At 69.1% G+C, this 56,162-nt stretch carries 53 protein-coding genes and 1 pseudogene (2 of these 54 only partly in view); 25 read left to right on the top strand and 29 right to left on the bottom strand.

All coding sequences use genetic code 11. The annotated features are described in order from the left end of the window. From A3M1_RS0101510 to A3M1_RS25610, 3 genes are all read left to right on the top strand, one after another. Positions 1-328, top strand: partial view of an alpha-D-ribose 1-methylphosphonate 5-triphosphate diphosphatase gene (locus A3M1_RS0101510; RefSeq protein ID WP_018387181.1) — the 3' portion only. 812 nt of this gene lie to the left of the window's left edge; the window shows 328 of its 1,140 coding nt (coding positions 813-1,140); its start codon lies beyond the left edge, outside the window; it ends in the stop codon at positions 326-328. Continuing rightward, entirely contained in the window at positions 325-921 is a 597-nt protein-coding gene (gene phnN, locus A3M1_RS0101505; protein WP_018387180.1) for a phosphonate metabolism protein/1,5-bisphosphokinase (PRPP-forming) PhnN, read from the top strand. Before A3M1_RS0101510 ends, phnN begins: the two co-directional genes overlap by 4 nt. A gap of 175 nt (positions 922-1,096) precedes the next feature. Then, positions 1,097-2,188, top strand: a complete 1,092-nt coding sequence (locus A3M1_RS25610; protein ID WP_081620312.1) for an acyltransferase — start codon at positions 1,097-1,099, stop codon at positions 2,186-2,188. Positions 2,189-2,288: 100 nt separating this feature from the next. Here the strand turns inward: A3M1_RS25610 and A3M1_RS0101495 are convergent, their stop codons facing one another. Next, positions 2,289-2,564, bottom strand: a complete 276-nt coding sequence (locus tag A3M1_RS0101495; RefSeq protein ID WP_018963919.1) for a DUF1153 domain-containing protein — start codon at positions 2,562-2,564, stop codon at positions 2,289-2,291. A gap of 313 nt (positions 2,565-2,877) precedes the next feature. Between A3M1_RS0101495 and mnmA the strand changes: the two genes are divergently transcribed. From mnmA to A3M1_RS0101480, 3 genes are all read left to right on the top strand, one after another. Further along, on the top strand, positions 2,878-4,065 hold the full coding sequence (gene mnmA / locus A3M1_RS0101490) for a tRNA 2-thiouridine(34) synthase MnmA (protein WP_018387177.1): 1,188 nt from the start codon (positions 2,878-2,880) through the stop codon (positions 4,063-4,065). A 55-nt stretch (positions 4,066-4,120) separates the two neighbouring features. Beyond that, positions 4,121-4,804 carry a class I SAM-dependent methyltransferase gene (locus tag A3M1_RS0101485; RefSeq protein WP_018387176.1) on the top strand — a complete coding sequence of 228 codons (684 nt, stop codon included), beginning with the start codon at positions 4,121-4,123 and terminating at the stop codon, positions 4,802-4,804. Between the two features lie 71 nt (positions 4,805-4,875). Further along, positions 4,876-6,093 carry a S9 family peptidase gene (locus A3M1_RS0101480; protein ID WP_018387175.1) on the top strand — a complete coding sequence of 406 codons (1,218 nt, stop codon included), beginning with the start codon at positions 4,876-4,878 and terminating at the stop codon, positions 6,091-6,093. A gap of 10 nt (positions 6,094-6,103) precedes the next feature. Here the strand turns inward: A3M1_RS0101480 and A3M1_RS0101475 are convergent, their stop codons facing one another. Together A3M1_RS0101475 and A3M1_RS0101470 are read right to left on the bottom strand one after the other, a co-directional pair. Continuing rightward, positions 6,104-7,072: a glutathione S-transferase family protein gene (locus tag A3M1_RS0101475; RefSeq protein ID WP_018387174.1), complete on the bottom strand. Its 969-nt coding sequence runs from the start codon at positions 7,070-7,072 to the stop codon at positions 6,104-6,106. Between the two features lie 105 nt (positions 7,073-7,177). After that, complete coding sequence (locus A3M1_RS0101470; protein WP_018387173.1) at positions 7,178-7,696, bottom strand: GNAT family N-acetyltransferase; 519 nt, start codon at positions 7,694-7,696, stop codon at positions 7,178-7,180. A gap of 244 nt (positions 7,697-7,940) precedes the next feature. Between A3M1_RS0101470 and A3M1_RS0101465 the strand changes: the two genes are divergently transcribed. Then, on the top strand, positions 7,941-8,483 hold the full coding sequence (locus A3M1_RS0101465; protein ID WP_018387172.1) for a GNAT family N-acetyltransferase: 543 nt from the start codon (positions 7,941-7,943) through the stop codon (positions 8,481-8,483). 25 nt (positions 8,484-8,508) lie between these two features. On the opposite strand, the gene A3M1_RS0101460 is transcribed toward A3M1_RS0101465, so the two are convergent. The 5 genes and pseudogenes from A3M1_RS0101460 to A3M1_RS0101440 form a co-directional block, all read right to left on the bottom strand. Then, positions 8,509-9,507: an alpha/beta fold hydrolase gene (locus tag A3M1_RS0101460; RefSeq protein ID WP_018387171.1), complete on the bottom strand. Its 999-nt coding sequence runs from the start codon at positions 9,505-9,507 to the stop codon at positions 8,509-8,511. Positions 9,508-9,776: 269 nt separating this feature from the next. Beyond that, complete coding sequence (locus A3M1_RS0101455; protein WP_018387170.1) at positions 9,777-11,849, bottom strand: membrane protein; 2,073 nt, start codon at positions 11,847-11,849, stop codon at positions 9,777-9,779. Positions 11,850-12,015: 166 nt separating this feature from the next. Continuing rightward, positions 12,016-14,936, bottom strand: a pseudogene (locus tag A3M1_RS24855) (DUF4159 domain-containing protein). Then, the gene (locus A3M1_RS0101445) at positions 14,933-15,880 is read right to left on the bottom strand and encodes a DUF58 domain-containing protein (RefSeq protein ID WP_018387169.1); all 948 of its coding nucleotides are present in this window, start codon (positions 15,878-15,880) and stop codon (positions 14,933-14,935) included. The pseudogene A3M1_RS24855 and the gene A3M1_RS0101445 overlap by 4 nt, the downstream one beginning before the upstream one ends. A 78-nt stretch (positions 15,881-15,958) precedes the next feature. Continuing rightward, positions 15,959-16,969 carry a MoxR family ATPase gene (locus tag A3M1_RS0101440; protein WP_018387168.1) on the bottom strand — a complete coding sequence of 337 codons (1,011 nt, stop codon included), beginning with the start codon at positions 16,967-16,969 and terminating at the stop codon, positions 15,959-15,961. 259 nt (positions 16,970-17,228) lie between these two features. Here A3M1_RS0101440 and A3M1_RS0101435 point away from each other — a divergent pair, with 259 nt between their 5' ends. The 5 genes from A3M1_RS0101435 to A3M1_RS0101415 all read left to right on the top strand — a co-directional run bounded on the left by A3M1_RS0101435 (position 17,229) and on the right by A3M1_RS0101415 (position 20,460). Further along, positions 17,229-17,816 (top strand): DUF1285 domain-containing protein, encoded by a 588-nt coding sequence (locus A3M1_RS0101435; protein ID WP_018387167.1) that lies wholly within the window; start codon positions 17,229-17,231, stop codon positions 17,814-17,816. Further along, positions 17,813-18,487 carry a CoA pyrophosphatase gene (locus A3M1_RS0101430; RefSeq protein WP_018387166.1) on the top strand — a complete coding sequence of 225 codons (675 nt, stop codon included), beginning with the start codon at positions 17,813-17,815 and terminating at the stop codon, positions 18,485-18,487. Before A3M1_RS0101435 ends, A3M1_RS0101430 begins: the two co-directional genes overlap by 4 nt. Beyond that, positions 18,487-18,747: a DUF6111 family protein gene (locus A3M1_RS0101425; RefSeq protein ID WP_018387165.1), complete on the top strand. Its 261-nt coding sequence runs from the start codon at positions 18,487-18,489 to the stop codon at positions 18,745-18,747. The genes A3M1_RS0101430 and A3M1_RS0101425 overlap by 1 nt, the downstream gene beginning before the upstream one ends. Further along, on the top strand, positions 18,744-19,955 hold the full coding sequence (locus tag A3M1_RS0101420) for a CCA tRNA nucleotidyltransferase (protein WP_018387164.1): 1,212 nt from the start codon (positions 18,744-18,746) through the stop codon (positions 19,953-19,955). Before A3M1_RS0101425 ends, A3M1_RS0101420 begins: the two co-directional genes overlap by 4 nt. Before the next feature lie 217 nt (positions 19,956-20,172). Next, entirely contained in the window at positions 20,173-20,460 is a 288-nt protein-coding gene (locus tag A3M1_RS0101415) for a GIY-YIG nuclease family protein (RefSeq protein WP_018387163.1), read from the top strand. Positions 20,461-20,654: 194 nt separating this feature from the next. On the opposite strand, the gene A3M1_RS0101410 is transcribed toward A3M1_RS0101415, so the two are convergent. After that, complete coding sequence (locus A3M1_RS0101410; protein WP_018387162.1) at positions 20,655-21,377, bottom strand: LytTR family DNA-binding domain-containing protein; 723 nt, start codon at positions 21,375-21,377, stop codon at positions 20,655-20,657. After that, positions 21,362-22,468 (bottom strand): sensor histidine kinase, encoded by a 1,107-nt coding sequence (locus A3M1_RS0101405; RefSeq protein WP_018387161.1) that lies wholly within the window; start codon positions 22,466-22,468, stop codon positions 21,362-21,364. The genes A3M1_RS0101410 and A3M1_RS0101405 overlap by 16 nt, the downstream gene beginning before the upstream one ends. A gap of 254 nt (positions 22,469-22,722) precedes the next feature. Here A3M1_RS0101405 and A3M1_RS0101400 point away from each other — a divergent pair, with 254 nt between their 5' ends. From A3M1_RS0101400 to A3M1_RS24850, 3 genes are all read left to right on the top strand, one after another. Next, complete coding sequence (locus A3M1_RS0101400; protein ID WP_018387160.1) at positions 22,723-24,444, top strand: type I secretion system permease/ATPase; 1,722 nt, start codon at positions 22,723-22,725, stop codon at positions 24,442-24,444. Beyond that, positions 24,441-25,751, top strand: a complete 1,311-nt coding sequence (locus A3M1_RS0101395; protein WP_018387159.1) for an HlyD family type I secretion periplasmic adaptor subunit — start codon at positions 24,441-24,443, stop codon at positions 25,749-25,751. The genes A3M1_RS0101400 and A3M1_RS0101395 overlap by 4 nt, the downstream gene beginning before the upstream one ends. A 155-nt stretch (positions 25,752-25,906) precedes the next feature. Then, positions 25,907-31,024, top strand: coding sequence for a Calx-beta domain-containing protein (locus A3M1_RS24850; RefSeq protein WP_018387158.1), 5,118 nt, complete (start codon positions 25,907-25,909; stop codon positions 31,022-31,024). A 113-nt stretch (positions 31,025-31,137) separates the two neighbouring features. Here A3M1_RS24850 and hemF read toward each other — a convergent pair whose 3' ends face one another. Both hemF and A3M1_RS0101370 read right to left on the bottom strand, forming a co-directional pair. Continuing rightward, positions 31,138-32,031: an oxygen-dependent coproporphyrinogen oxidase gene (gene hemF / locus A3M1_RS0101375; protein ID WP_018387157.1), complete on the bottom strand. Its 894-nt coding sequence runs from the start codon at positions 32,029-32,031 to the stop codon at positions 31,138-31,140. A 67-nt stretch (positions 32,032-32,098) separates the two neighbouring features. After that, the gene (locus A3M1_RS0101370) at positions 32,099-32,794 is read right to left on the bottom strand and encodes a VIT family protein (RefSeq protein WP_018387156.1); all 696 of its coding nucleotides are present in this window, start codon (positions 32,792-32,794) and stop codon (positions 32,099-32,101) included. Between the two features lie 143 nt (positions 32,795-32,937). Here A3M1_RS0101370 and A3M1_RS0101365 point away from each other — a divergent pair, with 143 nt between their 5' ends. Then, the gene (locus A3M1_RS0101365; protein WP_018387155.1) at positions 32,938-34,800 is read left to right on the top strand and encodes an ABC transporter ATP-binding protein; all 1,863 of its coding nucleotides are present in this window, start codon (positions 32,938-32,940) and stop codon (positions 34,798-34,800) included. 171 nt (positions 34,801-34,971) lie between these two features. Here the strand turns inward: A3M1_RS0101365 and greA are convergent, their stop codons facing one another. Both greA and A3M1_RS0101355 read right to left on the bottom strand, forming a co-directional pair. Then, positions 34,972-35,484, bottom strand: coding sequence for a transcription elongation factor GreA (greA, locus tag A3M1_RS0101360; protein WP_018963922.1), 513 nt, complete (start codon positions 35,482-35,484; stop codon positions 34,972-34,974). A gap of 128 nt (positions 35,485-35,612) precedes the next feature. After that, complete coding sequence (locus A3M1_RS0101355; RefSeq protein ID WP_018387153.1) at positions 35,613-36,113, bottom strand: tRNA (cytidine(34)-2'-O)-methyltransferase; 501 nt, start codon at positions 36,111-36,113, stop codon at positions 35,613-35,615. 266 nt (positions 36,114-36,379) lie between these two features. Here A3M1_RS0101355 and petA point away from each other — a divergent pair, with 266 nt between their 5' ends. Genes petA through A3M1_RS0101340 form a run of 3 tightly spaced genes read left to right on the top strand, consistent with a single transcriptional unit; the run spans position 36,380 to position 39,107 of the window. Continuing rightward, positions 36,380-36,940: a ubiquinol-cytochrome c reductase iron-sulfur subunit gene (petA, locus tag A3M1_RS0101350; protein WP_018387152.1), complete on the top strand. Its 561-nt coding sequence runs from the start codon at positions 36,380-36,382 to the stop codon at positions 36,938-36,940. A gap of 24 nt (positions 36,941-36,964) precedes the next feature. Beyond that, positions 36,965-38,239 carry a cytochrome b/b6 gene (locus tag A3M1_RS0101345; protein WP_018387151.1) on the top strand — a complete coding sequence of 425 codons (1,275 nt, stop codon included), beginning with the start codon at positions 36,965-36,967 and terminating at the stop codon, positions 38,237-38,239. 10 nt (positions 38,240-38,249) lie between these two features. Next, positions 38,250-39,107, top strand: coding sequence for a cytochrome c1 (locus tag A3M1_RS0101340; RefSeq protein ID WP_018387150.1), 858 nt, complete (start codon positions 38,250-38,252; stop codon positions 39,105-39,107). A 285-nt stretch (positions 39,108-39,392) separates the two neighbouring features. Here A3M1_RS0101340 and A3M1_RS0101335 read toward each other — a convergent pair whose 3' ends face one another. The 13 genes from A3M1_RS0101335 to lgt all read right to left on the bottom strand — a co-directional run bounded on the left by A3M1_RS0101335 (position 39,393) and on the right by lgt (position 50,489). Beyond that, positions 39,393-39,869, bottom strand: coding sequence for a MaoC family dehydratase (locus A3M1_RS0101335; RefSeq protein ID WP_018387149.1), 477 nt, complete (start codon positions 39,867-39,869; stop codon positions 39,393-39,395). Positions 39,870-39,877: 8 nt separating this feature from the next. Continuing rightward, complete coding sequence (locus tag A3M1_RS0101330; protein ID WP_018387148.1) at positions 39,878-40,336, bottom strand: MaoC family dehydratase; 459 nt, start codon at positions 40,334-40,336, stop codon at positions 39,878-39,880. A gap of 142 nt (positions 40,337-40,478) precedes the next feature. Further along, positions 40,479-40,952 carry a GNAT family N-acetyltransferase gene (locus tag A3M1_RS0101325; RefSeq protein ID WP_018387147.1) on the bottom strand — a complete coding sequence of 158 codons (474 nt, stop codon included), beginning with the start codon at positions 40,950-40,952 and terminating at the stop codon, positions 40,479-40,481. 23 nt (positions 40,953-40,975) lie between these two features. After that, positions 40,976-42,073, bottom strand: coding sequence for a redox-regulated ATPase YchF (gene ychF / locus A3M1_RS0101320; RefSeq protein ID WP_018387146.1), 1,098 nt, complete (start codon positions 42,071-42,073; stop codon positions 40,976-40,978). 87 nt (positions 42,074-42,160) lie between these two features. Then, positions 42,161-42,772, bottom strand: a complete 612-nt coding sequence (pth, locus tag A3M1_RS0101315; protein WP_018387145.1) for an aminoacyl-tRNA hydrolase — start codon at positions 42,770-42,772, stop codon at positions 42,161-42,163. Positions 42,773-42,905: 133 nt separating this feature from the next. After that, positions 42,906-43,529 carry a 50S ribosomal protein L25/general stress protein Ctc gene (locus tag A3M1_RS0101310; protein WP_018387144.1) on the bottom strand — a complete coding sequence of 208 codons (624 nt, stop codon included), beginning with the start codon at positions 43,527-43,529 and terminating at the stop codon, positions 42,906-42,908. 168 nt (positions 43,530-43,697) lie between these two features. Then, positions 43,698-44,618, bottom strand: a complete 921-nt coding sequence (locus tag A3M1_RS0101305; protein ID WP_038196734.1) for a hypothetical protein — start codon at positions 44,616-44,618, stop codon at positions 43,698-43,700. A 134-nt stretch (positions 44,619-44,752) separates the two neighbouring features. Beyond that, positions 44,753-45,706 carry a ribose-phosphate pyrophosphokinase gene (locus tag A3M1_RS0101300; protein WP_018387143.1) on the bottom strand — a complete coding sequence of 318 codons (954 nt, stop codon included), beginning with the start codon at positions 45,704-45,706 and terminating at the stop codon, positions 44,753-44,755. 148 nt (positions 45,707-45,854) lie between these two features. Then, positions 45,855-46,529 (bottom strand): hypothetical protein, encoded by a 675-nt coding sequence (locus tag A3M1_RS0101295; protein WP_018387142.1) that lies wholly within the window; start codon positions 46,527-46,529, stop codon positions 45,855-45,857. An 86-nt stretch (positions 46,530-46,615) separates the two neighbouring features. After that, positions 46,616-47,767, bottom strand: coding sequence for a Xaa-Pro peptidase family protein (locus A3M1_RS0101290; RefSeq protein WP_018387141.1), 1,152 nt, complete (start codon positions 47,765-47,767; stop codon positions 46,616-46,618). Between the two features lie 9 nt (positions 47,768-47,776). After that, positions 47,777-48,538 carry a peptidoglycan editing factor PgeF gene (gene pgeF / locus A3M1_RS0101285; RefSeq protein ID WP_018387140.1) on the bottom strand — a complete coding sequence of 254 codons (762 nt, stop codon included), beginning with the start codon at positions 48,536-48,538 and terminating at the stop codon, positions 47,777-47,779. Beyond that, the gene (locus tag A3M1_RS0101280; RefSeq protein WP_018387139.1) at positions 48,535-49,644 is read right to left on the bottom strand and encodes a class I SAM-dependent methyltransferase; all 1,110 of its coding nucleotides are present in this window, start codon (positions 49,642-49,644) and stop codon (positions 48,535-48,537) included. Before A3M1_RS0101280 ends, pgeF begins: the two co-directional genes overlap by 4 nt. Beyond that, complete coding sequence (lgt, locus tag A3M1_RS0101275; protein WP_018387138.1) at positions 49,641-50,489, bottom strand: prolipoprotein diacylglyceryl transferase; 849 nt, start codon at positions 50,487-50,489, stop codon at positions 49,641-49,643. Before lgt ends, A3M1_RS0101280 begins: the two co-directional genes overlap by 4 nt. 220 nt (positions 50,490-50,709) lie before the next feature. On the opposite strand from lgt, the gene A3M1_RS0101270 reads away from it, so the two are divergent. The 6 genes from A3M1_RS0101270 (at position 50,710) to A3M1_RS0101245 (ending at position 54,628) form a co-directional block, all read left to right on the top strand. Further along, on the top strand, positions 50,710-50,997 hold the full coding sequence (locus A3M1_RS0101270) for an accessory factor UbiK family protein (protein ID WP_018387137.1): 288 nt from the start codon (positions 50,710-50,712) through the stop codon (positions 50,995-50,997). Between the two features lie 272 nt (positions 50,998-51,269). Beyond that, positions 51,270-51,770, top strand: coding sequence for a YbjN domain-containing protein (locus A3M1_RS0101265; RefSeq protein ID WP_018387136.1), 501 nt, complete (start codon positions 51,270-51,272; stop codon positions 51,768-51,770). Between the two features lie 102 nt (positions 51,771-51,872). Further along, entirely contained in the window at positions 51,873-52,697 is an 825-nt protein-coding gene (gene proC / locus A3M1_RS0101260; protein ID WP_018387135.1) for a pyrroline-5-carboxylate reductase, read from the top strand. A gap of 145 nt (positions 52,698-52,842) precedes the next feature. After that, positions 52,843-53,544: a hypothetical protein gene (locus A3M1_RS0101255; protein WP_018387134.1), complete on the top strand. Its 702-nt coding sequence runs from the start codon at positions 52,843-52,845 to the stop codon at positions 53,542-53,544. 90 nt (positions 53,545-53,634) lie between these two features. Continuing rightward, the gene (locus tag A3M1_RS0101250; RefSeq protein ID WP_018387133.1) at positions 53,635-53,988 is read left to right on the top strand and encodes a tRNA-binding protein; all 354 of its coding nucleotides are present in this window, start codon (positions 53,635-53,637) and stop codon (positions 53,986-53,988) included. Positions 53,989-53,998: 10 nt separating this feature from the next. Further along, positions 53,999-54,628, top strand: a complete 630-nt coding sequence (locus tag A3M1_RS0101245; protein WP_026221079.1) for a LysE family translocator — start codon at positions 53,999-54,001, stop codon at positions 54,626-54,628. 110 nt (positions 54,629-54,738) lie between these two features. On the opposite strand, the gene A3M1_RS0101240 is transcribed toward A3M1_RS0101245, so the two are convergent. Both A3M1_RS0101240 and A3M1_RS0101235 read right to left on the bottom strand, forming a co-directional pair. Further along, the gene (locus tag A3M1_RS0101240; protein ID WP_245261845.1) at positions 54,739-56,076 is read right to left on the bottom strand and encodes an ATP-binding protein; all 1,338 of its coding nucleotides are present in this window, start codon (positions 56,074-56,076) and stop codon (positions 54,739-54,741) included. Between the two features lie 62 nt (positions 56,077-56,138). Continuing rightward, positions 56,139-56,162, bottom strand: the final stretch of a protein-coding gene (locus A3M1_RS0101235; protein ID WP_018387130.1) for a response regulator. The gene runs 717 nt beyond the window's last position; only the last 24 of its 741 coding nucleotides appear in the window; the start codon falls outside the window, past its right edge; its stop codon occupies positions 56,139-56,141.

Below are 56,162 nucleotides of genomic sequence, written 5' to 3'. Positions count from 1 at the left end.
GGGCGCGCCCAATGTCGTGCGCGGCGGCTCGCACACCGGCAATGTCGCCGCCGAGAGCCTGGCGCGGCGCGGTGTGCTCGACATCCTCTCCTCCGACTATGTGCCGGGCAGCCTGATGCTCGCCGCCTTCGACCTGCCGCAGCGTGTGCCGGCCATCAGCCTGCCGCAGGCGGTGGCGATGGTGAGCGCCAACCCGGCGGCGGCGGCCGGGCTCAGCGATCGCGGCCGGCTGGCGCCGGGGCTGCGGGCCGATTTCATCCGGGTGTCGGTGGCCGGCGCCGGCCCGGTGGCGCGGGCGGTGTGGCGGCAGGGGGAGCGGATTTCGTGAGCGAGGATGTGAGGGAGGCGCCGGGCGTGGACGAGAAGCGCGGCGGGGAGACGTTCGGCCCCGGCCTGCTGGTGCTGGTGGTCGGCCCCTCCGGCGCCGGCAAGGACACGCTGCTCGCCTATGCCCGCGACAAGCTGGCGGGGCGCGCGGATATAAGCTTCGCCCGCCGCCGCATCACCCGCCCCACCGACGCCACCGAGGACCATGTGAGCCTTGACGCCGCCGCCTTTGCCGAGGGGCTGGCGCAGGGCCGCTTTCCGCTGCACTGGCAGGCCAATGGGCTGAGCTACGCGCTGGGCGAGGAAGTGGCGGAAGACATTTCAGCCGGGCGCACCGTCGTCGCCAATGGTTCGCGCGCGGCAGTGTCCGAGGCGCGGGCGCGCTTCGCCCGGGTGAAGCTGGTGCATGTCACCGCCCCGACCGAAATGCTGGCCGCCCGCATCGCCGCCCGTGGTCGCGAGAGCGCCGATGATGTGCTGGCGCGGCTGAAGCGCGAGCCGCCGCTCGACGCCCCGCCTGATCTCACCGTGCTCAATGTCGGCGCGGTGGAGACCGCCGGCGAGACGCTGGCGGAGTTTTTGCGCGGGCTGTGAAACGGGGCACCCGGCGCCTTCGCGGGGGCAAGCGATAGCCGTCCGTCCGTGTACCGGCCTCGGTTGGAACAGAACTTGCCGGTTCGGCGCCGCATTCGGCACCGGCTCTGCCCGTTGACAGAACGACGATGTCCACTCAACCTCACGTTCGGCGGATGCAACCCCAGGGAGTGCCATGGCCGATAACGTCTTTTTCAATATTCAGATATTGCGAGCCATAGCCGCAGGATTGGTAGCCTATTATCATCTTCAGCCAATGCTTGCCGTCATACATGACATTACTGATGTACGATTTCTGGCGTTTGGGGTCGATATTTTCTTTGTGATATCTGGGTTTGTCATGTTCATCTCGAATGATAAGATGAACAAGGGTGCCCTACTGTTTATGGTATTACGACTTTTGCGAATAGTTCCTCTTTACTGGATAGCGACGCTTACCGTTGTTGCGTTCTATGTGATTGGATTTCAGCCAAACGGTTTGATGTCGCTAAATTCTGACGTATTGGTTAAGTCTCTATTTTTTATACAGTCTGAGTTTGAAGATGGTCGATACGATTTGGTTCTTTCTCTTGGGTGGACGCTGATTTACGAGCTTTTCTTCTATTTTGTCTTCTCCCTTACGTTTTTCCTTCGATCTGCGCGAAAATCATTTGTCGCTGTGGCCCTGATTTTTGCCGCCTGCCTGTTGGTGGGGTATCTCGTTCCAGACCTTCCACGGGGCGTGGCCTATTTCACCAAGCCGATCATCGTCGAGTTCCTGTTCGGCGCCGCGCTGGCGCTTGTCGTGATGGCGTTGCGGGACCGGGGGGTGGTGCTGGGAAACGGCGCGGCCCGTGCGTCGGCCGGCGCGATCATACTCGCGCTCGGCCTGGCCCTGATGATCGAGATCGTGTCGCCCACGGTGCCCGGCATCAGCCGGTTCATCGTCTGGGGCGTGCCGGCGCTGATGATCGTCGCCGGACTGGTCGGGCTTGAATATGCCGGCTACGCATTGAAGGGCCGGGTGGCCCTGCTGCTCGGGGCGGCGAGCTACGCGCTGTACCTCTTTCACCCCGTCATCATGCAGGGCGTCGTCAAGCTGTTCGTCTGGTTCACGCCGGTTTCCGGCGTGGCCGGCGTCGTGCTGGTGGCGGCGGCCGCGCTCGCCGCTGCCGCGATAGGCTCCGTCCTCGTTCACCTGACGGTCGAGACGCCGATCCTGGAGGCGGGGCGCCGGCTCACCAGAAGAATGGGCACCCTCCTCGCGCGCCCACGCTACGGCGTGTAGGCGCTGCAAGGAGCCGAGCCTCCCCGTTTTGGCCGTTCGCAGAGCAGGCGTTCCTGCCGCGTCTGTCATCGGCAAGCGTCTGGCCTGATGAAGGGCCCCGCTACTGCCGGTATTGCTGGATGCGCGTGGTGCGCAGGCCGGCGAGGCCGTGGCGTTCGATCGACGCCTGCCAGGAAAGAAATTCCTCTGTCGTCAATGTATAACGGCTGCAGGCTTCCTCAAGGCTGAGGAGCCCGCCACGAACGGCGGCAACCACTTCCGCCTTGCGGCGAATGACCCAGCGCCGGGTGTTCGGCGGGGGCAGATCTGCAATGGTCAGCGGACTTCCGTCCGGCCCGATTACATACTTCACCCTCGGGCGATAGGGTTCTGTCATGTTTCACTCACTCAATACACACGACCAATGCCGTAAGCATAGCGCTGGAGATTTAAATATTCTCCTAAGCGAATCACGTGTCGGTGAGAGCTAAGTGTTTGCTGCTTCGTTAATATTTGCGAAGGACTTTGTTTACTTTTAATGCCGCAACGGCAATGGCGCCGGGCCACGCCGGGGAGGAAAGTGTTACCACGCGGGGCGGGCGCTGCCGGGCAGGGTTCATGAAATCGCCGCGGTGGCCTATATAGGGAAGACATCGCGTCGTTTTTTTCGCGCCGCGCCCGCCCTCACGCCGTTTCGCAAGCCGACGCCCATGATCCGTCTCGACGACAACGACCGCCCCCCCAGCCAGACGCGCGTCGTGGTCGCGATGTCGGGCGGCGTGGATTCCTCCGTCGTCGCCGCGCTCTACGCGCAGGCCGGCTATGATGTGGTGGGCGTGACGCTGCAGCTCTACGACCATGGCGAGGCGATGCACCACCGCCCCGGCGCCTGCTGCGCCGGCCAGGACATTTATGACGCCCGCACCGTGGCCGAGAAGCTCGGCATTCCCCATTACGTGCTCGATTATGAAAGCCGCTTCCGCCATGCGGTGATCGAGCGCTTCGCCGATGCCTATGCCGCCGGCGAGACGCCCATTCCCTGCGTCGATTGCAATCGCACGGTGAAGTTCCGCGATTTGCTGGAGACCGCGCGCGACCTCGGCGCCGATATTCTCGCCACCGGCCATTATGTCGCCAGCCGCGCGCTGGAAGGCGGCCGGCGCGGGCTGTTCCGCCCGCTCGACGAGAGCCGGGACCAGAGCTATTTCCTCTACGCCACCACCCAGGCGCAGATCGACATGCTGCGCTTTCCGCTCGGCGAGACCACCAAGCCGCAGGTGCGGGCGCTGGCCGAGAGCTTCGGGCTGAAAGTGGCGGACAAGCCGGACAGCCAGGACATCTGCTTCGTGCCCAATGGGCACTACACGGCCATTGTCGAGAAGCTGCGCCCCGAGGCGGCCGAGCCGGGCGAGATCGTGCATCTCGACGGGCGGGTGCTGGGCCGGCATGCCGGGGTGATGCGGTTCACCATCGGCCAGCGCAAGGGGCTGGGCATCGCCGCCGCCGAGCCGCTCTATGTCGTCGGCATCAATGCGGCGCAGCGGCGCGTGGTGGTCGGCCCGCGCAGCGCGCTCGGCGTCTCCGCCATCCGCATCGACGAGGTGAACTGGCTCGGCGAGGAAACGCTGGAGGATGCCGCCGCCCGCGAGCGCGAGCTTTATGTGAAGGTGCGCTCGGCCCGCGCCCCGGTGCCGGGCCATCTCGCCCCGGCCGAGGGTGGCGGGGTGGAGGTGCGGCTGCACGGCATCGAGGAGGGCGTGGCGCCGGGGCAGGCCTGCGTGTTCTACGCCGATGGCGAAGCCGGCACGCGCATGCTCGGCGGCGGGGTGATCCGCCGTTCGGCGGCGCCGTTCACCGCTTTGACACCTAACGTGGAGATGATGGCACGTTCGGCGTGAGTCGGCGTTACGTAGGGGAACGGGCGCCGGCCCGGCATTGTGCAAGGGGAACTGCATGAAGACCGATCTCGATCACGCCACGGTTCAAGAGGCTTATGCCGGCTGGGCCCCGATCTACGACATCGTGTTCGGCGCCGTGTTCGAGCCCGGCCGCAAGGCGGCGCTGCGGGCGGCGGAGCGGATCGGCGGGCGCATCCTCGATTTCGGCGTCGGCACCGGCTTCGCGCTGCCGGCCTATAAGCGCACCAATCGTCTGGTCGGGGTCGATATTTCCGAGCCGATGCTGCGCAAGGCGCATGAGAAGGTGGCAAAGGAGAACCTGACCCATGTCGAGGGGCTCTGCCTGATGGACGGCGCCCATATGGGCTTCGCCGATAATTCCTTCGATGTGGTGATGGCGCAGTTCGTCATCACCGTGGTGCCGCACCCGGAAGAGACGCTGGACGAGATGGCCCGCGTGCTGAAGCCCGGCGGCGAGATCATCCTGGTCAACCATCTCGGCGCCGAGGACGGCCCGCGCGCCGTGTTCGAGCGCTGGTTCGCCCGCCGCGCCCGCAAGCTGGGCTGGCGGCCGGAATTCCAGTTCGCCCGGCTGCACAATTGGGCGGTGCGCAATGGCACGGTGGATTTGCCGGTCAAGCGCGACGTGGCGCTCGGCATGTACACCATGGTGCGCTTCCGCAAGCGCACCGAGGCGGAAATCGCCGCCATGAGCGAGAGCGTGGCGCTGGCCGGCTGAGGGCGGTATTGCGCTGGGGCGCGCGATCGCCGAGGCTGGCGGCGCCCCGTCACCCCCAGCTTCGGCAGATCATGGCCTTCCTGTCCCGCCTTGCCACCCGCGCCAGCCTTTCCCTCCTCCTGCTCGCGTCCGCTTTGCCGGCGCGGGCGCAGCAAGGCGGCGCCGTCGCCGTGGCGGGCGGGGTGAGCTACGAATATCTCGAGACCTGGGATGTCGCGCGCCTCAACAAGGTGCTGACCACCGAGACGCCGGCCTTTGCCGGCATTCCGGTCGCCTATACCCCGGCGCGCAACGGCGCGAGGCTCTACCGCGTCACCTATCCCAGCGTCATTCCCGAGCGCGGCAACCGGCCGACCGTGACCACCGGCCTGCTGGCCGTGCCTGACCTGCCGGGCACATCCTTCCCGATGGTCTCCTACCAGCACGGCACGGTGTACGGGAAACAGGAGGTGCCGTCCTTCATCGCCCAGTCGAGCGAGACGGCGCTGATGGTGGCCCAGTTCGCCGGGCAGGGCTATATCGTTGTCGGCGCCGATTATTTCGGGCTCGGCCTTTCCACCGAGCCGGAAGGCTACATGGTGAAGGCCAGCCAGCAGCAGGCGACCGCCGACCTGCTGACGGCGAGCCGCAGCGTGCTTGAGGCGATGAAGCTCGCCAGCCCGAAGCTGTTCCTCGCCGGCTGGTCGCAGGGCGGCTTCGTCACCATGGCGCTGCTGGAGAAGCTGGAGGCCGACGGCATCGCGGTGAATGCGGCAGCCACCGCCAGCGCGCCGGTCGATGTCTATGTGGCGCTGAGCGGCTTTCTCGACTTTCCCCGCCCGCTGGACGCCACCTGGGTGATGTCGCTGTTCATCCTCTCGGCGTTTTCCTACGAGAATTATTACGGCCTGCCCGGGCTGGCGCGGGCGCTGATCGCCGATGAATATTACGAGGTGACGCGCAAGGCCTATATGCGCGAGACGTTCAATGTCGCCGACATTCCGACCGACATCACCACGCTGATCCGGCCGGCCTATTTCGATCCGCAATACTTCGCCAACTCGGCCTATGGCCGGATCGCGCTGGCCACCAATGCCTATCGCTGGGTGATCAAGACGCCGGTGCGCAACTATTATGGCGAGACCGACGAGGTGATCAGCACCGGCCTCGGCCAGCTGGCGCAGACCTATCAGCGGGCGATGGGCGCCGGCAACATGCAGGTGGAGGCGATCTCCACCGGCAAGACCACCCATCGCGGCACCTTCGCCACCGCCGTGCCGCAGTGGAAGGCGTGGTTCGACGGGAAGTGAGGGGGGGTCCTCACTCCCACCAAACCTCCGGCCCCACCGGCACCACCGCGGTCGGGTTGATGGTTTTGTGGCTCTCGTAATAGTGCCGCTTGATGTGGGTGAGGTTCACCGTGCCGGCGACCCCCGGCAGCGCGTAAAACGCCTTCACGAAGCGCGACAGGTTCGGGTAGTCGAAAATCCGGCGGATGTTGCACTTGAAGTGGCCGACATAGACCGGATCGAAGCGGATCAGCGTGGTGAACAGGCGGATATCGGCCTCGGTCAGCGCCTCGCCCAGCAGCCAGTCGCGGCCCTCAAGGCGAGCTTCCAGCGCGTCCAGCTCCTTGAACAGGGCGGTGACGGCCTCCTCATAGGCGTCCTGCGTGGTGGCGAAGCCGGCCTTGTAGACGCCGTTATTCACCGCGTCATAGACCCGGGCGTTCAGCGCGTCGATCTCGCCGGCGAGGGCGGGCGGGTAGTAGTCGTGCCGGTCGTCCGTGAAGGCGGCGAAGGCCGAGTTGAGCATGCGGATGATCTCCGCCGACTCGTTGCTCACAATGGTGCCGCGCGTCTTGTCCCACAGCACCGGCACGGTGACGCGGCCGGAAAAGGCGGGGTCGGCGGCGAGGTAGACCTCATAAAGCCGCTGCTTGCCGAGCACGCCATCGGTGGTGGCGCCTTCGCTACGGCGCTCGGCATGGTCGGCGAACACCCAGCCTTCCGCGCCCATGAACGGGTCGACCACCGAGACGGAGATAACCTCCTCCAGACCCTTCAGCGCCCGCATGATGAGGGTGCGGTGGGCCCAGGGGCAGGCGAGCGAGACATAGAGGTGATAGCGCCCGGCCTCGGCGGGAAAGCCGCCCTCGCCGGAAGGGCCGGGCGCGCCGTCAGCGGTGATCCAGTTGCGGAAGCGCGTCACGGTGCGCTCGAAGCGCCCGCCCGTGCTCTTGGTGTCGTACCATTTGTCGACCCATTGGCCGTCGACCAGCAGTCCCATGCGCGCTCTCCCTGTGTGCCCCTGACAATAGGGCGCGGCGGGCGGCTGGCCAGTTTTCCCGTTTGCACACCGGGCAGGGTGGTCTTGCGCGGATGCCCTGTGGGCTCAGCCGATCCGCTTGAAATAGAGCAGCGTCGCGGTGAGCCCGCCCTGCGGCTTCAGCGCGTAATCGGGCAGGCGGCCGGCGGGCTGGAAGCCGTGCTTCTCATAAAGGCCGGCGGCACCCTCTTCTTCGGCGGTGTCGAGCACCAGCATTGTGCGCCCCTGCGCCACCGCCTGCCGCTCGGCCTCGATGAGCAGCGCGCGGGCAAGGCCACGGCCGCGAAAAGCCGGGTGGGTCATCATCTTGGCGATCTCGGCGCGGTGCGGCTGGTTCTCCGGCAGGGCGAGAACCAGCGTCACCGTGCTGGCGAGCGCGCCGTCGATGAAGGCGCCGAGCACCAGCCGCTGGCCGCGTGCGGCCGCCGCCAGGCTGGCGCGGGCGAAGGCGCGGGCCTTTTCAGGCGCCAGCGGGTGCATGAAGCCGACCGAGCCGCCGCCGGCCACCGTCTCGATGAGCAGGGCGGCGAGGGCGTCGATGGTGGCGGGGTCGGCGGAGAGGAGGCGGATGTCGGGCGCGGTCATGATGGTGCTGAGGCTAATCCATCCGGCGCGGGCCCGGCAACGCTCGACCTCGCGCGCCGTCCGTGCTATCGGGCGCGTCCGATCGAGGAAAGCCCGATGTTCCGGTTGCCGGCCCAGCGACGACGAGACGAGCGAGCCCGCCGCGCCAGCAGGCGCGCGTGCCTGCCCGTTGCTGCCCGCTGAGAGCCGTGATGCGCGGTGGCTCGGTGCGGCGGCCTGCCGACCCTGAGCGCCGAGAAACCCGATGACCGAGCTTTCCATTTCCCTGCTTCCCGAGACGCCCGCCGACGATGCCGCCATCGAGCGGCTGATCGCCCGCACCTTCGGCCCCGGCCGCTATGCCCGCACCGCCTTCCGGCTGCGCGAGAACAACCCGCACCGGCACGACCTTTCCTTCACCGCCTCTATCGGCACCATGCTGGTCGGCTCGGTGCGGATGACGCCGATCCTTATCGGCACGGTTCCCGCGCTGCTGCTCGGCCCGCTGACCGTGGAGCCGCCCTTCCGCTCGCACGGCATCGGCCGGCGGCTGGTGGAGCGGGCGCTGGAGGCGGCGAAGGCGCTGGCGCAGGGCGAAGGCGCGGCGCGGCTGGTGCTGCTGGTGGGCGACGAGCCCTATTATGGCCGCATGGGCTTCCAGCGCGTGCCGCGCGGGCAGGTGAGCCTGCCCGGCCCGGTGGACCCCGCCCGCGTGCTGGTGTGCCCGCTCGACGCCACGCCGATGGACGCCGTGCGCGGGCCGGTGCGCAGGGCCTTCGCCCCGGCGGCGGTTCAGGAAAGCGCGTAGCGCAGCCGGCGACGCGGTCCGCGCCTCACAAGGCGCCGAGCAGCGCCTTGTGGAACGCCTCCGGCGCCTCGACCTGCGGCGAATGGCCGAGGCCGTCGAACTCGATCAGCCGGGCGCCGGGGATGGCCTTCGCGGTCTGCTTGCCGAGTTCCGCGTAGTTGCCGAGCGACTGCGCCACTTCCTTTGACGCGCGGTTGGCGCCGGGGGCGGTCTTGTCATTGGTGCCGATGAACAGCAGCGTCGGCACGGCGATGTTGCCGAATTCGTGCACCACCGGCTGGGTGAAGATCATGTCGGAGGTCTGCGCCTGGTTCCAGGCGACGATTTCCTTGCCCGGCCCGCCGGCGAGCCCGGCCGACATGGCGACCCAGCGGTCGTACTTCGGCTTCCACTGGCCGTTATAGTAGAATTTCAGCTGGTAGGCCTTGATGCGCTCGAAGCTCGTTTTCAGCTCGTTCTGGTAGAGCTGGTCGATCGTGGCATAGGGCACGCCCTTGGCCTGCCAGTCCTCCAGCCCGATCGGATTGACCAGAACCAGCTTTTCCGTCGCGGTGGGAAAGGCGAGGGCGTAGCGCGCCGCCAGCATGCCGCCCATGGAATGGCCCATGATCGCAGCCTTCTCGATGCCGAGCGCGGCGAGCAGCTGATGGGTGTTGTCGGCCAGCTGATTCAGGCTGAACTGGTAGCCCTCCGGCTTCGAGGAGGCGCAGAAGCCGATCTGGTCGGGGGCGATCACGCGGTAGCCGGCGCCGGCCAGTGCCCGGATCGTGTCTTCCCAGGTCGCGCCGCAGAAATTCTTGCCGTGCAGCAGCACGACGGTGCGCCCGTTGGGTGTGGTGGTCGGCGCCACGTCCATATAGGCCATGCTCAGCGCCTTGCCCTGCGAGGCGAGGTCAAAGCGCTTCACCTCGAACGGATAGGCGAAGCCTTCCAGCTGCGGGCCATAGGTCGGGGGAGTGTCGGCGAGGGCGAGCGTGCTCAGGCTGACAAGCGCGGCGGACAGGCACAGGCGGACGGGATTCACGCGGTGGGATCTCCTGGTCAGGCTCCCGAGGCTTCGCCGCAGGTCTTGGCAGCGGCAAAGTCTTGGCAGCGGCAAAGTCTTGGCAGCGGCAAAGTCTTGGCAGCGGCAAAGTCTTGGCAGCGGCAAAGTCGGGGTGGCCGGGTCAAGCCCGGTCCTGAGGGAGGATGGGACGCCTGACATTAGGGCGCGCGCTGCCCCGGCCCAGTCACAAGGGCGGGAAGTCACACGGGCGGGAGGGGCTCACCGCCCCTCGCGCCCTGGGAGAGGGCTTACCGGCCCTCGCGGGCCCAGGCGGCGGCGACGCCGGCGAGCAGGATCAGCAGGCCGGACAGGCCGGCGAAGAGCGGGAACAGGCCGAGCCCGCGCACGACAGACACCTCCCGCATGGCAAGGCCCATCCAGTCCTCGCCGGCGAAGCGCTCGCCCGAGCGCACGGCGATGACGCGCGGCACAAAGCCGGCGAGGTCCGCCATGCGCCAGACGCCGCCGCCTGTCGCCTCGACGGTCGGGCGCAGCGCCTGCGTCGTCGACGTCACCTCGGCGAATTCGCGCGGGTTGAGCGGGCCGACATTGACCAGCGCGGTGTGGGTGCCGTCGGTGGCGCGCCACAGGCCGAGCATGTCGGCGGGGAAGCTGACGCGGAACAGCCCGGGCGCGGCGGGCTCCAGCGTCACCCGCCGCGTGGCGCCGGTGGGAGTGGTGATGGTGACAGGCGGGGCGCTGTCGCCCATGGTCTGGCGCTCGACCATGAGATCGCCGCCCTGGGCGACCATGCGCAGGCGCTCCTCCTCCAGGTCCGGCTCCTTCATCAGCCAGTGCGACAGCCGGCGCAGCAGATCGATATGCGGCCCGCCGCCCTCATAGCCGCGCGCCCACAGCCAGAAATGATCGGACAGCAGCAGCGCCACCCGGCCTTCGCCGACGCGGTCGAGCAGCACGACGGGCTTGCCGTTCGGCCCGTCCATCACGCTGGTGCCGCGCGCGACATCGGTATCGACCAGGCGGAAGAAGCGCGACCAGGCCGGCGGGTCGCTCTCCGAGCCCGGCAAGGCGCGGGTGACGGGGTGGCGCTGGCCGGCCTCGGTGAGCAGCGGGCGATAGGGTGTTTCGGTCATCTGCCCGGTGGGGCCGGCGGGCAGGATGGAATCCAGCGGGGTGTAATAGACCGAGCCGTCGGAGATATAATCGGTGCCGGCGGCGACCAGCAGCGCGCCGCCTTCCTCCACATAGCGCACGATATTGTCGAAATAGATCATCGGCAGCACGCCCTGCTGGGCGTAGCGGTCGAAGATGATCAGATCGAATTCCTTGATCTTCTGCTGGAACAGCTCGCGGGTGGGGAAGGCGATCAGCGACAATTCATTGATCGGCGTGCCGTCCTGCTTTTCCGGCGGGCGCAGGATGGTGAAATGGACGAGGTCGACATTGGCGTCTGATTTCAACAGGTTGCGCCAGGTGCGCTCGCCCACATGCGGCTCGCCTGACACCAGCAGCACCCGCAGCTTGTCGCGCACCCCGTCGATGGAGACGGCGGCGCGGTTGTTGACGGCGGTCAGCTCGCCCTCAAGGCCGGCGGCCTCGATCTCGACGATGTTGGCCCCCGCATGGGTGATCTCGACCTCGATCTCGGCCGGCTGGCCTGATGTGACGATGGGGCGGGCCACCACCTCGCCATCGCGGCGCACGGTGACGGAAACCCGCGCGCCTGCGGGCGCGCCCTCATCCTCGACCTTGTAGCCGATGGTCTGGTTCTGCCCGACAATGCCGAAGCGCGGGGTGGAGGTGAGCGCCACGCGGCGGTCGCGCTCGCCCTCCTGGCCGGAAATGATGGCGTGCACCGGCGCGTGGAAGCCGAGCGCGGCGATGGTGGCGGGGATGTCGTGCACCCGCCCGTCGGTGAGGAAGATGGCGCCGGCCACCCGCTCGGGCGGCACATCGGCGAGGCCAGCGGAAAGGGCGGTGAACAGGCGGGTGCCGTCCACCTCGCCGGCGCCGCCGCCGGCGTCGATGAAGCGGATTTCGGCGCCCTGTTCCTTCAGCCGGGCGAGGCGGGTGTCGAGCTCGGCGCGGGCGGCCTGAGTCATCTGCGTGCGCTCGCCGAAATCCTGGCTGGCGCTCTGGTCGACGACGACGGCGACCACGGTGGAGAGCGGCTCGCGCTCCTCGCGGGTGAGGGAAGGGTTAGCCAGCGCCAGCACGGCCAGCGTGATCGCCAGCGCCCGCAGCAGCGAGCCACGGGTGCGCGAGACGATCACCAAAAGCGCCACCGCGCTGGCGATCACCGCCGCGGCGATCAGCCAGGGCAGCGGGATCAGCGGATCGAAAGCGAGGCCGAGATTCATGGGAGGCATCCGTCGGCGCGGGTGTTACCCCCTCTCCCCGCGGGGGAGAGGGATGGGGAGAGGGGGCTACGCCCACCGGCCGCGTCGTCGCCCCTCACCGACCCGCTGCGCGGGCCACCTCTCCCCGACGGGAAGAGGCAGGTGGGCCGGATGACCTGAGAACAACTCACTGGCCCAGCCTTTCCAGCAGCGCCGGCACATGCACCTGGTCGGCCTTGTAGTTGCCGGTGAGCACATACATCACGAGGTTGGCGCCGGCGCGGAAGGCGAGTTCGCGCTGGCGCGGGCCGCCATCGGAGACCGGCAGCATGGGCTGGCCGACATCGTCCAGCGCCCAGGCGCCGGCGAGGTCGTTCGAGGTGATGACCACGGGCGAGACGCCGTCGCCGGCGCGGGCGGGGCGTTCCTCCGCCTCGTCGGCGGCCGGCAGCGCCTCCACCCAGGTGGTGCCGCCGGTGAAGCGGCCGGGGAAATCGCGCAGCAGGAAGAACGCCTTGGTGAGCACGTGGTCGCGCGGCACCGGCTCCAGCTCGGGAATGTCGAGGCCTTCGAGTATGGCGCGCAGCGTCGCGTTGGCCGGCGAGCCGGCGCCATTGGAGCCGGGCAGGGTGGTTTCGGCGTCGCGGGTGTCGAAGATGACGGTGCCGCCCTGCTTCATGAAAGCGTCGACACGGGCCAGCGTCTGCGCGCTCGGGCGCTCGCTGCCGGGGACGATCGGCCAGTAGATCAGCGGGAAGAAGGAGAGTTCGTCGGTGGCGAGGTTGACGCCCATCGGCTCGCCGGCCTCCAGCGCCGTGCGCTCGCCGAGAAAGTCAGTCAGCCCCTTCAGCCCGGCGCGGCTGATGGCGTCGGTCTCGGCATCGCCGGTCACGACATAGGCGAGGCGGGTGGAATTGGTGGCCTGGATGGCGAAGTCGATCTCGCTCTGCGTCATCGGCTTGTCTGGCACGGCGGCGGTGGCCGGCGCGGTGGTGGCCGGCGCGCTTTGGGCGAGCGGTTGCGTCAGCTTTTGGGGCTGGGCCTGCGCGCCCGGCGGCAGCAGGGCGGCGAGGCCGAGCGCCAGCAGGAGGGCGGCAGCCCCGCCGGTGGCGCCCTTGGCCGCCCGGCGGGCGGTGAGGCGGGAGACGCCGCCGGCGAGCAGGAACACGATCAGCGCATCGACCAGCAGCAGGGCGAGCAGCGCCACCAGCAGCGGGGCGCGCAGGTCGCGCGGGGTGCTGTCGCGGTAGGGCTCCAGCCGGCCAAGGCTTGAGAGATCGAGCGGCACCAGCGTGTCGCGCGGCAGCAGGGCGTTGACCGCCACCAGCCCGTCCGGCGGGCCGTAGAAGCCGGGCGGATGGTCGGCGATGGCGCGGCCGCGATAGCCGACGGGGATCGCCTTGGCGGTCGGCATGCTGGGGCGGAAGGCGCCGAAGCCGTCGAGCAGGCGGGTGGGCGCGAGCGTCTCGCCGTTCAGCACCGGCCCGCCGGCCGCGTCCACCGCCACCTCGCTGGCGGTGGAGCCGCCGAGCGCCACCACCCGGCGCAGCATCTCGACGAAGGCGCCCGAGATCGGCAGGTTCGACCAGGAGGTGTCGGCGGTGACATGGAACAGCGCCAGCGTGCCGGCGCCGCGCCGCTCGCCGGTGACGAGGGGCGTGCCGTCGGAAAGGGTGGCCCAGGTGCGGGCGCCGAGCAGCCCGTCCGGCTCGGCCAGCACCTGCCGGTTGACGGTGATGTCGTCCGGCACCGGCACGTCGCGGAACGGGCCCTCAGTGGAAAAGCCGCCGAGCGATTGCGGCTGTTCCCAGGACAGCGAGCCGCCGAGCACCCGGCCGCCGCGCCGCAGCGTGACGGGGACAAGCTCGTCCGAGCCATTGGCGAGGCGGGGGCCGGCGAAGCGGATGAGCACGCCGCCGCCCTCGACCCAGCGTGACAGGCGGGCCTGCGTTTCCGGCGGCAGCGTGCCGACATCGGAGAGGATGATGACCGGCAGCTTCTGCTCGATGAAGCGGTCCACCGCCTCGGCGGTGGAGGCGCCCTCGGCGGCGCGGATATCGGCGAAAGGGGCGAGCGCGCGGGTGAGGTAATAGGAGGGCGCGAGCAGAGGCTGGCGCTGGTCGGCGGCGACGCCGGAGACGACGCCCACCGCGCGGCGGCGCCAGCGCTTGTCGAGCAGCTGCACCGCGCCGGCGGAGGCCTCGTCGCGTATGTCGAGCCGGGCGACCTCGTTGCGGATCTCCACCGGCAGGTCGAAGCGCGCCTCGCTCTCGGTGGCGCCGGGCTCGAAGGCGAAGGGCGCCTCGCCGAGCGGCAGGCCGCGCATGTCGAATGCGCGCACCACGCCGGCGCGCGGCACGGTCTGGCGGTCGGCGCGCAGCACCTTCACGGTGAGCGCATCCACCGCATTGTCGGCGCCGGCCAGCGCCAGCGGCTCGTTCACCCCGTCGACCAGCGTGGTCAGCGGGCGATTGCCTGTGATGGCCAGCAGCTCGGCCGGGGCGGCGCCGGGGCCGTCAAGCGCCACGCCATCGGAGAGATAGATCACGCTCGCCTGCGGGGCGGCGGCCAGCGCCTTGCCGAGGCTGGCGAAGGCGGCGGCGCGGTCGGGCACGAAGGGCACGGGGGAAAGGGTGCGCAGGCGCTCGCGCGCCTCGTTCGGCGCCATTACGCGCGGTTCCAGCGGCGGCTCGCCGGTGGGAATGAGGATGATTCCGCGCCCTTCGAGATCGGCATCGGCGACCACGCCCTCGGCGCTGGCGCGGCGGGGGGGGCCCAGCCCGCGGCGGCCGGCCAGCCGGAATCGATCAGCAGCGCCACCGGGCCTGAAGAGGCCGGGCCGGCGACCGGCGGATTCCAGATCGGGCCGGCGGCGGCGAGAATGATGATGGCCGCCAACAGCAGCCGCAGCACGGTGAGCCACCACGGCGTGCGGGCCGGGGTTTCCTCCTTCGGCGGAATGTCGAGCAGGAGGCGCATCGGCGCGAAGGCGATCTTGCGCGGGCGCGGCGGTACCAGGCGCAGCAGGAACCACAGCAGCGGCAGGGCGGCGAGCGCGGTCAGCAGCAGCGGGGTGGCGAAGGCGAGGGGCAGCCCGAACAGGTTCATGCCGCGTGTCCCGTCTGGTCGGCACCGTCGACGGCGGCGCCCTCGCGGGGCGGCACGGCGCCATGGCCCCCGCTCATGCGCGCATGCAGCGCCAGCAGCACTTCGCTGGCCGGCCGGTCGGTGCGGTGGACGAGGAAGCTCCAGGTGCGGCGCTCGGCCTCGCGGCGGATGGCCTCGCGATGGGTGGCGACGCGGGCGACATAGTCCGCCCGCACCGTCTCGGCGCGGCCGATGGTCAGCGTCGCGCCGCTTTCCGGCTCGCGGAACTCGACCCGGCCGGAATAGGGGAAGGTTTCTTCCGCCGGATCGCAGACCTGCACCACATGGCCATGCGCGCCGGACGAGGCGAGGCCGGCAAGGCTCGTCACCACCTCCCGCGTCGGGCTCCACAGGTCGCCAAGCAGCACCACCTCGGCCAGCGGCGAGGGCGCGAAGGCGGGCGGCAGGCTCTGCGGCAGGCTTGCGGCGTGGATGAGCGATTCCGCCATCTTCTCGACGATGCGGCGCGAGGCGGACGGGTTCATGACGCCGGGAATGCCGACGCGCTCACCGCCGCGCACGAGCAGTTCAGCAAGGGCAAAGGCCAGCACCAGCGCCCGGTCGCGCTTGGTCTCCCACACCAAAGGCGAGGCGAACACCATGGAGGCCGAAAGGTCCGGCCAGATCCACACCGTGTGGGCGGCCTCCCATTCACGCTCGCGCACATACAGATGATCGTCGCGGGCGGAGCGGCGCCAGTCGACACGGTTCGACGGCTCGCCATCGTTGAAGCGGCGGTACTGCCAGAAATTCTCGCCGGTGCCGGCGCGGCGGCGCCCGTGCAGGCCGTGATAGACGCTGGCCGCGATGCGGCGCGCCTCCAGCACCAGCCGCGGCATGGCGGCGATGAGGCCGGCGGCATCCTGCGCGGCGCTTCGCACGGCGGTATCGGCCTCGAACTCCACCCGGTCAGGTCTCCGTCACACGGTTGGCGGCGTATGCCGCGGGTAATGGTCTGCGGCTCGCGCCGCGGTTAAACAGGTTCAGCCGATGCGCTTGGCCAGCTTGGCGATCACCCCCGGCACCGTCTCGCCATCGGCGCGGGCGGCGAAGGTGAGCGCCATGCGGTGCTTGAGGATCGGCTCGGCCAGCGCCACCACGTCGTCGATCGAGGGGGCATAGCGCCCGTCCAGCAGCGCGCGGGCGCGCACCGCGAGCATCAGCGATTGCGAGGCGCGCGGGCCGGGGCCCCAGGAGATGAACTTGGAGAGATCGCCGGCCTCCGAGCCCGGACGGGCGGAGCGGACGAGGGTGAGGATGGCCTCGACCACGGATTCGCCCACCGGCAGGCGGCGCACCAGACGCTGAGCGGCGGCGAGCTCTTCCGCGTTCATCACCGCGCGCGGCTTGGTTTCCTCAGCGCTTGTGGTGTCGAACAGGATTTTCCGCTCGGAATCGCGGTCGGGGTAATCGACGTCGATTTCCATCAGGAAGCGGTCGAGCTGGGCTTCGGGCAGCGGATAGGTGCCCTCCTGCTCCAGCGGGTTCTGCGTCGCCAGCACGTGGAACGGCTTGGGCAGATCATGGCGCACGCCGGCGACGGTGACATGGCCTTCCTGCATCGACTGCAGCAGCGCCGACTGGGTGCGGGGCGAGGCGCGGTTGATCTCGTCCGCCATCAATAGCTGGGCGAAGACCGGGCCGGGAATGAAGCGGAAGGAGCGGCGCCCGCCCGCGCTTTCCTCCAGCACCTCGGCGCCGAGAATGTCGGAGGGCATGAGGTCGGGGGTGAACTGCACGCGGCGGGCGTCGAGACCCAGCACCACGCCGAGCGTTTCCACCAGCTTGGTCTTGGCGAGGCCGGGCACGCCGACCAAGAGGCCGTGGCCGCCGGACAGCAGGGTGATGAGCGTGCGCTCCACCACCGCCTCCTGGCCGAAAATGACCGCGCCGATGCCGGCACGGGCGGCGCGCACATTGGCGGCGGTGGATTCCGCCGTGCGGATGATCATGTCATCGAGGGATTCGAAATTCTCGCCGGTGGCGGACGTCATGCCGTGCTCCTGCAATCCCAAATCCCGCGCTCCACACCGCCCTGCCGGGCGTGCCGCGAGACGTTCTGTCTTTTCCGTCCTCCGGCATTGTGCGTTGCAACAATACGATTGCAATGCACCATCCGCAATTCCACTGGTCGGGACTCGCGTGCCGGCATGGGCTTCCGAAGGACCGAGCTTACGCTATCTTGCAACCGCGTCGACTATCGGGCGGGGGATCACGACTGCGCGATTGCGGCTGTGTGACACGGATTGGTTCATGAATTCAGCGGTTTCCGGCCGATTTGACGAATTGGTGCGCGCGGTGGGAAACGGGGCGGAGCGGGCCCTGCCGCCGCTGGAGCGGTGGAATCCGCCCGATTGTGGCGAAATCGACATCGTGATCGACCGCGAAGGGGTGTGGCACCATGAGGGCCGGCCCATCCTCCGGCCGGCGCTGGTGCGCCTGTTCGCCTCGGTGCTGCGGGCCGAGGGGACGCGCCATGTGCTGGTGACGCCGGTGGAAAAGCTCGGCATCACGGTGGAGGACGCGCCTTTCCTCGCCGTCGAGATGGCGGTGGAGCCGGGCGACGGCGAGCCGCGCCTCGTCTTCCGCACCAATCTGGACGACCTCGTGCCGTGCGACCGCGACCATCCGCTGCGGGTGGAAACACGGGCGGATGGCGAGCCGCGACCCTATCTGTATGTGCGTCGCGGCCTGTGGGCGCGGCTGACGCGGGCCGTATTCCTCGATCTCGCCGAGCGGGCGGAGGAGCGCGTGGTAGAAGGGCGGCCCGTGTTCGGCGTCGCCTCGGGCGGGGCGTTTTTCGCCCTGGCGCCCGCCGGGACGCCGAAGGAGGAGGGATGAACGCCGTGCCTGCCAACGTGCTGACGACGCCGGGCGCGACCGACGCGGCGCCGCTCGATCTCGGCGATTTCCTCGCCCGTGCCCGCACCCGCCTGCTCGCCGTGCCGGACCTCCATGGCGACCCGGTGCGCGGCGACCATGAGCTGACGCCGGAATTCCGCGCGCTGGTCGATGCCCGCCCGGTGCGCGGTGCGGCGGTGCTGGTGCCGATCATCGCCCGCGAACGGCCGACCGTGCTGCTGACGCTGCGCTCGGCGCATCTCTCCAGCCACGCGGCACAGATCGCCTTTCCCGGCGGCAAGATCGATCCGGAAGATGACGGCCCGCTCGGCACGGCGCTGCGCGAGGCGCAGGAGGAGGTGGGGCTGGCGCCCGGCCTTGTCGCGCCGCTCGGCTATCTCGACGCCTATCTCGCCCGCACCGGCTACCGCATCATTCCGGTGGTCGGGCTGGTGCAGCCCGATTTCGGCCTGACGCTGAACCCGGGAGAGGTGGACGAGGCCTTCGAGGTGCCGCTCGATTTCCTGATGAATGACGGCAACCACCAGCGCGAGAGCCGCGAATGGCTCGGCATGGTGCGGACCTTCCACGCCATGACCTTTGAGAAGCGCCGCATCTGGGGCATCACCGCGGGCATTCTGCGCAGCCTCTATGAGAGGATCTACGTCTGATGGCCCGCATTCTCGCCCAGCTGGCGCTGTTCGTCCTGCCCTTCCTCGCCTTCGCGCTCTATCTGCGCTACGGCCGAAAGGTCGATTCCTGGCTTTCCGGCTGGTCGCTGCGGGCGATGATCGTCTGCTCGATCATCGCCGTGCTGCTGGTGGCGGGCAGCCTCGTGGTGATGGAATCCTCTTCGCGCGGGCCGACCACCGGCCGCTATGTGCCGCCGACCTGGCAGGACGGCGTGATGGTGCCGGGGCATATCGAATGAACCCTCTCGTTGAGGGCCGCCCCGGCCTTGCCCGCGTGCTGGCCGCGCTGGATGGCGATGGCGAGGAAGCGCGCATCGTCGGCGGGGCGGTGCGCGACTGGCTGATCGGGCGCGGGCTGCGCTCCGATATCGACATCGCCACCACGGCCCTGCCGGAAGAGGTGACGGCGAGGGCGAAGGCCGCCGGGCTGAAGCCGGTGCCGACCGGCATCGAGCACGGCACGGTGACGGTGATCGCCGATGGCGAGCCCTATGAAGTGACGACGCTGCGCGAGGATGTGGAGACCGACGGGCGGCGCGCCCGCGTCGTCTTCGGCCGCAGCTGGGCGCAGGACGCGCGCCGGCGCGACTTCACCATGAACGCGCTCTACCTCACCCGGTCCGGCGAGCTGGTCGACCTCGTCGATGGCGCGGCGGACGCGAAGGCGGGGTGCGTGCGCTTCATCGGCGATGCCGACACCCGCATCCGCGAGGACTACTTACGCATCCTGCGGCTGTTCCGATTTCACGCCGCCTTCGGCCGGGGCCCGCTCGACCCGCCGGCGCTGGCAGCCGCCATCCGCAACCGCGAGGGGCTGGACCGGCTCTCGCGCGAGCGGGTGCGGGCCGAACTGATGAAGCTCCTCGTCGCTCCCCGCGCGGCCGAGACGCTGGCGCAGATGCAGCAGGCCGGCCTGCTGGCGCCGGTTCTGGGGCGCGAGGGCGACGTGCCCGCCTTCGTCCGCCTCGCCGAGGTGGAAGCCGCGCTGGGCCTCGCCCCGGACGCGGTGCGCCGGCTCGGCGCGCTCACGGTGCGCGAGGCAAGCGAGGCACAGGCGCTGCGCGCGGGGCTGCGGCTGTCCAATGCCGAGGCCACGCGGCTGGAGGCGCTCGCCGGCCCGGCGCCGACGCCCGGCATGTGCGAGAAGGGGCAGAAGGCATTTTTGTACCGCATGGGCCGCGACGCTTTTCAGGACCGGGCGCTGATCGCCTTCGCCCGCGCCGGCGCGCCGCTGGACGATGAAGGCTGGCGCGCGCTGGCGGCGATCGCCGCCGACTGGCCGATCCCGGCATTTCCGCTGAAGGCCGGCGATTTCCTCAAGCGCGGCATGGCCCCCGGCCCCGAGTTGGGGGCGGCGCTGAAGCGGGCCGAGGAAGCCTGGATCGAGGCCGGCTTCCCGATGGACGCGCCGGCGCTGGCGGGGATTGTCGAGGCGGCGGTGGGCTGAGGGCCGTGCCTCGTGTCCGGGGATGAGGGGACGTGGTCGGCACGGGGCGCGTTCGCGCTCGGCCAAGGCCCCCCATTTTTCCCTCATGCCCGGGCTCGACCCGGGCACCCAGACTTCAGGCCGGACCGATGGGCGGAATGTGAGATGATGTGCTGCGGTGACGAAAAGGCTGGGTGCCCGGGTCAAGCCCGGGGATGAGGGGACAGAGAAGGGGGCAATGGGTCCGCACTGGGTCTACATCCTCGCCAGCCAGCGCAATGGCACACTGTATGTCGGCGTGACACGTGACCTGCCCAAGCGCGTGCATGAGCATCGCACCGGGCTGTTCGGCGGGTTCACCGATCGCTATGCGGTGAAACTCCTCGTCTTCGCCGAGCCGCATGACACGGCCGTGGCGGCGATCCAGCGCGAGAAGAACATCAAGCATTGGCCCCGTCGCTGGGAGCTCGCGCTTATCGAGCACGACAATCCCGACTGGCGGGACCTCTACGCTGATCTCGTGTGAGGGCGGACAGGCCGGGTCCCCCGGGTCACGCCCGGGGATGAGGGTGATGTTGGATGGGGGCGGGGCGTTTCGCGCGGCACAATCCCCCCTCCCTCATGCCCGGGCTCGACCCGGGCACCCAGAGGGCGCGTCGGCTCGACGGAAGGACCTCTACGCTGATCTCGGGCGAGGGCGGACAGGCCGGGTCCCCCGGGTCACGCGCGGGCAGGAGGCAGCCTTGCGGCGAGCGCCTGTTTCAGCCGGCCGGCCGCGGCGCGGCCGAGGGTGATCGGCTCGGCCTTGCCGACCAGGGTGAGCCTGACCTCGTCGCGCGAGCGCATGTCGAGACTGCGGACGCGGGCGCAATTGACCAGGATGGAGCGGCCGGCGCGCAGGAAGGGCGGGCAGGGCAGCAGAGCCTCGAAATGCCCGATATTGCGCAGGATCATCAGCGGCGGCTGGTCGGTCACGTGCACGCGGCTGAAATCGCCCTCCGCCTCGATGGCGAGAATATCGCCGGGCGCGCAGCGCAGCAGCCGTCCGGGCGCCCGCAGTTCGAGGGTGGCGGGCTCCTTTGGCGGCGGCGCGAGGAGGCGGCGCGCCCGGTCGAGCGCCGCGTCGAGCCGGGGCTGCGCCACGGGCTTGAGCAGATAGTCGATCGCTTCCACCGCGAAGGCATCGACGGCATATTCCGCATAGGCGGTGACGAAAATCACCCGGGGCGGAGCAGCCATGCCGGTGAGCAGGTCGAAACCGTCGGCGCCGTTGAACGCGATGTCGAGCAGGATCAGGTCGGGGTGCAGACGGGCGATCAGCTCCATCGCCTGTGCGACGCTGTCGGCCTCGCCGACAATCTCGACATCTTCATGCGGGGCGAGCAGGCGGCGCAAAGCGCGGCGGGCCAGCGGTTCGTCATCGGCGATCAGGACGCGGAGCACATGTCCCCCTCGATCCGCAGCGTGGCGACGACCTGTCCGCCCTCGATCTCCCGGAGATCGAAGGCGTGCCGGCCGGGATAATGAACGTCAAGCCGGCGGCGTAGATTGGCGAGGCCGAGCCCATGCCCGGCGCGCAGGCGATGGGCGGGCTCCAGCCGGCCGGTATTGGTGAGATCGACGCGCAGGGTCTCGCCCTCCAGCGCGACATGGACGGCAAGCTCCAGCACCTGCGAGCGGTCGCCATGCTCCACGGCGTTCTCGGCGAGCGGCTGGAGCAGGCTGTTGGGAAGGCGCCGGCCGGCAATGGCCGGGTCCATTTCCACCCGCACGCGCAGCCGGCCGCCGAACCTCGCCTGCTGGATCCTGAGATAGGCCAGCAGCGCCGCGACCTCCTCCTCCACCGGCACCATGGGCGTGCGGATGCCGGCGAGGACATGGCGGAGATAATCGGTGAGATCGCGCAGCATCGCCAGCGCTGCATCGGGATGCTCGGGCACTTCCTCGGCGATGCCGTTCAGCGCGTTGAACAGGAAATGCGGGTTGATCTGCAGCCGCAAGTGCTGGATCTCGGCGGCGAGCGCCTCGGCCTTCGCCGCGAGCATCTGGGTCTCGGCGGTGAGCGCGGCGGCGTGCGCGGCCTGGCGCTGGCGATCGGCGCGCAACCAGAAGAACAGGAGGCTCCAGCCGGTCAGCGCCACCGCGTAATGGGTGAAGGGCAGCGCGATCTCCTCCAGCGCCCCCCAGTCCGGAATCGCCCAGTCGAAAAGCTGGCGCGCCAGCATGGTGGCCGCGACCACCAGCGCCGAGGCCGCGCTGGAGAACAGCACCAGCACCCCGAAGATGCGCGGGCCGAGCACCGCGCCGGCGAAGGCGCCGTCATAGATGCGGCCGAGCACCGTCGAGAGGCCCACAAGCAGGAGAAAAGCCAGCCCGCTCATCGACAGCGCGGCGGTGAGGTCCTGATAGGTGATCTGCCGGTTCACCAGATCGACAAGGGTGAACAGGCCCCAGCCGGCGATCTGGATCCGGGCGAAGGAACCAAGGCGCCACCGCGCGCCGGGCGCAGCGATAGGCAGGGGCAGGGTGCTCACCTGAAGGGCTCCGGGGACAGGGCAGGATCACAGGCAGGGAGGGCGGGGCGGGACCGCCGGCAGGCTCGTCGATTTCTGCGCCCCGTTCATCGAGTCGCAGGCGTCGCGGCGGTGCCGGAGTGCTTAGCCCATGGCATCTTTCCCGCGCGGTGCCTAGAGCACGCGCCGACCGGACCGTGGTGCCGGCCTGATGCGGCGCGGCTTCGCGCGCGGCCTGCGGCTTTCCGGCGGCTCACCGCTCACAGGATCTGCGAATGGTCGTCCCGCCCGTTGCCCGTGCCCTGTCCTCCTGCCGGCCGGCCTTCCTCGCGGTGGCGGCGTTTTCGGCCGTGATCAACCTGTTGATGCTCGCCGGTTCGCTCTACATGCTGCAGGTCTATGACCGGGTGCTGAGCGCGCGCAGCGTGCCGACGCTGGTCGGCCTGTCGCTGCTGCTGCTGGCCGCCTATGCGCTGCAGGGCTTTCTCGATTCGGTGCGGGTGAAAATGCTGGCGCGGATCGGCGCGCGCTTCGACGAGCAAATCTCCCCGCTCGCCTTTGCCGCCGCCCGCCGCCTGTCGCTGGCCGGACGGCGCGCCGACGAGGCGCTGCAGCCGATCCGCGACCTCGATCACATCAGGGGCTTTCTCGCCTCGCTGGGCCCCACCGCGCTGTTCGACATGCCGTGGATGCCGCTGTTCTTCGCCGGCTGCTTCCTGCTGCACCCCTGGCTCGGCCTGCTGGCGCTGGGCGGAGGCGTCCTCATCGTCGCGCTGACGCTGGCGAGCGAACGGGCCAGCCGTTCGGCCCTCAAGGCGCAGATGGCCAGCCGCGCCGCGCGCGAGGCGCTGGCCGAGGCGTGCCGGCGCAATGCCGAGGCGGTCACGGCGATGGGCATGGGCGGAGCCTTCGGCGGCAAGTGGCTGGAGGTCAACCGGCGCCATGTCGGCGACTGGCTGGCCGCCGCCGATATCACCGGGGCCAGCGGCGCCTTCGCCAAGGTGTTTCGCATGGTGCTGCAATCGGCGGTGCTGGGGCTCGGCGCCTATCTCGCCATTCACGACCAGATTTCCGGCGGGGCGATGATCGCCGCCTCGATCATGACCTCGCGGGCGCTGGCGCCGATCGAGATCGCGGTGGCTAACTGGAAGGGCTTCATCGCCGCCCGGCTCGGCAAGCGCCGGCTGGCCGAGCTGCTGGACGCGCCTTCAATGGCCGCGCGCGCGCCCACCGCGCTGCCGGCGCCGGCCGCCTCGCTCACGGCGGAGGCGCTTGTCGTGACCGCCCCCGGCCGCGCCGCACCCATCGTGACCGGCGTTTCGCTCCACTTGGAGGCCGGGCAGGGGCTCGGCATCATCGGCCCCAGCGCCTCCGGCAAGTCGACGCTGGTGCGGGCGCTGGTCGGCGTGTGGCCCGCGCTCAAGGGCGAGGTGCGGCTCGACGGCGCGCGGCTCGACCAATGGGCGCCGGACGCGCTGGGCCGCCATGTCGGCTACCTCCCGCAGGATGTCGAACTGTTCGACGGCACGGTGGCGGAGAACATCGCCCGTTTTGTCCCCAACGCCACGGCCGAGGCCATCCTCGCGGCGGCGCGGGCGGCGGGAGCGCATGAGCTGATCCTGCGGCTGGAACAGGGCTACGACACCCGCATCGGCGAGGGCGGGATGGCGCTTTCCGGCGGCCAGCGCCAGCGCATCGGGCTGGCCCGCGCGCTCTATGGCTCGCCCTTTCTCGTGGTTCTCGACGAGCCCAATTCCAACCTCGACACCCAGGGCGACGCCGCGCTGACGCGGGCGGTGCAGGGCGTGCGGGCGCGCGGCGGCATCGTGATCGTCGTCACCCATCGCCAGAGCGCCATCGCCGGGCTCGACCGGCTGGCGCTGATGGCCGAGGGCCGGCTGCAGGCCTTCGGACCGGCGGAGGAGGTGCTGGCAAAACTCGCCCGTGAGTCCCGCCTTGCCGGCCTGCCCGGCCTCAAGCCGGCGGTGGCCTCATGACAAACGCCTCTCCCTCGGACCATGGCGCCGCCCTTCGCCGGCTGACCCTGCTGGGCGGCGCCGCCGTGCTGCTCTTCGCCGGTACGATCGGCGTCTGGGCGGTGACGTCGACGCTGACCGGCGCGGTGGTGGCCTCCGGCCAGTTCGTCGTCGACGGCAATGTGAAGAAGGTGCAGCACGCCACCGGCGGCATTGTCGGCGCGCTGAACGTGCGGGAGGGCGACCGGGTCGAGGAGGGGGCGGTGCTGATCCGGCTCGACGACACCATCACCCGCGCCAATCTCCAGCTGGTGACGCAGCAGCTCGATGAATTCGCCGCCCGGCGCGGCCGGCTGCTGGCCGAGCGCGACGGGCTCAGCGCGAGCACGGTCGCGCCGGAACTGGCCGCGCGCGGCGGCGAGCCTGATATCGCGGCGCTGATCGCCTCCGAGCAGAACCAGTTCGCCGCCCGGCGCGCCGCGCGCGCGGGACGCCAGGCGCAGCTGGCCCGCCGCATCGCCCAGCTGGAGGACGAGATCGCCGGGCTGCGGGCGCAGCAGGCGGCGCGCGACCGGCAGGCGGTGCTGATCGCCGAGGAACTGGCGGGCGTGCGCGAACTCTACGCCAAGAACCTGGTGGCGCTGAGCCGCAAGGCGGCGCTGGAGCGGGAAGCGGCCGAACTCGACGGCGAGAGCGGCCGCCTTGTCGCGGCGGTGGCGCAGGCCGAGGGCCGGATCGCCGAGACGCGGCTGCAGGTGATCGAGATCGACGACGTGCTGCGCGAAGAGGTGATGAAGGAGCTGGGCGAGATCCAGGCCAAGGCGGCCGAACTCACCGAGCGCCGCATCGCCGCCGAGGACCAGCTGAAGCGGGTCGACATAAGGGCGCCGAGCGCCGGCTTCGTGCACCAGCTCGCCGTGCACACGGTGGGCGGCGTCATCAGCCCGGCGGAACCGGCGATGCTGATCGTGCCGGCCCGCGAGGCGCTGCAGGTGGAGGTGCGGGTGAACCCGCCTGATATCGACCAGATCGTGCCCGGCCAGCCGGCGCAGATCCGCATCCACGCTTTCAACCAGCGCACCACGCCGCAGCTGGCCGGCACGGTGGCGCGCATCTCCGCCGACACCAGCCGCGACCCGCAGAGCGGGGCGGTGTTCTACACGCTGCGTGTGGCGATACCCGCCGAGGAACTGGCGCGGCTCGCCCCGCAGGCGGTGAGCCCGGGGATGCAGGCGGAGGTGTTTGTGCAGACGCAGGACCGCACGCCGCTGCACTACCTCGTCAAGCCGCTGCAGGACCAGATCGCCCGCGCCTTTCGCGAGCGCTGACCCTGCGGGAGGGGGGGCCCTGTGGGCCTGGCGGACTCGTCGATTTCTGCGCCGCCTTCATCGAGTGGCCGGGAGTGCCCCGGTGATGATGACAGCGGCTCGTGCATTCTTTTGCCGCTCCGGTGAGAGCGGCGACCTGACGAGGAGAGCACAGAATGGCCGGTACCCTCACTTCCGCGGAACTGCCTGAATCCGGCCAGCGGCGCATCGAGGGCTTCGATCCCGCCACCGACAAGCTCGATCTCGGCGGCAATTCGGTGCACGCCTATATCGTCGTCGACACGCCGGAAGGCGTCGCCTTCATGGACCCGTGGAGCGGCAAGCAGACGCTGATCGTCGGCGTCTCGCTCGGCCAGCTCACCGTCGACAGCTTCGTGCCTGTCGAGAACGACCATCTGCGGCAGGATCTCAGCGGTGCGCTGGCCTGGGAGCACGGCATCGCCCGCGCGCCGCACACGGTCTATGCCCGCTCGCACGAGGTCGGCCAGATCGACCGGGTCGCCTTCGATGCCGACACCGATGTGGTCGACTTCCGCTATTACGGCACGCGCGAGCAGATCTACATGGTGGATGGCGCTGAGGGCGTGATCATCGGCAACTACACCACCGGGCAGACGCTGATCCTGCTCGACACCACCGTGGCCGAGCTGTCCGTGGAGAATTTCCTGTTCCATTCCGCGCAAGTGCGGGAGGACCGGCTCTTCCTGCAGCTCGGCTTCGACTCGGTGCCGGATTCGCAGGTGATCGGCCGGGCCGACATTCCCACTGTCGGCAGCGATGTGTGGCCGACCGCCGCCGGCCCCGGCACGCCGCCGAGCGGCGTCACCGGCACCACCTATCTGATCGACTGGGACTACGGCACCAAGGCCGTGCTCGACTTCGATCCGGCGGTGGACCGGCTGGATTTCAAGTATTTCCGCCCCGCCGAGTTCACCGTGGCGGAGGTGAACGGCTCCACGGTCATCACCATTGTCGGGCAGAACCAGACCTACACGCTGGCGGGCGTTACGCTGGCGGAACTCGACTACAACAACATCGTCGCGGTGGAGGATGCCACCTACCAGAAATGGCGTGGCCTGATCGAGGCGGCGGATGCCGGGGACGACACGCCGACGCTGCGGGTGGCGGATGCCCAGATCACCGAAGGCCAGAGCGGCACGAGCGTGATGAGCTTCACCGTTACGCTTTCCAAGGCGGCGGCGGGGGTGGTCAGCGTCGATTATTCCACGCTCAACGGCACGGCGCTGGCGGGTTCCGACTACCAGGCCGCCCTCGGCCGGCTGACCTTCCAGCCCGGCGAGACCAGCAAAACGGTGCAGGTCAATGTGATCGGCGACGCGACGTTCGAGCTGAATGAGGCGTTCGATCTCGTCCTGTCCTCGCCGTCAGGCGCGACGCTGGCGGATGAGCGGGCGACCGGCACCCTCGTCAATGACGACGTGGAGGCGCCGAACGTGCCGCCGGCCCTTTCCATCGCCGATCTCTCCGTCGCCGAGGGCGACGGGGCGCATGTGCATTTCATGTTCATGGTGACGCTCGACAAGGCCTCCACCAGCCCGGTGAGCGTGCAGTACCGCACCGGCAACGGCACGGCGCTGGCCGGCACGGATTATGAGGCGACCACCGGCACGCTCACCTTTGCGCCCGGCGAGACCGCCAAGCAGATCCATGTCGACGTGATCGGCGACACGGTGGCGGAAGCCGATGAGCGGTTCACCGTGACCCTGCTCACCCCGACGGGGGCCACCATCGCCGATGGCGAGGCGACCGGAACGCTGCTGAATGACGATGCCGCCGCGCCGGCGCCTTCCGGCGACAGCCTCGCCTTCGCGGTGTCGAGCAATTGGGGTGCCGGCTTCACCGGCGCGATGACGCTGAAGCCGGTCGCCACGCTGAATGGCTGGACGGTGGAATTCGACGCCTCTTTCGACATCTCCAACATCTGGAACGCCGAGATCGTCAGCCATGTCGGCGACCATTATGTGGTGCGCAACGCCAGCTGGAACGGCAAGGTGGCGGCGGGCGGCACGGTGAGCTTCGGCTTCCAGGCCTCGCCCGGCGGGGCGGCCATTGTGGCGGAGGATTTCGTCGTCAATGGCAGCCCGGCGGGCGGCGGGACGAACCCGGTGCCTGTGCTGCCGACGCTGGCCGTCGCCGATGCGAGCGTGGCCGAGGGCAATGACGGCACCGCCTATCTCTCCTTCACCGTCACCCTCTCCAAGGCCGCGACCAGCGCCGTGAGCGTCGCCTATGCCAGCGCCAATGGCACGGCGGTGGCGGGGCAGGACTATCAGGCGGTGTCCGGCACGTTGACCTTCGCGGCGGGGGAGACCTCCAAGGTCATCCGCGTGCCGGTGACGGGCGACACGGCGGTGGAGGCGAACGAGGCGCTGAGCCTCACGCTCTCCAGCCCCTCCGGCGCCACGCTGGCGGACGGAACCGCGACCGGCACCATCCTCAATGACGACATAGCGCCGGTTATGCCGACGCTGGCCATCGCCGATGCGAGCGTGAGCGAGGGCAATGACGGCACCGCCTATCTCTCTTTCACCGTCACCCTCTCCAAGGCCGCGACCAGCGCGGTGAGCGTCGCCTATGCCAGCGCCAGTGGCACGGCGGTGGCGGGGCAGGACTATCAGGCGGTGTCCGGCACGCTGACCTTTGCCGCCGGCGAGACCTCCAAGGTCATCCGCGTGCCGGTGACGGGCGACACGGTGGTCGAGGGCAACGAGGCGCTGAGCCTCACGCTCTCCAACCCCTCCGGCGCGACGCTGGCGGATGGGAGCGCGACCGGCACCATCCTCAATGACGATGTGGCGCCGCCGCCCACCCTCTCCGTGTCCGGCACAACCGTGGCGGAGGGCGATGCTGGCGGCGGCGGCGTGGCGGAGGGCTGGTTCTCCACCTCCGGCAACCAGATCGTCGATTCCGCCGGCAATGCGGTGAAGATCGCCGGGGTGAACTGGTTCGGCTTCGAATCCACCAATGCCTCGCCGCATGGCGTCTGGACCCGGCCCTATACCGACATGATGGACCAGATGAAGGAGCTGGGCTTCAACACCATCCGCCTGCCCTTCGCCAGCGCCACCCTGCACGCCAGCAGCGCCAGCGGCATCGACTACAACCAGAACCCGGATCTGAAGGGGCTGACGCCGCTGGAGATCATGGACAAGATCGTCGCCTATGCCGAGGAGATCGGGCTCAAGATCATTCTCGACCATCACCGCTCCTCCTTCGGCGCCGGCACCTCCGAGAACGGGCTCTGGTACGACGGCACGTTTACCGAGGCGGCGTGGATCGACGACTGGCAGATGCTGGCGGAACGCTATGCCGACAGCACCGCCGTCATCGGCGCCGACCTGCACAATGAGCCGCATGCCGGCAGCTGGGGCGGCGGCGGGGCGAACGACTGGGCGGCGGCGGCCGAACGGGCCGGCAACGCCATTGGCGAGGTCAACCCGAACTGGCTGATCTTCGTCGAGGGCGTCGCCGCCTATGAGGGCGACAATTACTGGTGGGGCGGCAATCTCCAGGGCGTGCGCGACCGGCCGATCGAGCTCGATGTACCCAACAAGCTGGTCTATTCGGCGCATGACTACGGCAATTCGGTCTATGAGCAGCCCTGGTTCAGCGATCCGGACTTCGCCGCGCAGCTGCCGGAAAAATTCGACGAGATGTGGGGCTATATCTACCGCGAGAACATCGCCCCCGTGCTGATCGGCGAGTTCGGCACCAAGCTGCAGGACCCGAAGGACGCGCCCTGGCTGGAGGCGCTGACCTCCTACATGGCCGGCGATTTCGACAATGACGGCACGCTCGACATCCCCGCCGGGCAGGAAGGCATCAGCTGGACCTATTGGTCGTGGAACCCCAATTCCACCGATACCGGCGGCATTCTCGCCGATGACTGGCGCACGGTGAACACCGCCAAGCTCGCCTATCTCGAACCCATCCAGTTCGATCTTGAGGATGATGGCGGCAGCGGCGCGGGCACCACTGCCGTGTTCACCATCACCCTCTCGGCGGCGGCGACGCAGGCGGTGACAGTCAGCTACCAGACGCTGGCCGGCAGCGCCGGTGCCGACGACTTCACGGCCGCCAGCGGCACGCTGAGCTTCGCGCCGGGCGAGACCAGCAAGACGGTGCGGATCGCCATAACCGGCGACAGCCTCACTGAGGCCAATGAGAGCTTCACGCTCCTGCTGCGCGACGCGCAGGGGGCGGTGATCGGCATCGGCCAGGCGAGCGCTGTCATCGAGGACGACGACGTGGCGGCGCCCGCTCTGCCGTCCTTCAGCATCAGCGATGCGACGGCGGCGGAGGGCAGCGCCGGCGCGCCCGGCATGCTCACCTTCACCATCAGCCTGTCGCAGGCGGCCGAGGGGCCGGTGAGCGTGCGCTACGCCACGGCCAATGGCGCGGCAGTGGCGGGGCAGGACTATCAGGCGGTGTCCGGCACGCTTACCTTCGCGGCGGGCGAGACCAGCAAGACGGTCACGGTCGCCGTCCTCGGCGATGGCGTGCTGGAGGGCAACGAGACGTTCAACCTCGTGCTCTCCAGCCCCATCGGCGCCACGCTGGCCGATGGCACGGGACGCGGCACGATCGAGAATGACGATGCCGCCCCGCCGGCCGGGGGCGACATGGTCGCCTTCTCCGTCGCCAGCAACTGGGGCAGCGGCTTCACCGGCGCGATGACGCTGAAGCCCGAGGCGGCGGTGAACGGCTGGACGGTCGAATTCGATGCGCCGTTCGACATCAGCAACATCTGGAACGCCCAGATCGTCAGCCATGTCGGCGACCATTATGTGGTGCGCAACGCCTCCTGGAACGGCAAGGTGGCGGCGGGGGGCGAGGTGAGCTTCGGCTTCCAGGCCTCACCGGGCGGCGCCAGCGTGGCGGTGGAGGATTTCATCGTCAACGGAAAGGCGGTGGGCGAGGCCGAGGCCCAGGCGCTGCGCCTTGCCGCCGCGTCGCTCAGCGACGACGTGATCGACGCCTCGATCGCGCTGGTGGAGGCGCGCGCCTTCGACTTCACCGCCGAGGTGACGCTGCACACTGACAGCGCCGCGCTGGAGGGCTGGACGCTGGAAATCGCCACGCCCTACGAGATCGCCGCCATCGAGGGCGCGGAGATCGTCGCGCGGGATGAGGACGGCTATGTCGTGCACGGCCTTGCCGCCACCGGGGCGGTGGATGCGGGCGCCGATATCCGCTTCCAGCTCGTCGGCCAGGGCACGTTCGACAGCGCGCAGTTCGATTTCCTGATCTGAAGCATTTTCGAGCGAAGTGGTTCCGGTTCGCGTGAAGAAAATGCGTAGAAACAACAACCTAGAGCACATCCGGTGAACTCGCTTTCACCGGATGTGCTCTAAATCAGGGGGCGTCACGGCCACTTCACCACCGGCGGCATGGAGGAGAGGATCGAATCCACATTGCCGCCGGTCTTCAGGCCGAACAGCGTGCCGCGGTCATAAAGCAGGTTGAACTCGACATAGCGGCCGCGGCGGATCAGCTGTTCCTCGCGCGCCGCCTCGTCCCACGGCGTTGCCATGTTGGCGCGCACGAGGCGGGGGTAGACGTCGAGAAAGGCGAGGCCGACCGCCTTGGTGAAGTGGAAATCGGCGTTCCAGTCGCCCGACTCCAGCCAGTCGTAGAAAATGCCGCCGATCCCCCGCATTTCCTTGCGGTGCGGGAGGTAGAAATATTCGTCGCACCACTCTTTGTAGCGGGGATAGTCGATATGCGGGCGGCCCTCGCAGGCGCCGCGCATCGCGGCGTGGAAGGCGAGCGAATCCGGGTCGTCCTGGGTGCGGCGGGCGTCCAGCACCGGGGTCAGGTCCGCCCCGCCGCCGAACCACGCCTTGGTGGTGACGACGAAGCGGGTGTTCATGTGCACCGCCGGCACATGCGGGTTCGCCATATGGGCGATGAGCGAGATGCCGGTGGCGTGGAAGCGCGGGTCTTCCTCGGCGCCGGGAATCTGCTTGCGGAATTCCGGCGCGAACTCGCCATGCACGGTGGAGCAGTGCACGCCCACCTTCTCGAACAGCCGCCCGCGCATCAGCGACATCACGCCGCCGCCGCCCGGCGCGCCGGAATGGTCGGTGCGCACCCACGGCGTACGCTCGAACCGGCCGGGCGCGCCGGGATAGAGCGAATCGGGCGCCTCGTCCTCCAGCCGCTCGAAGGCGGCGCAGATGCGGTCGCGCAGCTCCTCGAACCAGGCGCGGGCGGCGGCCTGGCGGCTCAGCGTGTCGGCGGCGATGTCGATGGCCATGGCGGCTTCTCCTGCACGGGGCGCAGGGCGCTTCTAGCCGCTTGCGGACCGGCCCGGAAGGGCGGGGCTACAGCATCGTGCCCGACACGGAGCCGATGGCGGCGGTGGCGGCCATGGCCAGCGCGCCCCAGAAGGTGACGCGCAGCGCCGCCTTGACCGGGTCCGCCCCGCCCGCCTTCGCCCCGGCCACGCCGAGAAGTGCGAGGAAGGCCAGCGCGGCGGCGGAAACCGTCAGCGGCAGCCCGGAAAGCGGCATAAGCAGCGCGGTGGCGAGCGGCAGTGCCGCGCCGGCGGCGAAGCTGGCGGCGGAGGCGAGCGCCGCCTGCACCGGCCGGGCGGCGGTGATCTCGTTCATGCCGAGTTCGTCGCGGGCATGGGCGCCGAGCGCGTCCTTCGCCATCAGCTGGCGGGCGACCTCGCCGGCCAGAACGGGGTCGAGGCCGCGCCCGACATAGATCTGCCGCAGCTCCTCCTGCTCGCCGGCGGGGTCGGTGGCGAGCTCGGCGGTCTCGCGGGCGAGGTCGGCGCGCTCGGTGTCGGCTTGCGAGGAGACCGAAACATATTCGCCCGCCGCCATCGACATGGCGCCCGCCACCAGCCCGGCAATGCCGGCGAGCAGCACGGCGTCGCGCTCGGCATTGGCGGCGGCGACGCCGACGATGAGGCTGGCGGTGGACAGGATGCCGTCATTGGCGCCGAGCACGGCGGCGCGCAGCCAGCCGGCGCGGTCTACATAGTGGTTTTCGTCATGGCGCGAGCGCATCGTGTTCTCCCCGGTCAAGGCGCGGGACACTGCGCTGGAACCGTTACAATCTCATGATACCGCCGCGCGGCGTGCGGGCGAGAGCGTAGTTCCACACAGCAAGCGACACAAAGGTGCCGCATCGGCGGCGCAAAAGGCGGGCCATGTTCGCGCGCATCTTTGCCTTCTTTGAAAAATTCGTCGATCCGTTCCATCCCGCGCCCGTCGGGCAGCCGCCGGAGGGGCTGATCGCGTTCTATTGGCACTTCGTGCGCCAGACCGGCTGGGTCTATGTGGCGGCGCTGGCGGCCGCCTTCCTCGTCGCCGTCATCGAGGTCTCGCTGTTCCGCTATATCGGCCAGATCGTCGATCTGGTGCAGGCCTCCAACCCGCAGACGATTTTCTCCGACCATGGCGGGCTGCTGCTGTGGATGGCGTTTGTGGTGGTGGTGGCGCGACCCATCGCCAACCTGCTGCACGATTTGCTGGTGCGCCAGACGATCACCGCCAATGTCGGGCCGATGATCCGCTGGCAATCCTATCGCTGGGTCATTCGCCAGAGCGTCGGCTTCTTCAACAACGACTTCGCCGGGCGCATCGCCACGCGGGTGCTGCAGGCCGGCCCGGCTGTGCGCGGCTCGGTGGTCGAGGTGATCGACGCGCTCTGGTATGCCGGCATCTATGCGGTCAGCGCGGTGCTGCTGTTCGCCGAAGCCGACTGGCGGCTCGCCATGCCGATGGTGGGGTGGATCGCCTTCTACGTGCTGGCGCTGGTGGTGTTCGTGCCGAAGATCCGCCACCTCTCCAAGCGCACCGCCGAGAGCAATTCGGCGCTCACCGGGCGGGTGGTGGACAGCTACACCAACATCCTCACCGTGAAGCTGTTCGCTCATTCCGACCGCGAGGACCGCTATGTCCGCGCGGCGCTGGCGCGCAACATCGACGACAACAGCCGCCAGCAGCGCCACATTTCGCGCATGGCGTTCACGGTGAGCGTGCTGAACAGCCTGATGCTCGGCGGCATTGGCGGGCTCGGCATCTGGCTGTGGTCGGTGGGGGCGATCAATCTCGGCGCCATCGCGCTCTCCACCGGCCTGTCGATCCGCATCGTCAACATGTCCGGCTGGATCATGTGGGTGGTCACTGGCGTGTTCGAGAATGTCGGCACGGTGCAGGAGGCGATCACCACGCTCTCGCGCCCGCGCGAGGTGGCGGACGCGCCGCGCGCCCCGGCGCTGGACGTGCGCGCCGGCGAGATCCGCTTCGACCATGTCTCGTTCCATTACGGCAAGGGCGGGGGCGTGATCGACGACCTCTCGCTCACCATCCGCCCGGGCGAGCGGGTGGGTCTGGTCGGCCCCTCGGGCGCCGGCAAGTCGACGCTGATGAGCCTGCTGCTGCGCTTCTACGATGCGGAATCCGGCCGGGTGCTGATCGACGGGCAGGATGTGCGCGGCGTGACGCAGGATTCGCTGCACGCGCAGATCGGCGTGGTGACGCAGGACACCTCGCTGATGCACCGCTCGGTGCGCGACAACATCGCCTATGGCCGCCCGGACGCCAGCGAGGAGGACATTCGCACCGCCGCCCAGCGCGCGCATACGGATGGCTTCATCGACACGCTGAGCGACCCGCAGGGGCGGGTGGGGCTAGATGCCCATGTCGGTGAGCGCGGGGTGAAGCTCTCCGGCGGCCAGCGCCAGCGCATCGCCATTGCGCGCGTGCTGCTGAAGGACGCGCCGATCCTCATCCTCGACGAGGCCACCTCGGCGCTCGATTCGGAGGTGGAGGCGGCGATCCAGGCCAATCTCGACGAGCTGATGACCGGCAAGACGGTGATCGCCATCGCCCACCGCCTCTCTACCATCGCCCGCATGGACCGGCTGGTGGTGATGGAACACGGCCGCATCGTCGAGACCGGCACCCATGCCGAGCTGGTCGCCCGAGGCGGCCTCTACGCCCGGCTCTGGCACCGCCAGTCCGGCGGTTTCATCGACGCGGACGAGGTGGACGCGGCGGCGGAGTGAGGGGTGGGCCGTGCCTATGGCCCCCTCATCCCCGGGCCGGACCCGGGGACCCAGACTTTTCCGCCTTCGCGCCCGCTGATTGTGAAGCGCCCGAGCCCGGCCACGGGGTGCCTGGGTCAAGCCCGGGCATGAGGGAAGAAAGGCGAGCGTGCCAAGCGAAGCCCGCGTGAGTCACGCGCTCTCGCCGCCGGCCTCGTCGGACGAGGAGATGGACAGGATTTCGAGACTGCGGCCGCCGAACTCGACCACGTCGCCGACGACCTTGCCCATCAGCGCGATGGCGACGGGAGAGCCATGCGAAACGGTCGCCTGAGAGGGGTCGGCCTCGTCCTCGCCGACAATGCGGTAGGTCTGCACGCGGCCATCCTCGCGCTCGAAGCGGACGGTGTGGCCGAACGCGACCACGTCGTCCGACGGTGGCGGCAGCGACACCCGCGCCGTCTCGACGCGCTGGGAAAAATAACGGATGTCGCGCAGGGGAATCGCCGACTGCCGCCGCCTCTCATTGACATCTTCCAGAGCATTCGCGACCGCCAGCGCCTGCTGGGCGCGTGCCAATTCCTCCTGCAGCCTCTGCAGGCCGACCGTGGTGACGAAATTGGTTCGACCGGAGATCGGACGCGGCGGCAGAATCGTTTCCGACGCCGCCTCGGCACTTTCTTCCTTCGCAAACGCCACGCTCACTTTTCCGGGCTCCTGTCAGGTCTCTTCAGATGTCGAAGCCACAGCTAGCACTGCGCGGGGCTGGCGGGCCATGGCCCGCGCAGGCTGTGGATGTTCCCCGAGCGGCAAGCCCCGGGGGTGAGGGCGATTTAATGTGAAATCCCCACAAATCCCACGGTCTGCCGCAGCGCCTCGCCGAGAATCATCGCCCCCGCCAGCGCCACGTTGAGCGAGCGGGCGCCTGGCACGAGCGGGATGACGATTCGCGCATCGGCGGCGGTGTGCACCGCCTCCGGCACCCCCGCGCTCTCGCGGCCGAGCAGCAGCACATCGTCGGGCAAATAGGCGAGGGCGGTATAGGCCACCGCGCCGCGAGTCGTGCACAGGACAAGGCGCCGCCGCTCCTGCGCGCGCCACGCCTCGAAGGCGTCGAAGCTGGCATGGCGGGTGATTGCGGCGCGGTCGAGATAGTCCATTCCCGCCCGCCGGAAGCCGGCATCGCCCACAGGAAAGCCGGCCGGCTCGATGATGTGCAGCGACAGACCGAAGCAGGCGCTGGTGCGCGCCAGCGTGCCGGCATTCTGGGCGATATCGGGCTGGTAGAGCGCCAGTGCCAGCGTCATGCGGTGTCCTTCCTCGATCGGCGCCATGCCGGGCGCGGCGCCTTCCCTAGCGACAGACGCCCCCTCCGGGAAGGACGCGGGCGCCGGCAGGCGCTCCGCCGCCGGGGGCAGGACGGGTTGCCGCACTGCCTTCATCTGGACAAGGAGCGGCCCGGATGCAATTAGAGGCAATCGAAGGTAGGGTCGACCGCGTGCCACGCGGACGCCTGCCCGTTTCGCGCGAGCGCTCGACGCCGCGCCGGGACGGTCTGGCCGAGGCAGCGGTGACGGGTTCGAGGGGAAAGGAAACCATCGTGGCAGCAACTGAGACGGCGGGTACCACGCGCCGCGACTTTCTCTACATCGCCACCGGCGCCATGGGCGCGGTCGGCGCCGCCGCACTCGTGTGGCCCTTCGTCTCCCAGCTCCAGCCCGACGCCTCGGTCCTCGCCATGTCCACCACCGAGGTGGACCTGACGTCGATCGCCGAGGGCCAGATGGTCACGGTGAAGTGGCGCGGCAAGCCGGTCTTCGTGTGGAACCGCACGGAGAAGGACATTGCCGAGGCGAAGGAGACCCAGCTCTCCGCGCTGCTCGACCCGATCGCCCGCAACGCCAACCTGGCGGCGGACGCCCCGGCGACCGACGAGAACCGGGCCGGCGAAGGACATGAGAAGTGGCTGGTGGTCATCGGCATCTGCACGCATCTGGGCTGCGTGCCGATCGGCCATTCGGGCGAATATGATGGCTGGTTCTGCCCCTGCCATGGTTCGGAATACGACACGGCCGGGCGGGTCCGTCGCGGGCCGGCGCCGACCAACCTCGACATTCCGCCCTATCAGTTCGTGTCCGACACGAAGATCTCCATCGGCTGAGCCGGCGTTCAGGGATATTCACAGATGAGCGGACACTCCACGTTCGAGCCGAAGCACCCGGCGCTCAAGTGGTTCGAGAGCCGGCTTCCGCTGGTTGGCCTGATCCATTCCTCCTTCGTCGCCTATCCGACGCCGCGCAACCTGAACTACTGGTGGACCTTCGGCGGCATCCTGTCGCTGATGCTGGTCTGCCAGATCGTCTCGGGCGTGGTGCTGGCGATGCACTACACGCCGCACATCACGCTGGCGTTCGATTCCGTCGAGCACATCATGCGCGATGTCAGCTATGGCTGGCTGATCCGCTACATCCACGCGAACGGCGCCTCGATGTTCTTCATCGCGGTCTACATCCACATGTTCCGCGGCCTCTATTACGGGTCCTACAAGGCCCCGCGCGAGGTGCTGTGGATCCTCGGCTGCATCATCTACCTCCTGATGATGGCCACCGCCTTCATGGGCTATGTGCTGCCGTGGGGCCAGATGAGCTTCTGGGGCGCCACCGTCATCACCAACCTGTTCTCGGCCTTCCCGGTCGTCGGCCCGACCATCGTCGAATGGCTGTGGGGCGGCTTCTCGGTCGATAACGCGACGCTCAACCGCTTCTTCTCGCTGCACTACCTGCTGCCCTTCATGATCGCGGGCGTCGTCGTCCTGCACGTCTGGGCGCTGCATGTGGTGGGCCAGAACAACCCGACCGGCGTCGAGCCGAAGAGCCCGAAGGACACCGTGCCGTTCACGCCCTACGCGACCATCAAGGACGGGTTCGGCATGGTGTGCTTCCTGATCTTCTTCGCGTGGTTCCTGTTCTACATCCCGAACTATCTCGGCCACGCCGACAACTACATCCCGGCCAACCCGCTGGTGACGCCGGCGCATATCGTGCCCGAATGGTACTACCTGCCGTTCTACGCCATGCTGCGCGCGGTGCCGGACAAACTCGGCGGCGTGCTCACCATGTTCGGCGCGATCATCGTGCTGTTCTTCGTGCCGTGGCTGGATACGTCGAAGGTGCGCTCGGGCGTCTACCGTCCGCTGTTCAAGCAGTTCTTCTGGATCTGGGTGGTGGTGTGCATCGGCCTCGGCTGGCTCGGCTCCAAGCCGGCAGAAGGCGGCTATGTCATCGCCGGCCGCATCCTGACGATCTACTACTTCGCCCATTTCCTGATCATCCTTCCGCTGCTCGGCCTGTTCGAGAAGCCGAAGGCGGTCCCGGCCTCGATCACGGAAGCCGTTCTGGGCAAGAACAAGGGCGCGGCACCGGCCTCGGCAGGCGTCTCGGCGCCGCAGACCAAGGGTTGAGCGGATCATCATGAGCACCACCATGTCCTTCCGTTCCAGCCTTCTCCGTCCGCTCGCCGTCGCCGCGCTGGCGTTCGGCCTTGCCGCCCCGGCGCTCGCCGCCGACGGGCACGGCACGCCGAAGCCCCCGCGCGAGGAGTGGAGCTTCGCCGGCCCGTTCGGCACGTTCGACCAGGCGCAGGTCCAGCGCGGCTTCCAGGTGTTCAAGGAAGTCTGCGCCTCCTGCCACGCCGCCCACCTGTTCTCGTTCCGCAACCTCGCCCAGCCGGGCGGGCCCTCCTTCAGCGAGGCGCAGGCCAAGGCGGTGGCGGAGAGCTACCAGGTGCAGGACGGGCCGAACGATGCGGGCGACATGTTCGACCGCCCCGGCCGGCTGTCCGACCGCTGGCCCTCGCCCTTCCCGAACGAGCAGGCGGCGCGCGCCTCCAATGGTGGCGCCTATCCGCCCGACTTCTCGACGCTGGCCAAGGCGCGCACCTATGAGGTCGGCTTCCCCGGCTTCCTGATCGACATCTTCACCCAGTACCAGGAGAATGGCGTGGACTATATCCACGCGCTGCTGGTGGGCTATGAGGAGCCGCCGGAAGGGTTCGCCCTGCCGGAAGGCGCGCATTACAACAAGTACTTCCCCGGCCACGCGATCAAGATGCCGCAGCCGCTCTCGGACGGGCAGGTGACCTACACCGACGGCACGCCCGAGACGCTCGACCAGTATTCGCGCGACGTGACCGCGTTCATGATGTGGATGGCCGAGCCGCATCTCGAAGCCCGCAAGCGCATCGGCTTCCAGGTGATGATCTTCCTCATCATCTTCGCCGGCCTGCTCTACTTCACCAAGAAGAAGGTGTGGAAGAGCGTCGGCCACTGAGCCGCCGCTTCTCCTGCCGGCATGAATAAGCGAAGGGCCCCTGACGGGGCCCTTTTGCGTTGGGGGCTGCCCTTCGACCCCACACGCCCTCATCCCCGGGCTTGACCCGGGGACCCAGGGTTTGCGCCGTCCCCGCCATTCATCGCCGGGCGCGCACCCTGCGCCGGCAGAGGACAGGCTGGGTGCCCGGGGCACGCCCGGGCATCAGGGAGGGGCATCGTTCGGCGCGCGATCCCGGCTCTTCGGCTTCGCCTCCGGCCGGGATGACCGCTGGGCCAATGCCCCTCACGCCTCCAACCTTTCCACAAAGACGCAGTTGGTGAATTCCAGCACCAGTTCGCCGGCGGCATCGGTGGCGGTCTCGCGGGTGAAGACGAGGCCCCATTCCGGGCGGCTGGCGCTGGGCTTCTTCGCCGTCACCTCGCTGAAAAAGGCGAGCGTGTCGCCGGGGCGCACCGGGCGCAGCCAGCGCAGGTCCTTGAAGCCGGGGGAGGGGCCGAGGCGCGGCACCGGCTTGCCCTCGCGGCGCAGCGCCTCGTGCTGGCGGCTGCAGGCCTGCGCCCGCAGCCGGGCCGAAATCGCCACCGCCTGCCAGCCCGAGGCGACCAGCCCGCCGAAATGGGTGCGCGCGCCGGCCGCCGCGTCGAGATGAAAGGGCTGCGGGTCGAAGGCGCGGGCGAAGGCGATGATCTCGGCGTCATTGAAGTGGTGCGAGCCAAGCCGCGTGAGCGCGCCGATCTCGATATCCTCAAAGAACAGCATGGGTCCTCTCAGGCCGGCCGGAAGCCGGGATTGCGCCGGCCGAACAGGATTGTGCCGACAAGGTCGGTCCTCACCTCGCCGGCGGTGTCGAGGAGTTCAAAGCGGAATTTCACCAGCCCCATTTCCGGCCGGCTTTTGGACGAGCGGGTTTCCAGCACATGGCGGCGCAGGCTCAGCACCGTGCCGGGATGGACCGGCTTGAGGAAGCGCACCTCCTCCAGCCCCGGCGAGCCGAGGCAATCGCTGCCGATGAGGAAGCCGTCGGCAGCGAGGCGCATGAAGATGCAGCACAAATGCCAGCCGGAGGCGGAAAGCCCGCCGAGCCGCGTCGCCTCGGCGGCGGCATCGTCGAGGTGGATCGGCTGGGGGTCATAGTCGCGGGCGAAGGCGACGATTTCCTCGCGCCCGACCACATAGCGCCCGCAGGTCGCGACATGGCCTTCATGGAAGTCTTCCCAGAACAGCATCGCGCCCCCCGTCAGGCGCGCCCCCAGCGGGCCGCGCGCCTCTTCCGGGTCCGATCACAGGCGACGATGCCCGCGAGGTCAAGAGCGGCGTTTGACGGGCGAAGGCGGCCGGGTCATCAACGCGCGCGGCGGCAGCTGTCGCTCACAGTTCCATCAGCACGACCGCGATCGGATCGCCGCCGATGCCGTGGGAAAAAGTGCCGGTGCCGACCGTGCGGAAGCCGTGGCGGCGGTAGAAGCCCTCGGCGTTGACGGTGGCCTCGACCTTGATCGGGCCGGCATGCCCCGCGCGCGCCTGACCGATGCCGATCTCCAGCAGCCGCGCGCCGAGGCCCGCGCCGGCAGCGTCTGGAACGAGGAACAGCCGCGTCACCTCGCCGGGTTCGGCGTCGACGAAGCCGACGATGAGGCCCTCGCATTCGGCGACGGTCACACCGCCCTTGGCGATCAGCCCCTCATAGGTGGCGGGGGTGCGGGCGCCCATCCAGCCCTCGATCTGCGCCGGGGAATAGGCGCCCGTGGCGAGGCCGGCGACGGAGAGCCGCGTGACCTCGAACAGGCGGGCGCCGTCGCCGGCGCGGGCGGGCCGCAGCACGAATCTCTCTGCGCCGCTCATGTCGGGGCCCCGTCCGGTGTCGCTCAGGTGTTGAAGCGGAAATGCAGCACGTCGCCATCGGCGACGACATATTCCTTGCCCTCCAGCCGCAGCCGGCCGGCATCGCGGGCGCCGGCCTCGCCATTGCCCTTGACGTAGTCGTCGAAGGCGATGGTTTCGGAACGGATGAAGCCCTTTTCGAAATCCGAATGGATCACGCCGGCCGCGCCGGGGGCCTTGGTGCCCGCCGTGATGGTCCAGGCGCGGGCTTCCTTCGGGCCGACGGTGAAATAGGTCACGAGCTTCAGGAGCTCGTAGCCGGTGCGGATGATGCGGTTGAGGCCGGGCTCCTCAAGGTCGATGGCTTCGAGATAGTCCTTCTGCTCGTCCGCCGGCAGCACGGCGATCTCGCTCTCGATCTTGGCCGAGACGACCACCGCCTTGGCGCCTTCCTTCTTGGCGAGCGCGAACACCTCGGCGGAGAGGGCGTTGCCCGCCTTGGCCGAGGCTTCCTCGACATTGCAGACATAGAGCACGGGCTTGGAGGAGAGCAGGCCGAGCATGCGGAAGGCCTTTTCCTCCTCGGGCTTCACCTCGACGAGGCGCGCGGGCTTGCCTTCGCGCAGCAGCACGAGGGCGCGGGTCATCAGGTCGAGCAGTTCCTTGGCGTCCTTGTCGCCGCCCTTGGCCTTCTTCTCCAGCGCGCCGGCGCGCTTCTCAAGGCTTTCGAGATCGGCCAGCATCAACTCGGTCTCGATGGTCTCAATGTCGGAGATCGGCGCCAGCTTGCCCTCGACATGGGTGACGTCGGAATCCTCGAAGCAGCGCACCACATGGGCGATGGCGTCGCATTCGCGGATATTGGCGAGGAACTGGTTGCCGAGGCCCTCGCCCTTCGAGGCGCCGCGCACCAGGCCGGCAATGTCGACGAAGGTGAGGCGGGTGGGGATGATCTGCTGCGAGCCGGCGATCTTGGCCAGCGTCTCCAGCCGCGGATCAGGCACCGCCACATCGCCGACATTCGGCTCGATGGTGCAGAACGGGTAGTTCGCCGCCTGCGCCGCCGCCGTCTGCGTCAGCGCGTTGAAAAGGGTCGACTTGCCGACGTTGGGCAGGCCGACAATGCCGCATTTGAAGCCCATGATGCGATGCTCGATCGAGAGGAACGGTTGCCGCCGTGGTTAGGCAGAATGGCGGGCGAGTGCAAGTGATGGCGCGCTGTCAGCAGGTCAGCCGGGCTTCTTGCCGGGCTTGTCAGGCGGCCCGAAGCCACGCGCTTCGAGAAACAGGTGCATCCGGTTCTGGAACTCGTCCAGCCGGTGGGTGGCGAGCAGGCCGGCGAGATCGGCGCAGCCTTCGCACACCGCCTCCACCCAGTCGCGCTCGGCCTTGGCGAAGTCGCTCAGCACATAATGGTGCACCAGCGCCTTGTCGCCGGGATGGCCGATGCCGAGGCGGATGCGGGCATAGTCATTGCCGCAATGGGCGGTGATGGAGCGCAGGCCATTATGCCCGGCATTGCCGCCGCCGACCTTGTAGCGGATCTTGGCCGGCGGCAGGTCGAGCTCGTCATGGAAGGCGAACACGTCGCGCAACTCGATCTTGTAGAAGCGCTGGGCTTCCGCCACCGCGCGGCCGCTCTCGTTCATGAAGGTCTCGGGCAGCAGCGCGAGCACCTTCTGGCCGTCGATCTCGCCTTCGCAGGCGGCGCCCTGGAAGCGCCGGCGCCACGGCGAGAAACGATGCCGGCGGGCGATGGCATCCACCGCCATGAAGCCGATATTGTGCCGGTTGCCGGCATATTTCGAGCCGGGATTGCCGAGCCCGGTGAACAGCAGCACCGTGTGCCTCCTGCAGTTCGTGCCATGCCCCGAAACGACAAGAGCCGGAAGCGGGCTTCCGGCTCTCCTCGCGGGATGGTCGGGCGGCGCCGCGCAGGGCCGCCCGATCAGCCGTATCAGCCGTTCAGGCGCATCAGGCCTTGGCGGCGTCGGCGGCGGCGGCCGCAGCTTCGTCTTCCTCGGCTTCCTTGAGGCCCGACGGGGCCGCAATGGTGGCGAGCGTGTCGTCGCCATGGCCGGCCCAGGTCACGCCTGCCGGCAGCTTGATCGCCGAGAGGTGGATGGAATCGCCGAAGGCGTAGTCGGCGATATCGACCTCGATGGCGGTCGGGATGGCGTCGGCCGGCACGTTCAGCGCCACGGTGTGGCTGACGATGTTGAGCGAGCCGCCTTCCTTGATCGCCGGCGCGGTGTCGGCGTTGAGGAAGTGCACCGGCACGTCGACGGCGAGGGTGGCGCCAACGGCGACGCGCAGGAAATCGATGTGCAGCGGGAAGTCCTTGACCACGTCGAGCTGGTAGTCGCGCGGGATCACCCGGTGCTTCTGGCCGTCAACCTCGACGTTGAACAGCGTGGTCAGGAAGTGACCGGCATAGATGATCTTGTTGATCTCGACATGGTCGAGCGTGATGCCGACGGGGGCCTTGCCGTCGCCGTAGATCACGGCGGGTACGCGACCGGCGCGGCGTTCAGCACGAGCGGCCCCCTTGCCGACCTTCGTGCGGGCCTGCGCCTTCAGTTCCTTGATGGCGGTCATGGTTGTCCTCAATGGTTGCAAATGGACAAGGCCGCTCGCGCGGCCCGTTCCTTCAGGCGTGGTAGGTTTGAGTCCACGGCGCGCCTCCAGGGGTGCGGAAAGGCCGGGACCGGGCGCGCTCATAGCAGCAAAAGCCTTGGCGGGCAATGTTTGCCCGCGGCTGCGGCCTCAGAACTTGCCGAGAACGCCCGCCTTGACGATGCCGCTGGCCTCCGAGCCGGGGCTCTGCGAGCGCTGCACCGAGATGAAGCGCTCGGCGCTGCCGGCCGGCGCGCGCAGCTCGATGCCGGTGGTCACGGTCTGGCCCTTGTCCATCTCGACGCTGGCGCCGAGTTTTTCCGGCCCGAGGCCGAGCGGGGCGAGCGGCACGGAATAGGTGCTGCCGACCGCCATGTTGTCATAGACCGTGGCTGAGCCGGGGCTGGCGGCGGCGCCCACCGTGCCGGCGCTGTAGACGGTGAGGTTGTCCTGCTCCAGCCCGAGGCGGCCCTTGATCTCGCCCGAGCCACTGGTGGCGGTGGTGGCGAGCGCGCCCGAGGCCGGGGCGGTGGCGCTGGCGCTGGAGGAGACGGAAACCATCGCCGCGCCCTGGCGCAGCTCCATCTGGGTCGGCAGGGTGGCGCGTGCCCGCTCGACCGGCGCCGTGCGCGGCTGCAGCTGCTGATAGGGCTTGGGCGGCTCCGGCGCGGGCTCCTCGGGGGCGCCGCCGATGCCGAGCTCGATGGTTTCCCAGAGCGAGGGCATGGTCGCCGTCTCCTTTTCAGGATCGAACGGTTCCAGCGGCGCGTCCGTCGCCACGGTGGCTTCAGTGGGGGCGGGCGCCGTCCCCTCAGTCTGCGCCGCCTCCGCCGCGCGCTGGGCGGCCTCGTAGGGCGACACCTCGTCAAACGGGGTGATGATGATGACGCCGTGCCACGGGTCCGGCAGGCCCGGCTTCGTCACCGTGCCGATGGACTGCGCCGCCGCCGGCAGGGATAGGCCCAGCCCAATTGCCACGCCGAGGCCCAGACCCGCCACCCGCACCGGCAGGCGGGCGAAGGGCGTGGCACGGCGAATCTCGGAGGGGCGCGGCAAGAGGGTGCGCAGCATGGTCTCGTCCAGATCGTTGAGCGAGCGGACAGGGTGCTGCCGAACTGTGGAACGAAAATGGCGCAGCGCACAATTGCGCCGCCGCACCGGCGCTTTCGCCGAATTGCGGTAGCGACGTGCCGGCGTGCCGGCGCTCAGTCGAACAGGCTGGAGACGCTTTCCTCATGCGCCGTGCGGCCGATGGCCTCGGCGAGCAGGCTGGCGATGGAGACCACGCGGATATTGCGCGCCACCCGCACCGCCTCGGTCGGCTGGATCGAATCGGTGATCACCAGTTCCTTGAGGTTCGAGGCGGTGACGCGCGAAACCGCGCCGCCCGAGAGCACGCCATGGGTGATGTAGGCGTGGACCTCGGTGGCGCCGCGCGCCAGCAGCGCGTCGGCGGCGTTCACCAGCGTGCCGCCGGAATCGATGATGTCGTCGACCAGGATGCAGCGCTTGCCTTCGACATCGCCGATGACGTTCATCACCTCGCTCTCGCCGGGGCGCTCGCGGCGCTTGTCGACAATGGCGAGCTGGGCGTCGATGCGCTTGGCCAATGCGCGGGCGCGCACCACGCCGCCGACATCCGGCGAGACGACGGTGATGTCGGAAAGATCAAAACGCGACTTGATGTCCGCCACCATGACCGGGGCCGAGAACAGATTGTCGGTCGGGATGTCGAAGAAGCCCTGGATCTGGCCGGCATGCAGGTCGACAGTCAGCACGCGGTCGGCGCCGGCATGGGTGATGAGATTGGCCACCAGCTTGGCGGAGATCGGCGTGCGGCCGGAGGAGCGGCGGTCCTGCCTCGCATAGCCGAAATAGGGCAGCACGGCGGTGATGCGGCGGGCCGAGGAGCGGCGCAGCGCATCGGTGATGATGAGCAGCTCCATCAGATGGTCATTGGTCGGGAAGGAGGTGGACTGCAGGACGAAGACGTCCTTGCCGCGCACATTCTCCTGGATCTCGACGAAGATCTCCATATCGGCGAAGCGGCGCACCACGGCCTTGGTCAGCGGCGTGCGCAGATAGGCCCCGATGGCCTCTGCCAGCGGACGATTTGCGTTGCCGGCGACGATTTTGATCGAACCGTTATTGTCGGACATTCCGGCGCGCTCCCAGCCGTCACTCTTCCGCCGGCCGTCTTATAGCCGTCGCGCAGCCCTGATAGGCGGGCCGGCCCGGCCTGTAAAGCTTCCAAAGGCCCGCATTGCCGGCTTGTCCCTATGCACGGCTGCATAGGTGCGATGCCGGTCAGGGATGGGCGGCGAAGGTGAGGGCGCGCGAAGGCTCGCCGGCCTGCGAAGCTACCGTAACGGCATCCGCCGGTATGTCGTCCGGCGTCGCCTCGGCGACGGCGGGGCCATCGCCGGGCACCACGGGCGGCGCATCCGCCGGGTCGAGCTCCGGGGTCGCCGACGTCGCCGCGCTGGAAGAGGGGGCGCCGCCGGAGAGGCGGGCGGAAATCTCGTCGAGGCTCTGGCTGGCGATGCGCTGCACCGTGGCGTCGTCCAGCTTGGCCCAGACATCCTTGCCGGGGCCGAGCTTCTCGCGGCCGGTGACGCGCAGCACGCGGTCGCTGTCGGCGTCGAACACGTCCCACACCCAATCGACCTCGCCCTTGCCGTTGGCGACGCTGGCGGCGAGATAGCCGCGCACGCGATAGGCGGCGGGCGATTCGCGCGAGACGATGGGAATCTGCCGGGCCTTGGCCTGATCGGACAGGTCCGCCACCAGCCGCTCGAACACCGGCTCGGGCGCGCCGTCGATCGATTCAAAGGCGATGGTCTTGCTGCCGGAGGAGACCGAGGCCGCCGCCACCGGCTTGTTGCCGCCACCATTGGTCTGGCAGGCGCCGAGGGCGAGGGCGGCAAGCAGAACCGCGGTCGTCGTGAGGCGTCGGCCCAGAGGGCGAAGGCGATCGATCATGAACCATCCCCAGAGAGCCGGTCGCGCCGCGTATCCCTGCCGAAGCAGGTTCGCGGCTGTCGCCAGCGGACGGGGAATGGTTAAGACTAATTAACGATCAGGTCCAGAGGGGCGGGCGTTAAGCCCTCGTTACCGTTAACGCCGAGAAGGTACGTCCGCCCCAGGCACATCGCCGTGCCGGTGTCGCTGTCCATCAGGATCATGTGCGCGAACAGCACCATGCCGGGCTCCAGCACCCAGGGATTGCCGGCATAGAACATGGGCGGGTCCATCCAGGAGGGGGTGAACTTGGCGCCGAGCGAATAGCCGCAGGCCGCCAACCGGTGCTTTTCCAGCCCGTGGCCGTCCATCACATGGGCATGGGCGGCGAACACGTCGCCGGCGGTCTTGCCCGGCACCATGGCGTGGACACAGGCTTCCAGCGCCTGCTTCGCCGCCGCGAACAGCTCCAGATGCCGGTCGCGCGGCGGGCCGATCACCACCGTCTCCATCATCGCCGCATGGTAGTGGCGATAGGCGCCGGCCCATTCCAGGGTGAGCTGGTCTTCCTCATCCAGCACCCGCCGCCCGCTCTTGTAGCGGCAGAGCAGGGCGTCCGCGCCGGAACCGATGATGAACTCATTGGCGGGATAGTCGCCGCCGCCGCGGAAGATGGCGCCCTGCATGGCCGCCAGCACCTCGCCCTCGTCGACGCCGGGCGCGATGGTGGCGAGCGCCGCCTCGCGCGCCGCCAGCGCCAATTTGCCGGCCTGCCGGACATAGAGAATCTCCGCCGCCGACTTCACCGCCCGCAGCGCATCCACCAGGCGCGAGGCGTCGATCAGCGTGGCAAAGCCCTCAAAGGCGGCGTCGAGCTTTTTGCCGTTTGCGGCGGTGAGGCCGTAGCTCTCATATTCGACGCCGATCCGCCCGCCCGCGCCGCCCAGCTCCGCCACCATGTCGCGCAGCTGCTGCTGCGGCGTGGCGTCGGCGCGGTCGGTCCAGACGCGGATGTCGGCGATCAGCGAGGTGTGCTGCGCCTGCCGCAGATCGGCCGAGCGGGTGAGCAGGGCGAGCCGCCCATCGGCGCCGAGCCACAGCGCCTGGAAGAAGCAGAAGCCGAACGTGTCGTAGCCGGTGAGCCAGTACATCGATTCCTGCTGGAACATCAGCAGCCCGTCGAGCCGCTGCTCCGCCATCACGGTGAGCAGGCGCTGGCGGCGGCGGTCAAATTCGGGGCCGGTGAAGTGGAGGGTCATGGCAGGGCCTCACACCAGCGTAATGGCGGCGATCAGCCGGCCGTAATCGGGCTCATTGCGATGGGTGGCGCGGCGATAGGAGAAGAAGCGCGCCTCGTCGGCATAGGTGTCGAGGCCGAGATCGTCGATCGTGCCGACGCCGAGCGCCGTGAGCCGGGCGGCGATGTAGCCGGGCAGGTCGAACAGCGCATGGTCCGGCCGCGCCGAGGGGATGAGGAAGCGCTCATTGCCGGCGGCAAGGCCGGTGAGGGTGGCGATGAAGTCCGGCCCGACCTCGTAGCTTTCCTGCCGGATCAGCGGACCGATGGCGGCGACGATGTTCTCCCGCCGGGCGCCGAGCTGTTCCATGCGGGCGAGGGTGGCGTCCAGCACCCCGCCGACCGCGCCCTTCCAGCCGGCATGGGCGGCGCCGACGACGCGGGCCTCAGGATCGGCGAACAGCACCGGGCCGCAATCGGCGATGGTGACGGCGGCGGCGATGCCTGTGGTGGCGGTGGCCACCGCATCCGCCTTCGGCCGCTCGTCCCAGAGCCGGTCGACGATGACGCAATCGGGGGAATGCACCTGCCAGGCGGTGAGAAGATGGCCGGCCGGCACGGCGAGCGCGGCCTCCATGCGGGCGCGGTTCTCCGCGACATGGGCGGGGACGTCGCGCGAGCCGGTGCCACCATTGAGCCCGGCATAGATCCCTTCCGAGACGCCGCCCTCGCGGGTGAAGAAGGCGTGGCGGATGCCGGGCAGGGCGCTCAGGGCGGCGGATTCGACCTTCATGCCTGGATGTCCTCAAATGCCTCGCCGGGGGCGAACCCGGCCACCATGTCCAGCGCAGGATGCACCAGCGCCAGCGCCTTGAAGAGCGTGCCCATCTGACCTTCGTCCGGCCCGGCAAGGCGCAGGCGTGCCGCCTCCACCATCTCCCGGTCGGCCTCGCTGGCGGCGCGCTTCAGCCGGAACGCGCGGTCGTCGAGGCCGAGCCGCTCCAGCAGCACGCCCTGGCCGATCGGTCCGAAGGCGCGGGCGCCGGCCGCCGAGGCGGCGCGGGCGAGGGCTGCGAAGTCGACATGGGCGGTGAGATCGGCGTGCCCGGGATGGGCCAGCACGTCGTCAAAAGCCTGGCGATACAGCGCCTGCAGCGTGTCGCCGAAACCGCCGGCATGGCCGTAATCGACCAGCAGGGCGCCGCCGCCGGTGGTGGCGAGCCGGGCGCCGAGATGTGCCGCGATGGACAGGCCGATCGGGCAAATTTCCAGCACCGCGCCGAGCGGGGCGGCGGCAAGGCGCGCCTCGGCACGGGAATCGAGCCGGGCGCCGGGGCGCAGGCCGAAGGCGAGCTTCCCCTCCGGCCCGAGGCCTACCATGCGCTCGGCGATGCCTTCCGGCGTGCGGACGAACTGGCGGATCGGCAGGGCGTCGACGAACTCATTGGCGAGCAGGACAAGAGGGCCGGGCGGCAACTCGTCAATTGTGCCGACCCATTCGACGCGATGGCCGCCGACGGTCTGCGCCTGGATCTGCCGCAGGCGCGGCGAGGCTTCCACCAGCACCACGCGGGCCGCTTCAAGGAAGCCCGGCACGCGGGAGGTGGCGCGCAGCATGTCGGCCATCATCGTGCCGCGCCCGGGGCCGAGCTCGGCGAGGACGAAAAGCGCGGGCGAACCCAGCCGCAGCCATGTCTCCGCCGCCCACAGGCCGAGCAACTCGCCGAACATCTGGCTGATCTCGGGCGCGGTGATGAAATCGCCTGAGGCGCCGAAGGGTTCACGCGTGGTGTAGTAGCCGAGCGTCGGGTGGAACAGGCACTGTTCCATATAGTCAGCGACGGTGATCGGCCCGCTGAGGGCAATCTGCCGGGCGAGGTGGTCCGCCAATGCCGTCATGCGGCACCCGCGCTGAGCGCCGGGCGGCGGCGGGCGCGCCAGACCAGCCAGCTTCCCAGCGCCAGCATCGGCAGGGAGAGCAGCATGCCCATAGTGAGCCAGCCGCCGAGGAGATAGCCGATCTGCGGGTCCGGCTCGCGGAAGAACTCGACGAAGATGCGGGCGCAGCCATAGAGGAACACGAACATCCCCGCGACCGTGCCCGGCCGCGCCAGCGCCCCGGCCCGGATGGCGATCTGCAGGACGATGAAGATCGCCAGCCCTTCCAGCCCGGCCTCATAGAGCTGGCTGGGATGGCGCGGCTCCGGCCCGCCATGGGGGAAGACGAAGGCCCAGGCGACATCGGTCGGGCGGCCCCACAATTCGCCGTTCACGAAATTGGCCAGCCGGCCGAGGAACAGGCCGACCGGCACCACGCTGGCGGCGATGTCGAGCATCGAGACGAAGGGCAGGCTCCGCCGCCGGCAGAACAGGTACATGGCCAGGATGGAGCCGAGGAAGCCGCCATGGAAGGCCATGCCGCCATGCCACAGCGTCAGCGCCTGCAAGGGGTTCGCAGCATAGAAGGGCAGGTTGTAGAACAGCACATAGCCGATGCGCCCGCCGAGAATGACGCCGACCGCGATCCACACCACCGCGTCGTCGAACTCCTCCGGCTTGATCGGGGCGTGGCCGCCCCACAGCGCCGGGCTCGAACAGAGCCGCTTGGCCATCCACCAGCCGAACAGCAGCCCACCAATATAGGCGAGGGCGTACCAGCGTATGGCGAAGGGGCCGAGCTCGATCAGCACCGGATCGATGTTCGGGAAGGGCAGGGCGAAGAGCGGCGGGGCGAGCATGAGCATCCCATATCTCGGCGGAAGGCGGGCGGGCGCGGGGCGATGCAGACAAAGGCCGCACGTTCCGCTTTGCCCCCGTTGCGTGACGGGATCAAGGCGCCTTGTGTCGACCGCGGTGGCTTACGGGGCGGTTGCCCTTGCGATCACCGCGCCGCCGCCCCATTGTTTCCGAACAGGCACGACAGAGTAAGGGCCCGATCGCAGGGGCCCAAGTCGGGAGATGACAATGACCCAGACCACCGGCCGAATCTTCGACGATTTCGCCAAGCTGATGAACGACGCGGCCGGCGTCGCCACCGGCGTGCGCCGCGAGGCGGAAGGCGTGATGCGCGCCCAGGCCGAACGCATCCTGCGCGAGCTTGACGTCGTCACTCGCGAGGAATTCGAGACGGTGAAGGAACTCGCCGCCGCCGCCCGCGAGGAAAACGAGCGTCTTAGCGCCCGTCTCGCCGTGCTGGAGGCGCGGGAAGCCAAGCTTGAGGCGACGATCGACCCGCCCGATTCGCTTGGCTGAGTCTTTTTCACACAAGCTTTCGCGCGCAACGCTTGTGGACGTCTCGCCTTGGTGCTTGCCGCGCCGGGGCGAATCCCCCGACAAGTCAATTGTGCCAATTTTCGCCATGGTCCGTTTTTCCACGGACCATGGTACAACGGTCGTAGCGAGGTACGGATTCAGCGCGATATAGTTGGGACGACGGCGATTCGTTTGATTCTGGAACGGCTTGTCGGGAACCGTCGCGTTGCGTGCGTTCGACCCCCTCCGCGTCCACCCTCGCGAGGTCGAGCATGACCTATACTAGTGACTTCGAAGCCGACACCAGCCTGAACCCACTCGACCTGGTCGAGCGCATGGCCGCGCTCAACGAATGGGCGTTCGAGCGCTCGGCCGAGGACGAGATCACCATCTCCCTCGAAGGGCGCTGGACGGACTGCCATGTCTCGTTTCAGTGGATGGACGAGGTCGAGGCGCTGCACATCGCCTGCGCCTTCGACCTGAAGGTGCCGGAGAAGCGCAAGACCGAAGTGCTGCGCCTGCTCTCGCTCATCAACGAACAGATGTGGGTGGGCCATTTCGACCTGTGGTCGAAGGAAGGCGTCATCATGTTCCGCCACGCCTTGCTGCTGGCCGGGGCGGAAGCCACCGACCGCCAGTGCGAAGTGCTGATGGAATGCGCCATCGAGGCGGTGGAGCGGTATTTCCCCGCCTTCCAGTTCGTCGTCTGGGCCGGCAAGACCGCGCGCGAGGCGATGGACGCCACCCTGTTCGAGACCGTCGGCGAGGCCTGAGCGGCGTCGCCGGCGCACGCCCCGCCATTGCCAAAAACACGCGCGAGCGGCACTAAGGCCGCGTGACGGCGCGCGGGCGCGCGCGGGCATGGGAGTTCCACGATGGCCACACTTTCCGACATTCCGGGCCGGGTGCTGCTTGTCGGCGCCGGCAAGATGGGCGGCGCCATGCTGGAAGGCTGGCTCGATCTCGGGCTCGATCCGGCGCTGGCGGCGGTGATCGATCCGGCCCCGCCGGCGGAGGTCGCTGCCCTCATCGAGGCGCGCGGCGTGGCGCTGAACCCGCTCAATGGCGCCCCGCCCGCCGTGATGCTTCTGGCGGTGAAGCCGCAGGTCGCCCCGGACGTTCTGGCCCGGGTGGCGCCGCTGGCCGATGCCGGCACGCTCATCGTCTCGGTCATGGCCGGGCGCACGCTCGGCTTCCTCGAATCCTACTTCCCCGCCGGCACCGCGGTGGTGCGCTCCATTCCCAACACCCCGGCGGCGATCGGCCGCGGCGTCACTGTCGCGGTGCCGAACGGTGCCGTCACCTCGGACCAGATGAACATCGCCGATGCGCTGCTGCGCGCCACGGGCGGGGTGGAATGGGTGGAGGACGAGGCGCTGATCGACGTCGCCACCGCCGTTTCCGGTTCCGGGCCGGCCTATGTGTTCCTGCTGGCCGAGGCGCTGGCGGCGGCGGGCGTCGAGGCCGGGCTGCCGGCCGACATGGCCGACCGGCTGGCGCGGGCGACCGTGGCCGGGGCGGGCGAACTGATGGTCCGCACCGGCATCGACCCGGCGCAGCTGCGGCGCAACGTCACCTCGCCCAACGGCACGACGGCGGCGGCGCTCGCCGTGCTGATGGACGAGGAAAGGGGTTTCGGCCCGCTGCTCGCCGAGGCAGTGGCGGCGGCGGCGAAGCGCTCGCGCGAACTCGCCGGCTGACGCTTCCCCATTCCTGACGCCCCCACATTCCTGACGCTCCCGCAAACGTGCGGCAACAGCGCGCGCGGGGGTGTGCCGGGGTCTTCTCCTTGGCCGGGGCACGCCTTACATAGAGGTGAGGCAACGTTCAGGACAGGAGGTCTTCATGGCACGCTCCCCGGGAACGAAAGCGACCGTCGACAAACCCAGCGAGACGCGAGCGCTCGCCCTCGACAGTTTCATGCGCCTGCTGGCGCGCATGCCGTTCGAGCGCATCAGCCTCGGCGCGGTGGCGGATGAGGCGAAGATTCCCCTCGCCGAACTGCGCGCCTCCTTCGGCTCCACCTTCGACATGCTGGCCGGCTTCCTGCGCGAGGTCGATGCCAAAGTGCTGGCGCCTTCCAGCGACGACATGGCGGACGAGCCGGCCCGGGACCGGGTGTTCGACGTGCTGATGCGGCGGCTCGACGTGCTGGCGCCGCACAAGCCGGCGCTGCGCTCGCTGATGGACTCGGCCCGGCGCAACCCGTTCTTCGCCCTGGCGCTGAACAAGCTTTCCGTCCGCTCGCAGCAATGGATGCTGGCGGCGGCGCGGATCGACACCGCCGGCCTCAAAGGCGCGGTGCGGGCGCAAGGGCTGGCGCTGGTGTTCGGCCGGGTGCTGCAGACGTTCCTCACAGATGACGACCCGGCACTGGCCCGCACCATGGCGGCGCTGGACCGCGAGCTGGCGCGCGGCGAGCGGGCGCTCGGCCTGATCGAGGGCGCGGTGTGCCTCGCCACCGGCGGACGACGCGGGCGCGGTGGCAAGGCCGCGTCGTCCGAGGCGACGCCGTCCGCCCCGCCGGACGCGCCCGTGGTGGCGTGAGGCCTCCCCGGGCTGGGCTTTCGCGTATATTCCAGTGAGGAATCAGCCGTCAGCATCGATACTGAGGCGGCCAGCGTGAGGAACCCCATCGTGAGTCTCGCCCCCCTCGAACAGATCACCTTCGCCGATTTCCTGAAAGTGGATATCCGCGTCGGCACCATCATCCAGGCCGAGACCTTCCCGGAGGCGCGCAAGCCGGCGCTCAAGCTGGTGATCGATTTCGGCCCGCATATCGGCTGCAAGAAGTCCTCGGCCCAGATCACCGTGCATTACGCGGCGGAGGATTTGATCGGGCGGCAGGTGGCGGCGGTGGTGAATTTCCCCTCCCGCCAGATCGGCCCGATCATGTCCGAGGTGCTGACCCTCGGCTTCCCGGACGAGGACGGCGCCGTGGTGCTGTTCAAGCCCGACCAGGAAGTGCCGAACGGCGCGCGGCTGTTCTGAGGGGCGTGCGGTGCCCCCGCTTGAACTGATGGCCGCCTTCGCCGCCGCCGCCGCGATCTATGCCTTCATGCCCGGCCCTGCCATGCTCTACGCGGCGGCCCAGACTCTGGGGCATGGGCGACGGGCCGGGCTGATGGCGGCGCTCGGCATCCATCTTGGCGGCTATGTCCATGTGCTGGCCGCGGGGCTTGGCCTGTCGGCGCTGTTCGCCGCCGTGCCGTTGCTCTATGTCGCCGTGAAGTTGCTCGGCGCCTTCTATCTCGTCTATCTCGGGCTGCGTCTCGTGTGCCGGCGCGGCGCACATCCTGCTGTCGAGGGAGGGCCGGCACGGTCGGCGCGGCGGGCTTTTGCCGAGAGCGTTGCGGTCGAGGTGCTCAACCCGAAGACCGCTCTGTTCTTCATCGCCTTCCTGCCGCAGTTCACCGATGCGGCGGCGGCGCTGCCACTGTGGGCGCAACTGCTGATCCTCGGCACGCTGGTGAATGCGATGTTCACCGCCGCCGATCTGGTTTGCGTGTGCATGGCCGGAGCGATCCTGCGGCACCTGCGAGGTTCGGATGAGCTGCGGAGGTGGGCGGCGCGGCTTGGTGGCGGGCTGCTGATCGGCCTCGGGGCGCGGCTGGCGCTGCAGCGCGGCTAGTCATTTCACTGTTTCATGGAAACAGTGAAATGATCTAATTCTCTGTTTTATCGCGTTTTCTTCACGCGAACCGGCATCCACTTCGCTCGAAAACGCTCTAGTCGCGCTCTTCAGACCGGAATCCGGATCGCCGCCCGCAGGCCGCCGAGCGCGCTCTCGCCGAGGATGACGTCGCCGCCATGGGCGCGGGCGGCGTCGCGGGCGATGGTGAGGCCGAGGCCGGAGCCGCCGGCGTCCTGGTTGCGCGCCTCGTCCAGCCGGAAGAACGGGCGGAAGACATCCTCGCGCAGCGCGGGGGCGATGCCGGGCCCGTCATCGTCGACGGCGATGGTGAGCCAGCGCTCGTCGCGGGTGCCTGTGATCTCGATGCGCGCGCCGTGCCGGCCGGCATTGCCGACCAGATTGGCGAGGCAGCGGCGGAAGGCGTCGACCCGCACCATCACCATCGGGTCGCCGCTGTAGCTGGCGCTGACCTTCGCGCCCTGGCGCTCGGCATTGATCCGCGCCTCCTCGATCAGCCGCGCCATGTCGGCCATCGCCGGCGTCTCGGCGACATCCTCGCGGGCGAAGGCGAGATAGGCTTCCAGCATGCTCTGGAGATCGTCGACATCCTTGCGCAGCGCCTCGGTGTCGGCGCTGTCGCCGAGCAGCGCCAGTTCCAGCTTGAAGCGGGTGAGGATGGTCCGCATGTCGTGGCTGACGCCGGCGAGCATGGTGGTGCGCTGCTCGATCTGCCGCTCGATCCGCCGCTTCATCTCCAGGAAGGCCAGCGCCGCGCCGCGCACCTCGCGCGCCCCGCGCGGGCGGAAGCCGGGCACGTCGCGGCCCTTGCCGAAGGCGATGGCGGCATCGGCCAGCGCCTCGATCGGCTTGATCTGGTTGCGCAGGAACAGGATGGCGACCGCCATCAGCACCAGCGCGGTGCCCACCATCCACAACAGGAAGATGTGCGAATTGGAGAGATAGGCCTGGCTGCGACGGGCGAAGACCCGCAGCACCATGCCATCCATCTGCACCCGCACCTCGATCAGGTTCGAATTGCCCACCGTATCGGTCCAGAACGGCCGGTGCAGCCGCTTCGCCAGTTCGCCGGTGAAGGCGGAATCGAGGGTGGAGAAGAAGGGCTTGGGGCCGGGCGGCGGCAGGCGCTCGCCGGGCAGGAAATCCACCGTCAGGCCCATGGTGATCTGGGCGATCCGCTTGATCTTGTCCTGGTCTTCCTCGGTGGGGAAGGCGAGGGCGAGCTGGGTGACGGCGGTGATGTCCTGCGACACCGCCGCCGACAGGCGGCGGGTCACGGTGTTGTAGTGCCGCTCCATGAAGACGAAGGCGAGCACCGATTGCAGGATCACCACCGGGGTGACGATGATGATCAGCGAACGGGCGAACAGCCCCTTCGGCATGATGCGGTTGAACCACGCGCCGAAGCGGGCATTGTTCTCGCGCATGCGGCGCTGGGTCAGGCGAAGGCGGGCGCGGGCGGCGCCGACGACGCTGGTGTCGCGGGCGCTCAAGGAGCGACGACCAGCCGGTA

The organism is Ancylobacter sp. FA202, from assembly GCF_000380205.1.
GTDB lineage: Bacteria > Pseudomonadota > Alphaproteobacteria > Rhizobiales > Xanthobacteraceae > Ancylobacter.
The sequence above is the reverse complement of the archived record's forward strand: the minus strand, read 5'-3'. Positions and strand labels throughout refer to the sequence as shown.

Coding starts and splice junctions, on each gene's coding strand:
- A3M1_RS0101335 (WP_018387149.1), bottom strand. CDS start 39,869: ATGCTGTTCTTTGAGGATATCGAGATCGGCGCGCTCACGCGGCTTGGC.
- A3M1_RS0101370 (WP_018387156.1), bottom strand. CDS start 32,794: ATGCGCTCGCGCCATGACGAAAACCACTATGTAGACCGCGCCGGCTGG.
- A3M1_RS0101240 (WP_245261845.1), bottom strand. CDS start 56,076: ATGCGCGAGAACAATGCCCGCTTCGGCGCGTGGTTCAACCGCATCATG.
- A3M1_RS0101395 (WP_018387159.1), top strand. CDS start 24,441: ATGACAAACGCCTCTCCCTCGGACCATGGCGCCGCCCTTCGCCGGCTG.
- A3M1_RS0101475 (WP_018387174.1), bottom strand. CDS start 7,072: ATGGGACTGCTGGTCGACGGCCAATGGGTCGACAAATGGTACGACACC.
- A3M1_RS0101470 (WP_018387173.1), bottom strand. CDS start 7,696: ATGACCGCGCCCGACATCCGCCTCCTCTCCGCCGACCCCGCCACCATC.
- A3M1_RS0101365 (WP_018387155.1), top strand. CDS start 32,938: ATGTTCGCGCGCATCTTTGCCTTCTTTGAAAAATTCGTCGATCCGTTC.
- A3M1_RS0101425 (WP_018387165.1), top strand. CDS start 18,487: ATGGCCCGCATTCTCGCCCAGCTGGCGCTGTTCGTCCTGCCCTTCCTC.
- A3M1_RS0101310 (WP_018387144.1), bottom strand. CDS start 43,529: ATGACCGCCATCAAGGAACTGAAGGCGCAGGCCCGCACGAAGGTCGGC.
- A3M1_RS0101485 (WP_018387176.1), top strand. CDS start 4,121: ATGAAGACCGATCTCGATCACGCCACGGTTCAAGAGGCTTATGCCGGC.
- hemF (WP_018387157.1), bottom strand. CDS start 32,031: ATGGCCATCGACATCGCCGCCGACACGCTGAGCCGCCAGGCCGCCGCC.
- A3M1_RS0101305 (WP_038196734.1), bottom strand. CDS start 44,618: ATGCTGCGCACCCTCTTGCCGCGCCCCTCCGAGATTCGCCGTGCCACG.
- A3M1_RS0101345 (WP_018387151.1), top strand. CDS start 36,965: ATGAGCGGACACTCCACGTTCGAGCCGAAGCACCCGGCGCTCAAGTGG.
- A3M1_RS0101465 (WP_018387172.1), top strand. CDS start 7,941: ATGACCGAGCTTTCCATTTCCCTGCTTCCCGAGACGCCCGCCGACGAT.
- lgt (WP_018387138.1), bottom strand. CDS start 50,489: ATGCTCATGCTCGCCCCGCCGCTCTTCGCCCTGCCCTTCCCGAACATC.
- mnmA (WP_018387177.1), top strand. CDS start 2,878: ATGATCCGTCTCGACGACAACGACCGCCCCCCCAGCCAGACGCGCGTC.
- A3M1_RS0101330 (WP_018387148.1), bottom strand. CDS start 40,336: ATGCTGTTCTGGGAAGACTTCCATGAAGGCCATGTCGCGACCTGCGGG.
- A3M1_RS25610 (WP_081620312.1), top strand. CDS start 1,097: ATGGCCGATAACGTCTTTTTCAATATTCAGATATTGCGAGCCATAGCC.
- ychF (WP_018387146.1), bottom strand. CDS start 42,073: ATGGGCTTCAAATGCGGCATTGTCGGCCTGCCCAACGTCGGCAAGTCG.
- A3M1_RS0101270 (WP_018387137.1), top strand. CDS start 50,710: ATGACCCAGACCACCGGCCGAATCTTCGACGATTTCGCCAAGCTGATG.
- A3M1_RS0101290 (WP_018387141.1), bottom strand. CDS start 47,767: ATGACCCTCCACTTCACCGGCCCCGAATTTGACCGCCGCCGCCAGCGC.
- A3M1_RS0101440 (WP_018387168.1), bottom strand. CDS start 16,969: ATGACGTCCGCCACCGGCGAGAATTTCGAATCCCTCGATGACATGATC.
- A3M1_RS0101255 (WP_018387134.1), top strand. CDS start 52,843: ATGGCACGCTCCCCGGGAACGAAAGCGACCGTCGACAAACCCAGCGAG.
- proC (WP_018387135.1), top strand. CDS start 51,873: ATGGCCACACTTTCCGACATTCCGGGCCGGGTGCTGCTTGTCGGCGCC.
- A3M1_RS0101435 (WP_018387167.1), top strand. CDS start 17,229: ATGAATTCAGCGGTTTCCGGCCGATTTGACGAATTGGTGCGCGCGGTG.
- A3M1_RS0101430 (WP_018387166.1), top strand. CDS start 17,813: ATGAACGCCGTGCCTGCCAACGTGCTGACGACGCCGGGCGCGACCGAC.
- A3M1_RS0101480 (WP_018387175.1), top strand. CDS start 4,876: ATGGCCTTCCTGTCCCGCCTTGCCACCCGCGCCAGCCTTTCCCTCCTC.
- A3M1_RS0101400 (WP_018387160.1), top strand. CDS start 22,723: ATGGTCGTCCCGCCCGTTGCCCGTGCCCTGTCCTCCTGCCGGCCGGCC.
- pgeF (WP_018387140.1), bottom strand. CDS start 48,538: ATGAAGGTCGAATCCGCCGCCCTGAGCGCCCTGCCCGGCATCCGCCAC.
- A3M1_RS0101280 (WP_018387139.1), bottom strand. CDS start 49,644: ATGACGGCATTGGCGGACCACCTCGCCCGGCAGATTGCCCTCAGCGGG.
- A3M1_RS24850 (WP_018387158.1), top strand. CDS start 25,907: ATGGCCGGTACCCTCACTTCCGCGGAACTGCCTGAATCCGGCCAGCGG.
- A3M1_RS0101415 (WP_018387163.1), top strand. CDS start 20,173: ATGGGTCCGCACTGGGTCTACATCCTCGCCAGCCAGCGCAATGGCACA.
- A3M1_RS0101455 (WP_018387170.1), bottom strand. CDS start 11,849: ATGAATCTCGGCCTCGCTTTCGATCCGCTGATCCCGCTGCCCTGGCTG.
- A3M1_RS0101495 (WP_018963919.1), bottom strand. CDS start 2,564: ATGACAGAACCCTATCGCCCGAGGGTGAAGTATGTAATCGGGCCGGAC.
- A3M1_RS0101265 (WP_018387136.1), top strand. CDS start 51,270: ATGACCTATACTAGTGACTTCGAAGCCGACACCAGCCTGAACCCACTC.
- A3M1_RS0101340 (WP_018387150.1), top strand. CDS start 38,250: ATGAGCACCACCATGTCCTTCCGTTCCAGCCTTCTCCGTCCGCTCGCC.
- A3M1_RS0101300 (WP_018387143.1), bottom strand. CDS start 45,706: ATGTCCGACAATAACGGTTCGATCAAAATCGTCGCCGGCAACGCAAAT.
- A3M1_RS0101355 (WP_018387153.1), bottom strand. CDS start 36,113: ATGGCGCCGATCGAGGAAGGACACCGCATGACGCTGGCACTGGCGCTC.
- A3M1_RS0101295 (WP_018387142.1), bottom strand. CDS start 46,529: ATGATCGATCGCCTTCGCCCTCTGGGCCGACGCCTCACGACGACCGCG.
- A3M1_RS0101325 (WP_018387147.1), bottom strand. CDS start 40,952: ATGAGCGGCGCAGAGAGATTCGTGCTGCGGCCCGCCCGCGCCGGCGAC.
- A3M1_RS0101420 (WP_018387164.1), top strand. CDS start 18,744: ATGAACCCTCTCGTTGAGGGCCGCCCCGGCCTTGCCCGCGTGCTGGCC.